Consider the following 57,177-nt stretch of genomic DNA (forward strand, 5'->3'; position numbering starts at 1 on the left):
AAAGGGCCAGATTTATGTCCCGAACATCAACTGGCTGCTCTTGCTGGCGGTGATCATCGTCGTGCTGGGTTTCCGTTCATCGTCGAACCTGGCTTCGGCCTACGGCATCGCGGTCACGCTGACGATGATGATCGACACGATCCTCGCTTTTGTCGTCGTCCGTGCGCTATGGAAGTGGAGTTGGCCGCGCGCAGCGCTGTTCCTGGTCTTCTTCGTCGTCGTCGACTTTGCCTTCTTCGCGGGCAATGTCACCAAGATTTTCGACGGTGGCTGGTTCCCGCTGGCGCTCGGTCTGTCGGTGTTTGTGCTGCTGTCCACCTGGAAGCGCGGTCGCCGGCTGCTCCATGAACGACTGCAGCAGGATTCGCTACCGCTCGAAGCCTTCATTGCCGGTCTCGCGACGGGCGGACCGCAGCGCGTTGCCGGCACCGGCGTTTTCCTGACTGCGCATCCGCAAGGCGTGCCGCGGGCCATGCTCCACAACCTGAACCACAACAAGGTATTGCACGAGAGAGTGGTGCTGCTGCAGGTGGTCACCGAAGACGTGCCGCATGTCCCCGAAGACGAGTGCGTGCGGGTCGAAGTTCTCCCGGCCGGCTTCTACCGGGTGTTCGTCCGCTACGGTTTCAAGGACGACCCGGATGTGCCGCGGGCCATGGAACTGTGCGCCGAGCAGGGAATGCGCTTCGAAATGATGGCCACCTCGTTCTTCCTCGGTCGCGAGACGGTCGTCCGCTTGCCGCTTGCCGCGCGTCCGCACATGGCGCGCTGGCGGCAGGTATTGTTCAACTGGATGTTCCGCAACTCCGATACGGCCACCGCTTTCTTCAAGATACCTCCCAACCGTGTCGTCGAACTGGGGTCGCAGGTCGAGTTGTAGCCAATCCCCGTCTGCTCGCCTCGCGAGCGCCGATCTGTGAGAAAATGGCGGATTACGCGGCCTGCTGTCCAGCCGGGACATAAAGACAAGCAATACGCGGTCTTCATCGCGTGCCATTCCGGGAGGGAAAATGACAGCAGAGCACACGCCGCACGGCGAAAAGTCGGGACTGGCGGCGACCGCACTGGCGGCGATGGGCGTCGTTTTTGGCGACATCGGCACCAGTCCCCTGTACACCGTCAAGGAAGTCTTCGCTGGCCACCATCCGCTGCCGGTCACCGCGGACAACGTGCTGGGCATCCTGTCACTGGTATTCTGGGCACTGACGATCACGGTTTCACTGAAATACGTGATTTTCATCATGCGCGCCGACAACAAGGGTGAGGGTGGCATCATGGCCCTGACGGCGCTGGCGCTACGCACTGCGAACGCCTCGCCGCGCATCCTGTGGATGATGTCGGCATTGGGAATTTTCGGTGCCGCGCTCTTCTACGGTGACGCCGTGATCACGCCGGCGATGTCGGTCCTCTCGGCAATCGAAGGGCTCGAAGTCGTGACGCCGCTGCTCACACCTTACGTTCTGCCGATCACCGTATCCATCCTGATCCTGCTATTCCTTTTTCAGCGGCACGGCACTGCCGCCGTGGGGGCGCTGTTCGGTCCGCTGATGATGTTCTGGTTCGCCACCCTCGGCGCTCTCGGCCTGTGGAACGTGATCCAGTATCCATCGGTGCTGGCGGCCATCAACCCCTGGTACGCGATTGCTTTTGTCATCAAGCATCAGGGCGTGGCTTTTCTGGCGCTTGGTTCGGTCGTGCTGGCGATCACCGGCGGCGAAGCGCTCTACGCCGACATGGGGCATTTCGGCCGTCGCGCGATCAAGTGGGCGTGGTTTGCCTTTGTCTTTCCGCTGCTCTACCTCAACTACCTCGGTCAGGGAGCGCTGATCCTCAACGACCCGAAAGCGATCGAGAATCCCTTCTTTCTGATGGCGCCGAGTGAGCTGCTGCTGATCCCGCTGGTCATCATGGCCACCATTGCCACGGTGATCGCTTCGCAGGCCGTGATCTCCGGTGCCTTTTCGCTGACTAGCCAGGCCATGCAACTGGGCTATTGTCCGCGCATCCGGATCAAGTTTACCTCCGAGCGTGAAAAGGGCCAGATCTACGTCCCGAACATCAACTGGTTGCTGTTACTGGCGGTGATCATCGTCGTCCTGGGCTTCAAGTCGTCAACCAACCTGGCTTCGGCCTACGGTATCGCCGTCACACTGACGATGATGATTGATACGATCCTGGCTTTCGTCGTCGTCCGCGCGCTGTGGAAGTGGAGCTGGCCACGCGCGGCGCTGTTTCTGGTCTTCTTTGTGGTCGTCGATTTTGCCTTCTTTTCGGCCAACGTCATCAAGATCTTCGATGGTGGCTGGTTCCCGCTGGCGCTCGGTTTTTCGGTCTTTGCTCTGCTCTCGACCTGGCGGCTCGGTCGCCGCCTGCTCTATGAGAAACTGCAGCAGGATTCGATACCGCTCGACGCCTTCCTGGTCAGCCTCGCTGACGGAGGACCGCACCGTGTCGATGGCACCGGCATCTTCCTCACCGCCAGCCCGGAAGGCGTGCCGCGCGCCCTGCTCCATAACCTGTATCATAACAAGGTATTGCACGAGCGCGTTGTCCTGCTCAATGTGGTCACCGAAGACGTGCCCCATGTCCCAGAAGGCGACAGCGTGTGCATCGAAACGCTCGGCGAGGGATTTAGTCGGGTGTTCGTCCGCTATGGCTTCAAGGACGACCCCGATGTGCCGCGGATCATGGAACTGTGCGCTGAGCAGGGATTGCGTTTCGATATGATGGAGACCTCGTTTTTTCTTGGCCGCGAGACCGTTGTCACGATGCCGATTTCGCGACGTGTGCGTATGGCGTACTGGCGGCAGATCCTGTTTACCTGGATGTTCCGCAACGCTGACCCGGCGACCGCTTTCTTCAAAATCCCGCCCAACCGCGTCGTCGAGCTTGGCGCGCAGGTCGAGTTGGCGTAGTTTTTGGCTCCGAGCTTGGCTCCATTGCTGGCTCGATCATCGTTATTTCTCCACGTCAAGCCACTCGGGGAATGACTTGTGGGTATCGCCAGATTCCTCGCCGTGGCCCTTGCGTTGGGCCTCTTCGCCAGCGCAGCGCACTCTGACAATGTGCTGCCGCCGGCGCCCGAAGAGTTGGGCGTCATCCGGCGCAACGAAAACGGTCGGCTGGAGGCAGTCAGAACGTCTCCCAGCGCTCACTCACCGTCAGCACAGGAGGCTGACGGTCCGGCTGCCGCCAGGGATGAAAGCGCAGCGGGCAAGGCTCGCGAAAGGAAAGCCCCGAGCGCTGTGGCCAGCAGCAGGACCCTGGTCGTCGGTCCGCGGGAACAGATCCGAAGCATCCAGGAAGCGGCCCGCATCGCGCGCGACGGCGATACCATCGAGATCATGCCGGGGGAGTACCGGCAGCAGTCCATCGTCTGGACGCAAGGCAGGGTCACGATCAGGGGAGTGGGCAAGCGCCCGCTCCTGATCGCCGATGGTGACAGTGCGCAGGGCAAGGCACTGTGGGTAGTGCGCAACGCCGACATGCTGATCGAGAACATCGAATTTCGCGGCGTGCGTGTGCCGGATGGCAATGGCGCCGGAATTCGCTTCGAAAAAGGCCATCTGAGAGTCGTCGGCTGCGCGTTCTTTGACAACGAGATGGGCATCCTGACCGGCAATGATGTCGATGCGGTGCTCGAGGTCGAGGACAGCGAGTTTGGCGCTGCGCCGAAGCACGCCGGCAGCCTGCATCATCTGCTCTACGCTGGCACGATCGCTCGTCTGAGCGTCAGGGGCAGCCGCTTTCAGCAGGGTTTTCTGGGACACCTGATCAAGTCCCGCGCACGGGAGAGTTCGATCCTCTACAACCTGATCGTCGACGGTGCGGGCAGCCGGGCTTCATACGAACTGGAGTTTCCGAACGGCGGGCTGGCCTGGGTGATCGGCAACATCATCGGCCAGAGCGCCACGACGGACAATCGGGACCTGATTTCATATGGCGCCGAGGGTCCGCACTGGCCCGACAACGCGCTCTACCTGGCGCACAACACGCTGGTCGACGACCGGCTCGGCGGCCGCTTCCTGCACGTCTGGTCCGACCGGATGCCGTCCGGGACCGAGGTGTGGACGATCAACAACCTGCTCGTCGGCCATGGCGGCTTTTCGCCGCAAGCGCCTGGTCGTCATGACGGAAACGAGGAGGTCGACGGATCCATGTTGATCGGTCCTGAGGGCCTGCAGTTCAGACTGCCCAGTAACTCTCCTCTGAGGGGAAAGGCCAGGCCTGCCGGTTTTGTTCGCCAGCGCAGCCTGGTGCCGGTCGCCGAGTTCACGCTTCCAGCCGGAACACGGTCGCTCGTTGCCGGCAAGCCGCTGTCGGCGGGGGCGCTTCAGTAGGTAATTCCGGGATTCCGGGATTGCGGGTTTCTAGCCCAGGCGCGACAGCAAGCCGAGAAATTCGTCGGCGTCTTGGAAGCCAGTTACGCGCACACCGGCGATCTCCTTGCCGCTGCTGTCGAAAAAAACGATGCCCGGCGGACCGTAGAGTCTGAAATGCTGTAGCAGGGCCTTGTCGTCGTTCGAGTTGGCGGTCACGTCCACCTGCAGCAGCATCCACCCGGCCAGCTTGGCCTGTACGCGCGGATCGGCGAAGGTGAAGCGCTCCATTTCCTTGCATGACACACACCAGTCAGCATAGAAATCGAGCAGCACCGGTTGGCGTGCAGCCGCAATCGTGGCCTCCAGTTCGGCCAGCGAGCGGACGCGAGTAAACGGGAGTGGCCGGGCCTCGATGTTCGTTGCGCTACTGCTGCGCAGCACCGACAGCGGCTGCAGTGGGTCGCGCGACCCGGCCAGCGTTCCGAACAGCATCGCTGCGCCGAGCAGCAGCATGACGATGCCAATGCCCTTCCAGAAACGCTGCCAGCCTCTGGCGTGCGGCGGCAAGGGGTCGATCGCGTGCAGATAGATCGCCGAAACGATCAGCAGCAGCGCCCAGGCGAGCATCTGCGCGACCACTGGAATGACCGGTGAAACCAGCCACACAGCGGTGGCCAGCAGGACGACGCCAAAAGCCTTCTTGATCGCTTCCATCCACGGGCCGGATCTCGGCAGCAGCGTTCCGGCGGACAGCCCGACGGCGAGCAAGGGCGTACCCATGCCGAGAGCCATCGAGAATAGTGCGACGCCGCCGAGAACGGCATCGCCGGTCTGGCCGATGTAGAGCAGCGCGCCGGCCAGCGGTGCGGCGACACACGGGCCGATGATGATCGCCGACAGGGCTCCCATGGCGGCCACGCCAGGCAGAGATCCGCCCTTGAGGTGACTGGCTTCTTCCGACACCCGGCTTTGCAGAAAGATTGGCAGTTGCAGTTCGTAGAAACCAAACATCGACAGCGAGAGGGCGACGAAAACCGTCGCGAAGCCACCCAGGACCCAGGGATTCTGCAGCGCCGTGGCCAGCAGCGTGCCGGTCAGGCCAGCGGCGACGCCGGCCGCCGCATAGGTGATGGCCATGCCCAGGACGTAGGCCAGCGATAGGGAAAAGCCGCGCGCGTGCGAGACGCCGTGGCCGTCGCGCCCGGAGCCGACGATGATACTCGAGAGAATGGGGATCATCGGGAAGACGCAGGGAGTCAGCGACAGCAGCACCCCGAAGCCAAAGAAACTGCCGACCAGCAGCCAGAAGCCGCTGTTCCTGAACAACTGTGCGATGCGCCCGGATTCGTCAGCGGCCGCCTCCTGGCCCGCCGGCGCAGTGGCGATCGGCGCCGGCGCTGGGTCAGGTAGTTGCAGACTGAGCCTCTGCTGCTGCGGCGGATAGCAGATGCCGGCGTCGGCGCAACCCTGTGAAGTGATCTTCAGCGTCAGCGGCAGCGGTCCAGAGCTGTTGCGCTCGACTGGCAGGACGACGGTGACCGAGTGATAGTAAACCTCGACCTTGCCGAAAGTGTCGTCGCGTTTCTCCTTGCCCGGCGGCAGCGCCGGCGTGCCGAGGGCGATGGTCGCCGGCTCGGCGGCGAAACGGAATTTGTCACGGTAAAGGTAATAGCCCCTGGCGATCGCGAAGCGCACCTCGATGTGCTGCCCGTCGACTGCGCGGGCGGTCGGCTGGAAAGCAAGCGCCGGGTCGAGGAACTCCTCGGCGTGCGCCAGGGTAGCCAGCAGGAGAAGGAGGGCAAGCCGGAAGAAGAGCGGGAAGGGAAGCAGCCAGCGGGTCATGGTGAGGGTCTTGCAGAGATCAGTCGGGGAAACGTGTTTCGCTGGCCACCCAGGCGAGATAGTCAGGCAGCCCGTTTACGATCGGTAACGCGATCACTTCCGGCAACTCGTAAGGGTGGCGGCTGCGGATCGCCGCTGCGAGCGCGGCGTAGCGTTCGCTGGTCGTCTTGATCAACAAGGGTACCTCGTCGGCGGTTTCGAGCACGCCTTGCCAGCGGAAGACCGAGTGGCACGGCGCGAGAACGTTCACACAGGCCGCCAGACGTGCTTCGACGAGCTCGCGTGCCAGTGCTTCGGCGGAAGGTCGATCGGGGAGATTGGTCAACACGAGCAGGGTAGTCACGGGCGTGATTCTACGTCAATTGTAGGTCAGGATCGGGGCGCCGCCTGAGGCTGCCCGCTCGCGCCGCGCCCGCGCATGGCCAGCGCCTCGTTGGCGATCAGTGCCCCGAGGACCAGGGTGCCGCCGGTCAGCGTGCTCGCTGCCGGCTGCTCGCCGGCGCCGAGCCACGCCCAGGTGACTCCGAAAACCACTTCGAGCAGACCGAGGAGCGCAATCTCCGGCGCCGGCAGGACGCGCGACAGGCGCACCACCAGGAGGCAGGGAATCGCCAGTTGAACGGCGCCGAGCAGGGCGAGCAGGGCGAGGTCGTGCGCCGATGACTGGAACGGATAAGCCATCGGGAAGGTGAACACGGCCGACAGCGCGGCGCCGATCAGTACAGCCGGCAGCATGTCCTGGCCAACGCCGTGCTGCGCGTCAGTCCGGCGATGACTGACATATTGGAGGGTCGTGAAGTTGAGCGCGGCGGCCAGAGGTACGGCCAGAGCGACGATGGTTCCGGCCAGCGACAGTCCGCTGCGCGCCTCCTGGCCGAACATCCAGCCGATGCCCACGCCGGCCAGAGCGATGGCCAGCCACGTTCTGGCCGGCAGCCGGTGGTGCAGGAAAACCCGGGTGAACAAGGCGGTGATCAAGGGCCCGATGGCCATCGTCACCAGTACGTTGGCCACCGTGGTGAGCGTGATCGCCAGCATGAACGCCGTGAACATCACCGACCAGCAAACGGCCGAGAACCAGACCGGCCAGGGGGATCGCGCCAGACCGCGCCAGAGTCCTGGCCCGCGCATTGCGGTCAGCAACACACTCAGGGCGAGCGCGTTGAACAGGCTGCGCCAGAAGGTGACCTCAAAGCTGCCCGCGGTATCGAGATGGCGCGAGACCACCCCGGCGATGCTCCACAACAGAGTGACCAGGACCATCAGTGCGACGGCACGGCGATGCGACATTCCTGGATCTTCCTGCCGCGAAATGGCGGCGACGATTGAAAAGGGTGCCATTGTGCAGGATTTCGTTTCGGCTGCAGCCAATTCATGATGCGCCGTAGCCGGCATGAAATGGCTCCTGACTTGCGTCAGTCTAGCCGGTGGCGTGTCCGTGGCGCTAGGCGATCTCCCTGTTCCCCGGTTGTGCTGACCCGCGAGTGGCTTACTTTTTCCGGCAAACCAGCTCCGCCTTCGGTTGGAATGGCCAGGCAGCAAAGTAGACTTTTTCCAGCGTCAGGCCGGCGGCGTCCAACAATGGCCGCAGATGATCGCGCGCCAGCGTTTGTCGACGCGAGCTGCGGCGGCTGTTGAACGGGGTGTCCAGCCAGGCATACACGACAACCCCCGTTTTGGCGACTCGTGCCAGGCTCTTCAACAGTCGGACGCGATCGTCATCCTGGGAAAAATGGTGCAACAGCCGATGGCACACGACCCACTCAAACTCGCCGTCGGCAAACGGCAGCGCAAACGCATCTCCTTGTTGACCGATACGTTCGTGGTTTGCCTGACGATAGACAGCCAGCATCGCTTCTGAACTGTCGAGTCCTACTACCTTGCTGAATTTGCCGCGCAGCAGTCCGTCGATACGTCCCGTTCCACACGGACAGTCCAGCACACTTGCGCCACTGACATGGTTCAATGCACGCTCTACGGCGCGAGCTTCCAGCCAATGGGAAAAACGGCGTACGCCTTTGGGCTTCACGAACTTGCTGTTGTATTTCTCGGCACTTTCAAATTCCCGGTAACGTTCCGGCTGTTGATCTGGACTTCCTTGACTCATGGGTAAATTCCTTACGCCTAATCGTTTCTCGGCGCCCGACGCAGAGCCAGGCACCAAGGACTATGGTGTGCTGGAGGCATTAACCCAGGCTTAAGGTTCATGCCCATATTTTTTTCGATCTCCGGCGCCGGCAGGACACGCGACAGGCGGACCACCAGGACGCCGGGAATCGCCAGTCTTCGCTCCTTCCGTGCTTATCCGCCCAACAGTTTCACGTCAAACCAGTCGAGCACCGTGCTCAGGATCAGCGTCACCGAGAGCAGGCTGACGATCATGGCGATAGTGTAGGTCATCACGTTACCGAGCCGGCTATTCACGTAGTCGCCCATCAGCTCGCGATTGTTGATCAACTGCAGCACCGCGAACAGCTCGATCGGCAACAGCACTCCATTGAGCACCTGCACGCCGAGCAGTACGGGAATGACCGGCAGGGCGGGAATCAGCGCGACGGCCGCGCCGAGCACCAGCAGCGCGGTGAACATGCCGATGAAGACCGGTGCTTCGCTCCATGAGCGCGAGACGCCACGCTCGAAACCGGCGGCTTCGCTCATCACGTAGGTCGTCGACAGCGGCAACACCGCGCCGGCCAGCAGGCAGGCGCCGAGCAGACCGACGGCGAACAGATAGCTGGCGTATTGGCCGGCAATCGGGGCCAGCGCCAGCGCCGCATCGGCGGCGGTCTCGACTTCCTTGTGGATCGGAAAAAGCGTCGCGGCGGTGGCGATGATGATGAATCCCGAGATCGCCACGGCAAAGAAAGTGCCGCTCCATACATCGACCTGCGTCAAGCGATAGTCTTCCGGTCTGGCGCCCCTTTCGGCCGTCGAAGACTGGACGTAGAGCTGCATGTACGGCGTGATCGTCGTCCCGATCAAGGCGATCAGCAAATTGAGATACGCTGGATCTTCCTCGATGTGCGGCCGAAGGGTTTCGCTGAGCACCACGTGCCAATCGGGCTTGGCGAGGAAAGCAGCGCCGATGTAGGCCAGAAAGACCAGCGTCAGGACGAGGAAAACTTTTTCGACGCGGTTATATGAGCCGCGTGTGATGAGTAACCAGAGCAGCGCGGCGGAGACCGGCACGGCGATATAGCGGCTGACTCCGAACAGCTCTGCCGCAGCGCCGATACCGACGAACTCGGTGACGATGACGCCAAAGTTGGCGATGAGCAGTGAAAGCAGGATGAACGCCGTCATGCGCAGCGAGAAATTCTCGCGCACCAGGTCGGAGAAGCCTTTGCCGGTCACCGCGCCCAGGCGCGCGAACATTTCCTGCACCACCCCGAGAAAGAAGAAGATGACCACCATCACCCACAGGAAACCATAGCCATACGAGGCACCTGCGGACGCGTAAGTTGCGATGCCGCCGGCATCATTGCCGGCGTTCGCGGCGATCAGGCCGGGGCCCATCGCCGCCAGATAGACCCACAGGCTCCTGCGTCGCGGGCGGTCATGCCCGGGCGCCGCCGAGTAGTCAACCTTGCTGCTGGTCTGATTCAATGTGGTCATTATTTTTCTCGCTTTCCCAGCGCCGCAGCGCTGTCAGGATATATCAGAGGGGGCCCGGCTCGGTCCCGGGGGTTTGCTGACCTCGGGTGCTAGCCAAATACGCGCTCGCGCTGGCGGTGCTGCCAGATCTCGGGCAGCAGGACCGCCATGGCGTCGTCCACCGTCAGGATGCCGATCATGCGCTGGGCGTCGTCGAGCACAGGAATAGCGAGCAGGTTGTATTCCGCAAGTACGCGCGTCGCGTCTTCGGCGCGGTCGTCTGGGCTGACGGTCGGCAGATTGTCTTCCATGATCTCGGCCAGCGGTGTCTCCGGGTTGGCGATGATCAGGCTGCGCAGTCGGACGATGCCGCGCAGCGCCACCAGCCGATCTTCGTCGGGCAAGTCTGCGCTGTCTTCGGCGGGTGCGGGACGCTCGGCGACGACATAGATCGCCAGCAGCGGGTCGGGCACTTCTTCGAGCGAGCGCAACAGCGTCAGCGCATCGCGGACCGTCGCACCCTCGCGGATGCGCACGAAGTCAGGCTGCATGATCCGGCCGACGCTGTCTTCATCGTAGGCCAGCGACTCCTGGACCTCGGCCGCCTCCTCGGGCTCCATGCTGGCCAGGATTCGGTTGGCGACTTCCTTGTCGAGGTCCTCCAGCGCGTCGGCCGCGGCGCCGGGGGCCATTTCCTCGAGGATGTCGGCAGCGCGCTCTTCGTCCATCCCCTCCAGCAGGTCGGCGACCCGCTCGTCGCTCACTTCCTCGAGAATCTCGGCGGCGGTCTCGTCGTCCAGTGCAGCGACGATGTCGGCGCTCTCGCGGAAGGAGAGCGCGTCGACGATCCGTCCCAGATCGACCGGGTTCATCTCGGAGAGACGGTCGTAGGAGACCTTGAGTTGCACCGGCGCGTCACTGACCAGATACTGCGCTTCTTGCCAGTCGATCACCTGCCGTCCGACGACGCGATGCGCCAGCGAGCGCGGGCCCAGTCGGCGCAGCAGCGCCTTGGCGCTGATGTCGACGCCGACAAGCCGGTAGACACGTTCTATCTGGGCGAGCTGAACGTCGTTGACGCGCACGATTCGGCGGCCGCTGATGTCGATGATCTGGTGGTCGAGTACGTCCTTGCCGAGCAGGATCTCGCCGTCACGACGCCGGAAGCGCCGCAGGCTGACCGTCGACGAGCTGAGCTGGATGGCCCCGTTGAATGATTCCAGCCGGCTGGCGGGGACGAAGAACTGCTGTCGCCGGTCACGGACGACGAGTCCAGTGATCGGCGGGTAAAGCTCGTCGCCAACGCGGACGATCACGTCGTCGAGCCGGCCGATGATCTCGTCGGTCTTGCCACGGACCGCCTGGCCAAGAAATGATGCGAAGAAGAGCATGAGTTACCTCCTGTCGCCGCTGATACGGCGGAAAGCAAGCTGATGGAAGTACATGCCGTAAAACGACGCGGGCCAGCGACCGGCGTCGTGGACGCGGCCTGTTGCGCACGAAACGGTGCGCCGCCTGAACAGGCGCGCGCGAAAACGTGCGCAGCAGGCAAGCGCCCGCTACGGCGTTACGATTCTTGCAGTGTGTAAGTAAGCGACAGGTCCCAGGACGGGACCAGGCTGACGCCGCACTCCCTGGACGGGAAGCGGCAGGGGACTAACCTGCGTTAACTCGCCAAGGTGACGTCGACCACGTGTCGACAACTGCCAGACGAACAACTGCCCAAGTTAAGGCCTCCAGAAACGAAGAAGCGCGGAGACTATCAATTTGGACTGGCGCTTGTCAAGCCGAATTGGCAATCATTTTTGGCCATTGTCGCCTAATGGGCTCAACGGAGCAGGAAGACGGTTGCCAGGGCGAGGAAGATGAAAAAGCCGCCGCTGTCGGTCCAGGCGGTGATCGACATGCTCGAACCGAAAGCCGGGTCGCGGCCCAACTTGAGCAGCGTGATCGATTCGCGAAAGCCGTGGATCACCCGCGAAGCGATGAAGGCGGTGAACAGGTTGATCGCCAGCCACTTCCAGCGGTTCCTCAAGGCCGCGCTGACTGGCGCGAAGATATCCTCGTCCTGACTTAAGCCACCTTCGCGCCGCAAGTCTGCGTCAGCCTCGTCACGGACGAAGTCCGACTATATCAAAACGGCCGTGTCAGGGCCTTATCGCCTGGGGCTCACCCCGTTCGTTCACGGCTACTGTCGCTCCAGGGCGAGCGCTCATTTGAACGTGATGCTCCTGGCCTCGAAAATTATAGGTGACCTCCCAATAGGCGGGTGCGCCTGGGGAGGACACGCTTGCGCAACGTTCGACGTCCTGGGTATGCGCCTGCTGGGCACCACCGTCGCGACCGACGCTGGCGCCCAGCGCCGCGCCGGCGACGGCGCCACCGGCAGTGGCAATATCCTTACCGCGGCCGCCACCGACCTGATGCCCGAGAATGCCGCCAATCACTGCCCCAACGATTGCACCCGGAACATTGGCGCCGCTTCGATCCTCAACGACTTGTTCCTGCTCGACCCAGCAGCGGCGCTCAGCAGGGCCAAGCACGGCGCGGACCGAAGTGACCCTCGCCTCATACAGTCGCTCGCGGTCGCGCCGGTGGTCGTCGTAGGAGGCAACCGGAAGGGGCGCGTAACGGGGGTCATCTATGCCGGCGCCCCTGCTCACCACCCGCACCGACGAAACGCGGTCGTTCAAGCCCATGGCAGCCAGCGACGGATACTGGCCTGGACGCAAGATGGCGCAGCGACCGCTGAAGCGCGCGTCTTCGCAAATCTCCCACGAGTTGCGATAGACGACCACCGATGAGGCACGGTCATTGAAGCCATGGCGCTCGAGGTTGCCGATCTGTTCCTGCGTGCTGAAAGAACGGCCGGCAAAGCCTTCATATTCAAAAAACGTGACCTGTACCGCCGGGTCGTTGTCGTAGGCTGCTGGCGGAGCGGCTGCATAACGACTGGCATCAGTGCGCGAGTTTCTGCTGACGGTCCTCGCCGATGAGACACGGTCGTTCAAACTCATCGCAGCCAGCGATGGATACCGGCCCGGACGCAAAACGACACACCGACCGCTGAAGCGCGCATCCTCGCAGACTTCCCAAGCGTTGCGGAGCACCACCACCGACGAGGCACGGTCATTGAAGCCATAGCGCTCGAAGTTGCCGATCCCCTCCTCGGTGGTGAACGACCGGCCGGCAAAGCCTTCCCGCTCGTAAAAGGTGACCTGCGCGGCAACTGGGGTGGTGAGGATCGCACCGGCCAGCACCAGGGCGTTGCTCGAAATTGCATTCATGGGTGCCTCGTTGATTGAGTTGCGTGGACCGAAAGCGGCGTCCAGACCTGGCGGCTTCGGAGCTGCGCTGAAGCAGGCTGATGATGCGCGGCCGAAGCAGTCTGGCGGCATACCCAACGCTGACGGCGGTGGCCGTTAGCGTTGGGTATGCCGCTATTGTCGGCACTTCCGTGAACCAGGTATGTACGCGCGCGTACATACCGGGAAATACTTTTCGTATGGACGCATCTCATATTGATGACTTGAGGCAGGCAGCGGCGATGGCCGTCAAACACATTGCCGGGGAAGTGCTCGGCAAGCCGAGTATGGGCGTCCGGTGGACGTCAGTACCGCCAGGCGCGGGTGACGATCTCGCGGATGACATGGAGACGACGGTGAAAGAAGTGATCGGCGCCGGGGACGACGATCACCGGCAACTCCAGTGGTTTGGCCCACTCGATGACGTTGGCCAGCGGTACGGTGGTATCGTCCGAGCCATGGATGACGATGGTGTCGCGCGGCACGGCCTTGGTCCGATACAGGCGTGCTCCTTCGACGAATCCCGATGCCGTGCCGACGAGGACCAGTCGTTGCGCCGGATGGCCGGTTTCCTGGAGCGTCTCGGCGACCCGCGTCTGCACATAGGCGCCGAAGGAGAAGCCGGCCAGCGCGACCGGCAGATTCCCATAGCGGCACTTGGCTTCAGCCAGTACGGCGAGCAGATCTTCGGTCTCCCCGCGGCCGTCGTCGTGCACGCCTTCGGTCTGGCCAATGCCACGGAAATTCGGGCGTAGTGCGACGTAGTCGAGATGAGTGAAGGTGCGTGCCAGCGTCTGCACCACCTTGTTGGTATTGCCGCCGCCGAACAGCGGGTGCGGGTGGCTGATCAAGGCAATACCGCGCGGGGCGCCGGGATTGTCGACGATCATTTCGATCTTGCCGACCGGACCATCGATCAGGAGTTGTTCTGCCTGTAGTCTCATCAGATGCGCAGCCGTTCGACGATGCGACCGTGCACCAGGTGCTCCTGGATGATTTCCTCGATGTCTTCGTGGTCTACGTAGGTGTACCAGACCGCTTCCGGATAGACCACGAGCACCGGGCCCTCGTCGCAGCGGTCCATGCAGCCGGCCTTGTTGATGCGCACCTTGCCGGCCCCCTTGAGCCTCAGTGCGCCAATGCGATCCTTGGCGTAGGTCTGGGCTACCGTCGCGCCGGCGTTGTTGCAGCAGGTCTCGCCTTCGCCACGCTGGTTGCAGCAGAAAAAGACATGGTGTCTGAAGTGGCTCACGGGAACGGGTCCTCCTGGTGGGTGGCTTGCTGCGGCGCTCGATTTTACCCTGATTCGCCTGTCGGGCGAGCGTAGCCGGACGAAGCATGGCTGGGTTGGCGAATTGGCTCTTTTTTTGCGCTGCCACGTCGGGTTGATGGCGTAAAATTCGGGCTGCCTGTCGTCTATGCCGTCTTCTATCCTGTCCTGTTCCTTGACGCGTCGATCCCGCCCGACTCCCACAGTGCCAAGTCCATGATTCCATGACTCGATGACTATTTGCGACGACCCGTTCACGATCCTTGGCGTAGACCGCGAGGCATCGCTCGATGAAGTCAAGCAGGCGTACCGCCGCCTGGCCATGCACTGGCACCCCGACCGCAATCCGTCGGCGCTTGCCGAGGCCCAGTTCAGACGGGTCAACGAGGCCTACACGCTGTTTCTCGATCAGCAGCGTATGGCCGAATGGCAGCAGGCGCAGGCTGACACGGCGACGCAGGCGACCAACGCCGCCGCCGGCGCCGCTGATGACCGGCTGGAGGTGCTGCCGCTCACGCTTGAGGAGGCCGCGCAGGGTTGCCGGAAGGCGGTAGACCAGGTCCATAGCGTTCGCTGCTCCACCTGTCACGGAAATGGCAAGCTGCGGCATACTCACCTGGTGCCTTGCCCGCGCTGTAGCGGCTGCGGGCGCGTCGCTCGCGACGGCGGCGGAACGAACCGCTGTGAAGGCTGCGCCGGGCGCGGCTATCTGCGCGAAACCGATTGCCCGGATTGCATCGGCAGCGGTTGGCGCAGCGAAGCGCGCACGCTTGCGGTGACGGTGCCGGCGGGCCTGGTCGATGGCGAGCGTCTGCGCCTGGCGCGGCAGGCGCCTTTGCCTCCCGACCGCGCAACCGCCATGGCCGGTGACCTGTACCTCGAGATCAGGCTCACCGAGCACCCGCTGTTCCAACTGCGCGGGCGTGACCTGCATTGCCAGTTGCCGGTGAGTGTCTTCCGCCTGCTCTGTGGTGGCCGCATCGAGGTCCCGACCTTGACCGGAACGGCCACCCTCGAACTTCGCCCGCACCCCGAGCACTCGCTTGAATACCGCTTGCCGCGGCGGGGCTTTCCGGGCAAAAGGGGGGCTGGGACCGGTGATCTCGTTGTGCATCTGCAGTCGGTTTACCCCTTGACGGTCGGCGCCGAGGACATGGTGCTTCTCGAACGGCTGGAAGGACGGCTGGCGCGGGAACTGGAGCAACGCGCACCATCTTTGGCGGCCTGGGAGTTGCAGATGCGAGCGCGCCGGGACGCGGCCGGCGGCTGACACGGAGGCACGGAGGCACCGACTACAGGCGTCGTCCGAGAACGGTCAGGTAGGGCAGGGCGACGAACGGCCACAGGCTCGCCACCCAGCGCGTGAGTCCGTTGAAGTTCAGGAAGTGCCCCTGGCGCCACGTCGTCAGCGCCAATTCAGAGTATGGATTGGGTGGCGTCAGGTTGACCAGCGCCGTGCCGGCCATCAGCGCCACGCCCGCCAGAGCGATACGGATTGGCGCCGGTAACAGCAACATGAACGAGAGCATCGCGCCACCGATCAGCAGGCCGAGTTGAGCGCCGGGGGTCAGCCAGGCGAGCGCGTCCTGCGGGGCAAGCAGGACGGCGGCAGCCAGCGTCCTGACCGCCAGGGCAAGCACGAACAAGGCGAGCAGCACGAGATGCGGGGAGCTCCGGTCGGCCACCAGGGTGCGGGCAAAAAGGCCGATGACGAGCGTGTTGCAGGCAATGACGCCGGTTTCAAGGACGAAGAATGACGGCGCGGCATAGGGCACGGCCGGCGTCAGGCCGAGAACGCCGCGCAGGTCGCCGGTGCCGAAGAGCAGGGTTTCCGGCGACAATTGGGTCAGCAGCCAGAGGCCGACCAGGACCAGTCCCAGTTCGGCGTGCGGTATCGGCGCCAGCACTTCGTGCTGAACCTGGCCGATGCGCCGGAAGATGAGCTTGCCGTTCCAGATCGCGAGCACGGCGCCGATGGCGGTGCCCGCGGAATTGCATCCCAGATCGAGGTTCGATGGCACGCGCGACGGGAGATACGTCTGCAGCGCTTCCATGCACAGGCTGAGGAGGCTGCCCAGCAGCAGGGCGGCGAGTGCTGGCGTCCAGCGGCCGGGTAAGTGACGCAGCGTCAGCGCCCACAGAAAGCCGAGCGGCATGTACGCGGCGACGTTGACCGAGAGGTCGAAGCTCGTCCAGTAGCGAGGCCACGCGGCGTCGACAAACGCCAGCGGAGAAACACCCAGGTCGCGCCAGTTGGCGAAAGGGTCGAGGCTGGCGTAGACGATCAGAACGACGTAGGCAAGTGCCAGATACAGCGGCAGGCGCGTTGGCCGAGGGAGGGGGTGCCGTGCAGGGATCTCGTCCGTGGTCGGAGTCGGAGTCGAGATCGGCGTTGAACCAGGGTGCTCCATCAGGGAGATGCCAGGTGGTGCGAAACCGTCATTCTAGCCTTGAACGACAAGGAGTCAGGCACGCCGAGCCGGCGTCGTTCCTGTTCGGTCAAATCGCGCCCCACGCGAGCGGCCACTTCGGCGGCGATCTCATCGATCGGACGGCACTCGTCGCAGCGCCAGAAGCGAACGGTCCTGTCGTCGCTGGCGGTAACCAGCGTCTTGCCGTCGGCCGAAAACTGCGCGCTGCGCACCGGGCCCGTGTGCCCGCGCAGAACACGCAGCTCGTGGCCGGTGACCACATCCCACAGCCGTGCGGTCTGATCGTCGCCGGCAGTGAGCGCCGTTTTGCCATCAGGCGAGAAGTCCGCACTGCGCACCGCTCCCTCATGCCCGTGCAGAACAGGCAACTCGCGGCCGCTGGCCACATCCCACAGGCGCGCGGTATGGTCCTCGCTGGCGGTGAGCACCGTCGTGCCATCGGGGGAAAACTGCGCACTGACCACTGGCTCTTCGAACCCGTCGAGAACCAGCAACTGGCGGCCGCTGGCCACATTCCACAGCCGCACGGTCTTGTCCTGGCTGGCGGTGAGCACGGTCTTGCCATCGGCGGAAAAGCGCGCGCTCAAAACCGGACCCTGATGGCCACGGAAAGTGTGCAATTCGCCGCCGCTGGCCACGTCCCACAGCCGCGCGGTCTGGTCCGAGCCGGCGGTGAGCGCCGTCTTGCCGTCGGGTGAAAGCTGCGCGCCCAGGACCGGGCCCTGATGCCCGCTCAGAATACGCAGCTCGCGGCCGCTGGCCACGTCCCACAGGCGCGCGGTGTTGTCCTCGCTGGCGGTGATGATCGTCTTGCCATCGGCCGAAAACTGGGCCGTCCGGACCGGGCCCTGATGCCCACTCAGGACGCCTCGCTGGCGGCCGCTGGCCACGTCCCACAGCCGCGCGGTAAGGTCGCTGCTGGCGGTAAGCACAGTCTTGCCGTCGGCGGAAAACTGCGCGCTCCAGACTTCGCCCTGATGCCCGCGGAGGACGCGCAGCTCGTGGTCTCTCTGCACCTCCCACAGCCGCGCCGTCCGGTCGGAGCCAGCCGTGAGCACGTTCTTGCCATCGGCGGAAAACTGCGCGCGCCAGACCGCACCCTCATGTCCGCGCAGAACCCGTAGCTCGCGCCCACTGGCCACGTCCCATAGGCGCGCGGTCCGATCCCGACTGGCCGTGAGAACAGTCTTGCCATCGCCGGAAAAGCGGCCGCTCCAGACCGGGCCCTCGTGCCCGCGCAGGACGTGCAGCTCGCGGCCGCTGAGCGCGTCCCACAGACGCGCAGTCTTGTCCCGGCTGGCCGTGAGAACAGTCTTGCCATCGGCCGAGAACTCCGCGCTGCGGACCGAGTCCTCGTGGCCGCGCAGAACCTGTCGCGCGCGGCCGCTGACCACATCCCACAACCGCGCGGTCTGGTCGTAGCTGGCGGTGACAGCCATCTTGCCATCGGCGGACAAGGTGGCACTCCAGAGCGATCCCTGATGCCCGCGGAACACCCGCAGCTCACGTCCGCTGCTCACGTCCCACAAGCGCGCGGTCGTGTCGTCGCTGGCGGTCAGCATCGTCCTGCCGTCAGCGGAAAATTGCGCGTCCCGCACCGGGCCCCGATGGCCGCGCAGGACGCGCAGCTCGCGGCCGCTGGCCACCTCCCAAAGGCGCGCCGTGTGGTCGTCGCTGGCGGTCAGCACGGTCTGGCCATCAGGGGAAAACCGGGCACTCCAGAGCGGTCCCTCGTGCCCGCGCAGAACGTGCAGCTCGCGGCCGCTGCTCACGTCCCACAAGCGCGCGGTGCTGTCGTCGCCGGCGGTCAGAGCGGCCTTGCCATCGGCCGAGAAGTGCGCGCTGGAGACCTGGCCCTCATGCCCGCGGAGAATGTGCAGCTCGCGGCCACTGAGCAGATCCCACAAGCGCGCCGTGCTGTCGTCGCTGGCGGTGAGCGCCGTCCTGCCATCGGCGGAAAACTGCACCACCGATACAGCGTCCGCGTGGCCCCGCAGTATCCGGCTGTACGGATAGGTGTCACTAGCTGCGCGCACGATGGTGTCTGCCTTGGCGGCCGCAGCGATCGTGCGCGCCGCCAGGGCCAACAGCACGCTCTCGTCCGGATGTTCCCTGCCCAGGCCCTCGGCGATGGCCGACAGCTCGCTGGCCAGAGCCCTGCGCGCCAGCGCCTCGGCCTGCTTCTGGGCCTTGTTGGCCTGCACCCCGAGGACCACGGCGACAAGAGCCAAGGCTACCGCAATGCTCCCCACCACGATCGCAACACGGCTGCGGCGACGCAGCACCTTGTTGAAGGCGACCGCCTGCTGCTTCTCGGCTTCGGCGCGCTGCGTCGCCTCGCGTTGCAACAGGGCCTCGGCCTCGAGGCGCGCGGTGCGCTCTTGCCCGGCTTGCCGCTGCAGAGCCTCGTCGTGTGCCTTGTCCTCCCTCACCCGGTCGATGCTCGTCTGAACGTATTCGTCGATCAGCGCGTACGCCGCGGCCCCTTCGTAACGCTGGGCCCAGGCCGGCGGATGCGTCCGCTCGATGACCCGCAGGCGCCAGCGTTGCGCGCGCTGACAGTCATTCTCGTCGAGCCAGCCACCGCCTTCGCTTTGCCTGCGCGCCGCTCGCTGTCGCCACTCCCTGAGTTCGGCGACGTCGTGGCCCTCCTCGGTGAGCCACTGCCGGAAGAGTTGCCATTGGCGAAACAGGCTCTCGTGGCTGATGTCGATCAGATCGTCATCGTTGATCGGTCGCCCGGCGCGTGGTAGCACGAAGCCCGCGTCGTCGGCACGGAAAGCGTCGATCACCGTGCGCAGGGCGCTGTGCCCGTCTTCTGGTATCAGCGGCAGCAGCTCGCGCATCGTCTGCGGCCGACGCAATTCGCGGCCTTCACGCCGTTCCACCAGAGCGAGGAACAGTTGCCGCGCGATGCACTGCTGCTCGTTGGTCAGCGCGCCATAAATCTCCCCGGCATGGTTGTCGATCGCATATGACAACATCGGCGCGTGCTGCGTCGTGCCGGGACCCTGGTCGACGCGGCGCGGCGCGCAGATGGTCTCGAAGTCGTCTACGCCCACTTCGCTGCGCCCCATGGAGCGCGCACGCTGCCACATGCGCAGCAGCGCGTGTTCAAGAATGGGCAGTTCGTCATCGCCGCCCAGCGCGTTGATCATGCGGTTGGCCAGCACCGCGTTGATGCTGCCGCCGACCAGAGCCAGGGGTGAGACGATGACCGACCTGATCTGCTCCGGGCTGAGTCGGGGCGTCAGGTAGATGCCGCTGTTGATCGCCTCGGGCAGGCCGTGGAAGGCCACGCAGTGGCCGAGAAAGTCCGAGCGCATGGTCATCACGACGTAAATCGGCAGCGCTTCGCCGGCCGAACGGAGCAGCAGCGTGATGAAGCTGTCGGCTTCGTCAGGGTTCTTCTGCCGGTAGCGGAAAATCTCCTCGAACTGGTCGACCACCAGCAACAGCGATTCGCCTGCGAAGCGCCCGGCCTTTTGCCGGTACAAGTCGGCCAGCGCCAGCGAGCTGGCGCCGAGTGCAGCGGCCAGGGAAGAGACCGCGGTGGCACGATCGGCGCTGTCGGTCCAGCGGGCATCGTCGGTCAAGGCGTGCGACAGGTTGGCCAGCGGGGAATCGCCGGGCTGGAAGATACAGACGTTCCAGTGCTGCGGTGGCATTGCCTCGCTGCCGCCGGGCGGGTGCAGCGCACCCCGGTGCAGTGCCGGAATCAGACCGGCGCGCACCAGCGACGATTTGCCGGTGCCCGAGGCGCCGAGCACCGCGGTGAAGCGCTGCTGCCTGTCGAGACTGGCCAGCAGGTCGCGGACATGCCGCTCGCGGCCGAAGAAGAGCAGCGATTCGCTTTCGGCGAACGGCCGCAGGCCGACGTAGGGCGCGGGCAGCGTGAGGGTGATGCGCTTCATGGTCTACAGTTGGCCGAGGAAGTCGCCGAGGCCACGCTCGTCGACGGCCACCACGTCGTCTGACTCGATGCCGAACTCGCTGGCCACGGTGCCCTGTTCGAGGTACACGCCCCAGCGCTCGACTTCGAGGCTGTTTTCGGCGACCTGGTTCAGGAAGTAGACGAGTCGGTTGTAGGCGGTGGCGTACTTGCTGCGGTCGGCGTAGATGGTGAGGCCGGCACGGCACAGCCGCAGCACTTCCTTGACATCGACGCCGTTGTTGCCCAAGGGTGCGCTCGGCGGCAGGGCGCGCACTTCGAAGTGCTGCTCGCGAATGATGGCGCGCAGCCGGTTACTCAGATCCGGCACACTGGCCAGGTCGTCGACAAAGATCAGCTTGCGGTGCGCCCTGGCCACGGCGGGCCCCGCTTGCGCAGCGGCCGCGACGCGTTCGCGCCGTGCTCTTTCGGCGCGAACGCGGTCTACCACTTCGCTCTTGAAACCCGCCAGGTGGGTGACGCGCAGGAATTCGGTGTCGAACAACCTGGCGTGCTCCGGGTCATCGATCTGACCCTCGACGGGCAACTGCTCGCACCATTGCATGATCGGCAGCCGCGCCTGCTGGGCGCGCTGAAACTGAAGCTGCGGCAGCGGCGCCGCAAAGCCTCTGCCCTTGCGACCGACGGTGGGCGAGAGCAGTTGGACGAACAGGTCGCAGCGTTCGAGGTCGGCGCTGATTGCCGTCTCGAACTCCTGCGCGGTCAACCCGATGTAGTCGCCCTCAGGCAGAACGACGATGCCTTCCGGCTCCAGCGCCAGCTTGACGGTCATGCGTTGCCGTTCAAGATCCTCGGTGGTATCGGCCAGCAACACCGTACCCAGTCGCGCGACGGCGGCCCTCGCCTCCACCCCCGCCGCGCGCAAGGCGCGCAGCCGGCTGTCGATCGCCACCCGCAGTTCGTTGAGAACGCTCCAGTAGTAGGCCGCGCCCTCCGGGCCACTGTCCTTCGGACTCGGGTAACCGGATAGCACTGGTGACGCGGCATTGGCCGGCTGATACCAGAATTTTGCATGAATCAGCCGCTTGCGCAGCGCCTGGATGATCGGCGGAACGGAGGTGAGGCGTTCGAAGGGAAAAATCTCGACGACGTAGACGTCCGCGGGTTTCTCGGGGTCGTCGGCATGGGTGCGGACGAAGTGCTCGAGTTCCTTGCCGCACCATTGCGAATCGACATAGTTCTGCGACAGCAAGAGGACCAGCAACCGGCTTTGCCCTACCCTGACCAGCAAGTCGTCACTGAACTGGTCGCCCGGCTTGAGCTGATGGTCGATGAAGATACACTTCTTGAAGACGTTGGGTCCTTCATTGAGATTGGCCGCCAGCGCGGTCACCCAGCCCATCGGGCTCGACGTCCCGAGGGCGATGCCGTTGTCGGCATGGGCATAGCTGATGAAGACGTCATCCGGTTCAGCAGAGTCCATGGGTCCCTCGTGGGGGCTGAATGTCTTGGCCTATAGAGCAGCGCGCTGCCCGATCGGCCTCTCGGAATCCTGGGTGCGAATGATCCCGTCTTGCGGACCACGCGTTCTGTGGTGATCACTGGACCCCGATCGGGTGCCGGCGAGCGACCGGCATTCTTTCCGGACCGGTGCTGCGATCGGACGCCCCGGTCGTAACCCCCCGGCACGGGGGAGTCTCAATAATATCAGACAGACGCGGCTGCCGTACGACTTTGGGCAGTTCGTCAGGGCGCAGCGAGAAGGGGCAGAATCAACGACCAGGGGACCGCCCGAGGTTCGCTCGGCAACACCTTGAGCAGACCCCTCTGAACGCCCGCTAGCATGCCTGCGCGCCGGCGTGGTTGCCTGCCGCCGCTCTACACGGCCGGGCTGTAGCGATAGGTGGTCGGTGACATGCCGCTCCAGCGCCTGAAGGCCCGGGTAAAGGCGCTTTGCTCGGAAAAACCGAGCAAGAAGGTGACTTCGGTCACCGATTTGCCGGGATCGTCGAGATAGCGACGAGCGAGTTCGTGGCGCGTTTCGTCGCACAGGCTCTGGTAGGTCAGGCCCAGTTCGCCCAGTTTGCGCTGCAGGGTACGCTGGCTCATGCCAAGGGCGGTGCACGTCTCTTGCGCCGACGGCGGCCCCGACGTCAGTTGTCGCAACAGGTGCGTCTTGCAGCGACTGACGATGTCGTCGTCGAAAAGATGGGCCAGTTGCTCGGTAAGGATTTTGTCGAAGGTGTTGGCCAGTGGAATGTTGGCCGTCGGCAGCGGCGCATCGACGGTGTCGCGGTCGAGCAGGAAACTGTCCTCGACCGCGCCGAACTCCACAGCGCAGCCAAACAATCTCAGCCAGGGTTGCGGGTCGGCCGGTTCCGGCCGGCGCAGCCGAAGGGCAAGGAAATTCAGTTGGCTGCCAAAATTCGTTCGGCACATGTTGAGCAGCATGGACAGCGTGAAATCGGTGATCAAATGAGCAATCGGCCCATCGTCGCGCCCGTGGTCGAAGACGACGTGCAGACCGGCCGGCTTGTCGACACAGCAATAGCTGGCGCGGTTGCCGACGATGCGGGCGAAACGCTCCAGCCGCTTCAGCCCGGTATGCAGTGTTCGGCTGGACAGCCAGGCGTAACCCATTGTCCCGAGGTTGGAGGGGTGCCAGCATTCGCCGGCGCGCAAAGCGAATGCCGGATCGGGAATCTGCGCCGCGGCCTTGGAAAAGGCGATATCAGCCAATCGGCTGGGCAGGCGCGCCCGGATATCGCGCAGCGCTTCCGGCCGCACACCGACTTCCTGCAAGAAGCGCTGCGGGTCGATGCCGTGCAGTTCGACGAGACGTAACAGGATCAGCCAGACGCTGGCCAGCGTACTCTCCGTTTTCAGCATGGCATGAGGCTCCCCGAGGGCTTGTATTGCGTGCTGGCACGAATGGTCATGCGGAAGGCGCGTCGGGTCAAGTGTTTTTCGGCGCTGCTGCGTAAGCTGCCTTACTCAAGCCAGCCGATCAGGGCAACCGGAATTCGCCATCATCAGGAAGCTGCGCCATGAGCGACCAGCACGACCCTCGGTCAGAAGAACGCCCCGCCCGGTACTTCGAAACGATCTCTGCCGCGAATCATCTGCTCGATCCCATCACCGGCTTCCTCAACCGGACGGCTGGTCTGCAGGCGGCCGTCGTGCTGGTGGCCGGGGCCAGCGCCCGAGGGGCACCCGTGGGCGCCATCTGGCTGGATATTGACCGCTTTCGGCAGGTAAATGAATCATTCGGACATGCGGCTGGAGATGGTTTCATCGCCCGCATTGCCGAACGTATCCGTTCAGTCGTTCGCCTTCAGTGCGAGTTTTCGCGCATGGGCAGTGACGAATTCGTCTTGCTGCTTCCCGACCTTGACCGGGCCGCTGCCGCACAGCTTGCTCGCCAGTTACTGGTCGAGGTCCGGCAGCCCTTGCAGGTCGACCAACTCCTGATCTATCCGTCGGCGAGCATCGGCATGGCCATCAACCAGGTCGGCGAAGACGCGCTAGCTTGGCTCGAACGCGCCGATCGCGCGATGATCGGCGCCAAGCGTCAAGGCGGCAATCGTCTGGTGATTTCGGGCGACGAACTGCTGACCCGGCGCCTTGGCGTGCAACTGGCGCGCGAGGAGCTGTTGATCGAGAGCGCACTGCATGCTGCCCTGGAGTGCGGGTGCCTGGACCTCCACTTCCAGCCGATCATCGGACTGGATGGCCGGGTCGAGGCGGTCGAGGCGCTCATGCGCTGTAACTTCAAGGGGCAGCAGATCGCCCCGGACCGCTTTATTCCCGTCGCTGAAAAGACCGGACTCATCGTTCGTCTCGGTGAATGGAGCCTGCTCCAGGGCGCCCGCTGCGCGGCCCGTCTACGCCTGCAGGGGACGCCGACCAAAATGGCGATCAATGTTTCGCGTGCGCAACTGGTTTCGCCAAAGTTCATGCCGGCCCTGCACGGCGCTTTGGTTTGTGTCGATGTGCCAGCGGAGCTCATTGAACTTGAACTGACCGAGTCCCTGTTCATGGATCTTTCGCCAACCGTCCAGGCCAATCTGCGTCGTGCGCGCGAAGTCGGCGTCGGGCTGGCGATCGACGACTTTGGCACCGGCTACTCCTGCCTGGCCAATCTGAAAGACCTGTCGGCTACCAAACTGAAGCTGGACAGGTCCTTTGTCGGCGTTTTGCCGGAAGACCGGCGCTCCTTTGCCGTCGTCAAGGCGATGACGCGCCTGGGCCGGGAATTGGGCATGACGGTGGTCGCGGAGGGGGTGGAAACCCGCGAGCAATTGCTTGCACTGGCCGAAGCGGGCGTCGATGCGAGTCAGGGTTTCTATCACGCCCGACCGATGCCCGAACCGGCGTTGCTGGCATGGATGAAGCAGAGAGTAGAAAAATGACTGAAATGACCGACGAGACCCTGAACGAGCAGCCGGCCGTGGACCGGGTTCTGGAACAGGCGCTAAAGGATCTGGAGATCCCGCCGCGCCCGCTGATCATCGACCGCATCAAGGCCGAGATGAACAGCGACACGCCGAATCTCAAGCGCGTCGGCCAGTTGATCAGCGTCGATGTCAGCCTGGCGGCCGGCCTGATCAAGACCGTAAATTCTCCTTACTTCGGTCTTCGCAACCGGGCTCGTTCTGTGCACGATGCGCTGTTGCTGCTGGGTCTCGACGTCACCTGCCGGGCAGTCGCCGCCATCAGCCTGCGTCAGGCTTTCCCGAACAACGGCCAACTCGATCGTTTCTGGGGCGCTTCGGCGCAGATTGCTGCACTCTCCGGCTGGCTCGCGCAGCAGTCACAAACCCCTCGCCTGCGTGCCGACGACGCCTATACCTATGGCTTGTTTCGCGACTGCGGAATTGCCATGCTGCTGCTGCGCTTTCCGGTCTACCGACAAACGCTGGAGCGGGCCAATGCCGATAGCGAACTCGCGTTTACCACGGTCGAACAACAGGATTTCCCGACCGATCACGCCACGATCGGCTGCATGCTGGCGCAAAACCGGTGGTTGCCCGAAGAAATCTGCCTGGCGATCCGCCACCACCATGACCAGTCGGCAATCGACCTCTTCGACTCCGGGTTACCGGCGGCCAGCCGCCACCTGGTAGCCATCAGCCAAACGGCCGAGCACATCGTCCAGAAGCTTACCGGCGGCAGTCGCACGGAAGAATGGACAAAGCTCGGCAGTTCGTGCTTGCGCCTGCTCAAACTCGGCGAGGCAGACCTGCGCGAGCTCTACTGCGGGGCGAAGGAGGTGCTCAGAACGGTGGATTGAGGGGCACCAGCCTTGACATCACGCGTGCGCGCCTGCCAGGCCCCAGGCGTGGTTCGGGGGGGGCAGCCAACGGCCGGGGCGGTAGGGCACGATCCGATGCGCCTTGTTGACCACCTTTCCGGGTCCAAATCCGGGATTGACGGCGCTTGATGAGGCATGTACGGTGTCGTAAGTGGCGCTGGATTTCCTGTCCCTGGCTACCGCCGCGATGAGGCTGTCGCCAGTGGGCCCTTGGCCCTGAAATCAGGAATGTGATCGGGAGTGAACCACCATGCGCAGCAAGATCGTTACCGCCGACGAAGCGATCGCCCTGATCCGGGACGGCGATACGCTGGCCAGTACCGGCTTCGTCCAGACCGGCTTCGCCGAGGCCCTGCTGTCGGCGCTGGAGCGCCGCTTCCTGGCCACCGGCAGCCCAAAGAACCTGGCCTTGTTCGCCGCTGCCGGTCAGGGCGACGGCAAGACCCTGGGACTCAATCACCTGGGCCACGAAGGCTTGCTTCACCGGGTCGTGGCGGGCCACTGGGGACGCATGCCGAAGGTGGCGCAACTGGCCCTCGACAACCGCATCCAGGCGTATAACCTGCCCCAGGGAATCATCTGCCAGTTGTTCCGGGATCTGGCCGCCGGCAAGCCGGGTTCCTTCTCCAAGGTGGGGCTCCACACTTTCGTCGACCCGCGCTACGGCGGTGGCCGAATCAATGCCGACACCACCAAGGACATCGTCAATCTGGTCGAAGTCGATGGCGAGGAGTGGCTGTTCTACAAGGTCGGTACGGTCAACGTCGCCTTCGTGCGCGGCACCACCGCCGATACTTTTGGCAACATCACGATGGAGAGGGAAGCGCTGACCCTCAACAACCTCACCATGGCCATGGCCGCCAAGAACAGTAACGGGATTGTGATTGCCCAGGTCGAACGGATCGCCGAGCGCAGCGGGCTTCCTCCGCGGCAGGTCAAAATTCCCGGCATTCTCGTCGATTGCGTGGTGGTCGCCGAACCGCTCCAGCACATGCAGACGCTGGCGACCCCGTACAGCGCCGCCTATGCCGGCGAGTTCCGGGTTCCCCACCCCAGCCTGGTATCGACACCGCTGACCGAGCGCAAGATCATCGCTCGGCGCGCGGCTTTCGAATTGCCACCTAACGGGATCATCAATCTGGGGGTCGGGATGCCCGAAGGGGTGGCGGCGGTCGCTCAGGAGGAGCGGATCTCGCACTTGCTGACGCTGACCGTGGAATCCGGTCTGATCGGCGGGATTCCCTCGAGCGGGGGCAACTTCGGGACCGGCGTGAACATGGACGCGGTGATCGACGAGAATCAGCAGTTCGATTTCTACGACGGCGGCGGCCTCGACATGGCGTGTCTCGGCATGGCCGAGTGCGATGCCGCCGGCAACGTCAACGTCAGCCGCTTCGGCGGCCGGCTGACCGGCGCTGGCGGCTTCATCAACATCAGCCAGAACGCCCGTCTGGTGGTCTTCGTCGGCACCTTTACCGGCAGCGGTCTCAAGGTCGAGGTCAATGACGGCAAGCTGCGCATTGTCCAGGAGGGAAGCCAGCGGAAGTTCCTTAAGCAGGTCGAGCAAATCACCTTCAATGGCCAGTACGCCTACGATCGTGGCAAGCCGGTCTATTACGTTACCGAACGCTGCGTGTTTCGTCGGGTCCGGCGAGGTCTGGCGCTGATCGAGGTGGCGCCCGGCATCGACGTCAACCGGGATATTCTGCCGTACATGGACTTCGCGCCTATCATTGGTGAATATGGCGAGATGGATGCGCGCATCTTCAATGCCAACCCGATGGGACTGGAGTCTGAACTGCTCAACCTGTCCTTGCCGGAAAGGGTCATTTACGATCCGGAGCGCAACATCCTGTTCCTCAATTTCGAGGGCATGCATGTCCGGGTGGTCGAGGACGTGAAAGCGATCTGGGATATTTGCGAGTTGCGCTGCCGGGCGGCCGGCAAGCGGGTCGGTGTGATCATCAACTACGACCGCTTTCGCATCAACCAGGACATGTACGACGCCTATGCCGAAATGGACCGCTACTTCCTGGCTAATTATTTCAGTCAGATCACCCGCTACGCCACCAGTGCGTTCCTGCGTGCCAAGCTCGGTGAAGCCTTCTCCGCACGCAGCATCGCGCCGCACGTCTTCGAGCGCCGGGAGGAAGCGCAGGCGTTCCTGGCCGGGCGCACCAGCGACCGGACCTGACGCCGGCCGCTGCGCTGCGGACGCCGCCTCGAAGCAGCGGGCCAGCAGCGGCGATCACGTCGACCAGGCAAGCGGAAGCGAAGTGGCCCTGAAAATTCAAAGAGCGGGATGATAGAAGCTGGAAGCCGCAGGGGCCTCGCCACAACTTGCCGAAGCCTTGGCCGAGGCGCAGCCGGAAGTGTTTGCTGACGTGCTTGACACGTCTCTGGCGACCAAGTCGGACATCGTGCGACTGGAAAATCGAATCGAGCGCCTCGAGATGAAGGTCGAAAGCAAGTTTTCACTGTTACAGTGGATGATCGCCGTCCTGATCGCTCTGGCCGTTGCCAACTTCGCCAAGCAATTCTTCTGAGCCTTCAATGAGAGGAAAAAGTGTCTTTCCTTTTGCTTTGGCGTGCGCTTCGCCAGTGATTTGCACAGTTTTTTTGGGTTATGGGAAAAAGGAAAGACCTGCTCCCGCTCTTGCGCTCCCTTGACCCACGCCCCTCGCTTGACCCTCGCCGCTAGGCGTCCGGAAGCCAGCCGTCCTTGAGGACTTCACCTTCAATCGACCAGGGACAGGCATCTGGAAAGCAGTCCAGACCGGTTTCTGTAATGACCTGGGCTACCCCATTGGACCAGAAGCGATCAATCCACATCGGGTCGCGAAGTCTGCCGGCCAGACTTGGAGCATCTTTGAGAAACCAGAAGATTTCCTTCCGCTGGATGCGAATGGTGCTTTCCCAACTCGACCCCCTCCGACCGGGCTGACACTGCCACTTCAGCAGATGAGCCACAAGCACAGCCATCCGGCTCGCCAGTTCGCGCTGTTCGCTCTTGCCCACGTCCTCGATCTCCTCCGCAATGTGTTCTCGGTCGAGCAGATCGAAACGCCCGGCACGAATGAACTCGGCCTGCTCGTTGGCCCATGCGACTACGTCTGCTTCGTAACTGGTGCTCATGCCACTCACTCTCCATTTCTTTCTTGGTGTCTAATTTCCCATCTTGCCGAAAAAACGACTTGACCTCAAGCATGCGTTGTGCAGTGGTTTCTTGTCTGGCAGGATGCAGGGCATGAGTACCGTGACGTTCGACACCCCCAAGTTTTCCGACACGCTCAAAGCGGCCGGTGTTCCTGGCCCCGCTTGTCGACTTGCGCTGGGGTAAGCCGGTCCCAACGCGCGATCCGGGCCTTGATCGACTCCCGGAAACCAGCGCGTGCGCCTACTGAGCGTCAGACAGGTCGTCGAGATCCTCGGCATTGCTTCCTGACCGCTGAATGCTTGATTGCACGCCCTGAGCCCGCGGGTTTGAACTTTGTGCGGGAAAAAAATCGGACAGGCCACCAGAAACGTGGTCTGTCCCCGTTTACCCCTCTACTCGCTGAGTGCATTGCCGCAGCTTCGCTTGACGACTCTCAACTTCAGCATTATGGAGCAGCCACCCCAACCCCCTGGGGGCCATCCCGGCGCCGACGATTTTTTCCGGCAGGTGCATCCTGTGAGCCCGACCACGGATACACTGGTGCACACGACATACCCCCCGCGCCATGAGGGACAGACCCCGATTCCCGCCAAAAACGTGGTCCCTCCCCGTTTACCGCGCGCTATTCTTCAATGCACTGCAGCCCACAGTGCCAGCATTGCCGCAAGGCACGACGCCACCACATTCAAAGGGCCGATCCGTCGAGCATTACCCATCGCGCCAGCGACCGGTCCCAGAGCCGCGTCGATTTCGGCACGCGCGCGGGTCTGCGCCCAACCCACGCGGCAAGTCGTTGCGTAGGTCGTATTCTTGACCGACCGCCTGGGCGGAATCGCCGCCAGCCCTCCATCAGCGCCAAAGCATTCAGTAGGTCATGGGAGGGTCGCGCAGAGCGCGCGACCCTCCCATGACCTACTTGCTCAACAGCCTCATCCCCCTCTCCAACCCATCCAGAGTCAGCGGAAACATTCGCCCGCCCATCAGGTTGTAGACCAGCGAAGTCGACTGCCGGTATTGCCAGGCGTGTTCCGACTCGGGGTTGAGCCAGATGGCGTGCGGCCAGGTCTCGGTCAGCCGGCGCAGCCAGGTTGCGCCGGGTTCGGCGTTGTTGTATTCGATGCTGCCGTTGGGCTGCACGAGTTCGTAGGGACTCATCGCCGCGTCGCCGACGAAGATCAGCTTGTAGTCGTTGCCGTACTTGTGCATCACGTCGTGCGTCGGCACGCGCTCGCTGTGCCGGCGGCGGTTGTCCTGCCACAGGTAGTCATAGACGCAGTTGTGGAAGTAATAGTATTCGAGATGCTTGAACTCGGTGTGGCAGGCCGAGAAGAGTTCTTCACAGACGCGGATGTGATCGTCCATCGAACCGCCGATGTCCAGGAAGAGCAGCACCTTGACGGCGTTGTGGCGTTCGGGCCGCAGTTTGAGATCGAGCCAGCCGGCGTTGCGCGCCGTGCCGGCGATCGTGCCTTCGAGATCGAGTTCTTCCGGCGCGCCCTGACGGGCGAAGCGGCGCAGGCGGCGCAGTGCGAGCTTGATGTTGCGCGTGCCGAGTTCGACGTTGTCGTCGAGGTTCTTGTACTCGCGCTTTTCCCATACCTTGACTGCCGAGCGGTTTTCGCTCTTGCCGCCGACGCGGATTCCCTCGGGATGCGTGCCGCCGTGGCCGAAGGGCGAACTGCCGCCGGTACCGATCCACTTGCTGCCGCCCGAGTGACGCTCCTTCTGTTCGGCCAGGCGCTGTTTGAAGGTTTCCATCAGCTTGTCCCAACCCAGTTTTTCGAGCTTGGCGCGCTCGGCGTCGGTCAGGTGTTTCTTCACCGCCTGTTTCAGCCACTCCTCGGGGATCATCACGTCCATCCCCGGCAGCGCTTCGACGCCCTTGAAGTACTCGCCGAAGGCGCGGTCGAACTTGTCGAAGTTCGTCTCATCCTTGACCAGCATGGCGCGCGAGAGGACGTAGAAATCGTCGATGCTGTGTTCGATGACGTGCTGCTGCAGTGCTTCGAGCAGGTAAAGGAACTCCTTGATCGAAACCGGCAGGCGGTTCGCCTTGAGGTGCAGGAAGAAGTCGATCAGCATCGCCGGCTGCGTTCAGGCTCTCAGCGGTTGTGGCGCGCCATGAAGATCAGGCGTTCGAAGAGGTGTACGTCCTGCTCGTTCTTGAGCAGCGCTCCGTGCAGCGGCGGGATGGCCGTCTTCTGGTCCTTGCTGCGCAGCGCTTCGGGCGGGATGTCCTCGGCCAGCAGGAGCTTGAGCCAGTCGAGCAACTCCGAGGTCGAAGGCTTCTTCTTCAGGCCGGGGATTTCACGCAACTCGAAGAACACTTCCAGCGCCTCGCGCAACAGCGCCGGCTTCAGTCCGGGGAAATGGACGTCGACGATGCGCGTCATCGTCTCCTTGTCGGGGAACTTGATGTAGTGGAAAAAACAGCGTCGCAGGAAGGCGTCGGGAAGTTCCTTCTCGTTGTTCGAGGTGATGAAGACCGCCGGACGGTGGCGGGTGCGAACCTGCTGGCGGGTTTCGTAGACGAAGAACTCCATGCGATCGAGTTCGCGCAAGAGGTCGTTCGGGAATTCAATGTCGGCCTTGTCGATTTCGTCGATCAGGACGACCGACGGCGTCTCGCATTCAAAGGCCTGCCATAGTACGCCCTTGACGATGTAGCTGCCGATGTCGGCGACCTTGGCCTCGCCGAGCTGTGAGTCGCGCAGGCGAGAGACTGCGTCGTATTCGTAGAGCCCCTGCTGGGCCTTGGTCGTCGACTTGATGTGCCACTGGAAAAGCGGCAACCCAAGGGCTGCCGCCACTTCCTCGGCGAGCATCGTCTTGCCGGTACCCGGCTCGCCCTTGATCAGCAGCGGCCGCTGCAGGGTGATCGCGGCGTTGACCGCCAGCGTCAGGTCGCGGGTGGTGACGTAGGTCTCGGAACCGGCAAAGCGCATGATCGTGCTCCTCTCGAAAACGCTTCGATTCTACGCGCAAAGTTTGCGGCAAGGGTCAGCAGCGGCGTCAGACGCCCGCCGCCCGCCGAACGCAGTCGAGGTAAGCCGCGCCATCCATCTCCCCACCGTGACGCTGGGCACGCCAGATCGTTTCGCCGAGACACTCGAGGATCGCGTGCTCCGCCTCATGGACGTCGAGACGCGTGCGCAGCGCCTGGTAGGCGGCGCGGATTCCGGGCGGCTGGTCGATGCTGATCTGCTCGGCAACCGCCAGATGCAGCGACAGATGGAGAAAAGGGTTCATCTGGCCGGTCTCGGGAGTGAACTCCTGCTCCAGCGCGAGGGCGGGGTTCTCGAGCAGAGCGTGGTACTCGGGATGATGCGCGATCAGGTCGGCTGCGGTGACTTCGGCGCCTTCGAGGATCGAACGCTGGCGATGCTTGCGCCAGGCCTCGCAGAAGAACTGTCGGACCTGTTCACGGCTTGGATTGAACATCGAATCTCCGTGCGACGTGGCTGATCAAGGCAGTGACGACGGCATTCTGCAGCATGCCGCGCGCCGGGCTGGGTGCGATCTGCCCGGTGCCATAGGTGCCGATCAGCGGCAGCCCCGGAAAGCGCTCGCGCAGGCAGTCGATGTCGCGGTCTTCGCCGTCATGGAAATAGGGGCCGCGACCGATGCACGAAAAGGCCACTGCGCCGACCGGGTGGCGAGCGACGACCGCCAGGCGGGCGACGCTTCGGCGCATGTCTTCCGCGGCCGCTTCCGGCAGACGTATTGCCCACGCCAGGCGCTGCCCGGGAAGCATGCGCTCGGCCAGGGTCAGCGAACCCTGCTGGCTGCTGGCAATGATCGCGATCAGGTGATGAGCGCCGTCCGCACAGGAGAACTGCCCCTGCGTCTCGCTGCTCGCACCGTCGTCGATCAGGACTGCGCACAGCGAGGTCATCGGCGGTGACCCATCGTGGCCGTCTTCGCGCACGGCGGCCAGCAGGCTGTCGAGGGCTGTATGCCCGCCCAGCCGGAGCAGTTCGTAAGCTCGGCTGCTGTCAACCGGCTGCGCATCGCCCAGCAATCGCCAGCCTGTCGAGACACCGACCTCGACGTGCGCACCGAGCAGTTGCACGCTGCACTGGTCAGTCAGTCGACTCTGCTGCCAGGCGACTGGATCAACGCGCCCGGCGTGGCCTGCGAAACTGCCTCCGAAGCGCTTCTGGCCGACGTCGCTCCAGCCCTGCGGCAGGGTGCTGCCGGCATAGCTCAGGAGAGGCTCACCGCTCAGGGCAAGGGTCTCCGGGTGGCCCAGCGAGATACCGCCGGTAAAGACCATGACCGCGGCTGCCGGCCGGTCGAGCACCCAGCCGCTGTCGGTAAAAACGCCGGCGGCGATGCCGCCGGCGACCTGAGTGCAGCGGGCCGCACGCGCCACGGCGGTGACGGCCTGCTGCGCGTGGCGTGAGAACTCGGCCGTGAGGAAGAGCAGGACGCCATTGGCCTGCTGCTCGCCGGCCTTTTCGAGCGCCAGCCTGAGCGCTTGCTCGGCCAGTTGGGGCAGGGGGTCGTTACCGGCGACCAGCGCACTGGCGACGCTCATCGCTCAGGCACCGCGTACGGATCGACAGTCTTCTCCGGCCAGGCACAGAGGTCGGCAATCGCGCAGCGCCAGCAGTCAGGCCGCCGCGCCTTGCAGACGTAGCGCCCGTGCAGGATCAGCCAGTGGTGTGCCGATAACTTGAACTCCTCCGGAACGACCTTCAGCAGCTCGCGTTCGACGGCCAGCGGCGTCTTGCCGGCGGCCAGCCCGGTGCGGTTGGCGACGCGAAAAATGTGCGTGTCGACGGCGATCGTCGCTTCGCCAAAAGCGGTGTTGAGGACCACGTTGGCGGTCTTGCGGCCGACCCCTGGCAGCGCTTCGAGCGCCGCTCGCGACGGCGGAACCTCGCCGCCATGGAGATCGAGCAATTGCCGACAGGTGGCGATGATGTTCCTGGCCTTGGTCTGGTGCAGACCGATGCGGTTGATGTAGCCGGCCAGGCCATCCTCACCGAGCGCCAGGATCGCCTGTGCTGTGGGCGCGTCGGCAAAGAGCTTGCCAGTCGCCAGGTTGACGCTCTTGTCAGTCGCCTGCGCCGACAGGATGACGGCGATCAGCAACTGAAAGTTCGTCGCGTAGGCGAGCTCGGTGGCCGGTTCCGGGTTGGCAGAGCGCAGGCGGACAAAGACTTCATGACGCTGGGCGCTGTTCATGCCGGCAGTAGCCGTGATGCTCTCAGGCGCCATCGGTGACCGCCGCCGACGGCATCGGAGGCCGCCCCGGACTGCGCGCCGCGGCGCGCGCTTCGACCCAGTTCTTCCAGGCGATCAGACAGCCGAGGAGAATGAATGCACCGGGCGGCAGGATGGCGAGCAGGAAACCGGGATAGTCGGCCGGCAGCAACTGCAGCTGCTGCAGCGCCGGAAAGACCATGTCGATGCCGGAGAACAGCGTGCCGCCGCCGATCAGTTCGCGCAGCCCGCCGAGCAAGGCGAGCGTCCACAGCATGCCGACGCCCATGAAGACGCCATCGAGCGTCGATTGCAGCAGCGGATTCTTGTTGGCGAAGGCCTCGACGCGCGCCAGCACGATGCAGTTGGTGACGATCAGCGGGATGAAGATACCGAGCACCAGGTAGAGGTCGTGAAACTGCGCGTTGAAGATCAGATCGACGACGGTGACCAGCGCGGCGACGATCAGAATGAACACCGGGATGCGGATCTCGTGCGGGATCAGGTTGCGCAGCGACGAGACGGCGGCATTCGAGATGGCCATGACGATGATCGTCGCCAGCGAGAGCATGACCCCATTGACCAGATTGGTGGTCACGGCCAGGAGCGGGCACAGTCCGAGGATCTGCACCAGGCTGGTGTTCTGGTGCCAGACACCGTTGTCCCTGATCTGGCGGAATTCGTCACGGATCATCATCAGCGTTCTCCCTGGCTGGTTGCGAACAGTTGCTGGCGATTCTCTGCGACGTAGCGCAGCGCCTTATGCACCGCCTTGATCACGGCTCGCGGCGTCACCGTTGCGCCGGCAACGGAGTCGAAGCGGCCGCCGTCTTTCCTGACCCGCCAGTCGCGAACGGCGACCGTCGCCAGCGACAGACCGTCGAATTGCCTGATCCACGGGTGCTCCTTGTTCTTGTCCTTGCGCGGCTCGACGTAGTCGCCAAGACCGGGCGTCTCCTTGTGCTGCGCAACCCGGACGCCGAGCACGCTGCCATCGGCAGCAACGGCAATCAGCAGGCGAATCTTGCCGGAATAACCATCCGGGGCCACCGCTTCGAAGACCAGCGCGCTTGTCTTGCCGCCCGTACGTGCCCGATAGGCCGTCGACGCCTCGTCGACTCCGAGCAGGGGGCTGGGGGCAAGCTGCAGGCTGTCTTGGAGAAGATCATTGTCGTACACCTCGCGCGGCAGCACTTCGCTGATCAGCTTCATTTTCTCGCTGGCCGCCGCCGCTTCGATCGCCGGCTGGGTCCACAGGAAAGCTGCAGCCAGCAGGCCGGTGAACACGACCACGAAGATCAGCAGGATGACCGCCGTGCGCAGCGCCATCCTGGCCGCAGTCGGCGTCTTGACCGTTGGCGTCATTTCTCGTTCTTCAGCCCGAAGATCGGCGGCTGCGAGTACATGTCGATCAGCGGCACACAGAGATTCAGCAACAGCACGGCGAAAGCGACACCATCGGGATAGCCGCCGAAGACGCGTATCGTGTACGCCAGCAATCCGGCCGAAAAGCCGAAGATCAGTTTGCCCTTCGGCGTCGTGCAACCGGACACCGGATCGGTGACGATGAAGAAGGCGCCGAGCAGGGTGCCTCCGGAGAAGAGATGGAATAGCGGACTGGCGAACTGCTGCGGCTGCCACAGCCAGAGCACTCCGGCCAGCAACGACAGGCCGGCGATGAAACCGAGCGGCGCGTGCCAGGCGATGATCCTGCGCTGCCACAGCCAGAGTCCGCCGAGCAGATAGCCGCTGGTGACCCACTCCCAGCCACGGCCGGCGAAGTGGCCGAACACCTCCTGCGTCGCCAGCAGCGTCGGTACGTCGAGCTCGCCGTCGCCAAGTTTCAGCGCCGTCTTGAGGGCGTCCAGCGGCGTCGCGCCGCTCATCACGTCGACTCGCGAGGCAAGTCCGGCAATGATCTGCAACTGCTCGCTCAGGGTCAGCGTCAGCGTGAGGCCTAGTGCCGGCCACTGCGACATCAAGGCGGGGAAGGAAACGATGCACGCGGCGAAAGCGACCATCGCCGGATTGAAAGGGTTCTGACCGAGTCCGCCGTACAAGTGTTTGGCCACCACGATGGCGAACAGCGTACCAACGACGATCAACCACCACGGCGCCATCGGTGGAAAGGCCAGCGCAATCAGCCAGGCGGTGACAATGGCGCTGCCATCGGTCAGGAAAAGCCCCCGCGGCTGACGGCGAACGCCGAGCATCAGCGCCTCGCCGGCGAGTGCGGCGAGCGTGGCGATGGCTAACTGCACCAGGATGATCGGACCGATCAGCCAGACATAGGCGGCGATGCCGGGCAAAAGGGCGGCCAGCACCTGGAGCATTACGCGGCGAACGCTGCTACGTTCGAGGAGCAGATAAGGCGGCGTCGTGAAGTCCGTCACGGCTGGTCTGGCTCCCCTTCGCGCACGACCACCGGCTGGGCCGGCGGCGCCGTTTCGGCGGGCGAGGCAGCCCTTCTCGCCTCAACGGCGGCGACCTCCTTCTGCTGCTCTGCGGTCAGTTGATCGGTATTCCTGGGTTGTACGGCCGCGCGTTGGGCACGCGCACGTTCCATCGCCGCGACGATGGTGGCCTTCTTGATCGCCTCAGCATCGAGCGCTGGCGCGGCAGCGACGGGATCCGCAGGCGACGCAGGCCGGCTCGGCGGAGCGTCGGCTCCGGCGGCGCCGGCTTCGGCCGCTGCCGCTTTCTTTTCCGCCGTCCGGGCGGCGGCGGCCTTGGCCAGGCGCTCGGCCTTCTCGGCCTTCTCGCGCTCGTCGCGCGCGTTACGCAGCTCGAAGCGAGCCTTGGCAGCGTCGGCTGCGTTCTTCTCGCGCTCGCGGGCCCAGATTTCGCTCTTGGCGAAGCGGAAGTATTGCACCAGAGGGATGTGCGAAGGACAGACGTAGCTGCAGCAGCCACATTCGATGCAGTCGAAAATGTGGTACTCCTGCGTCTTGCCGAAGTTCCTGGCGCGCGAGAACCAGTACAGCTCAAACGGTTGCAACTCGTGCGGACACGCGTCGGCGCAGGCGCCGCAACGGATGCACGGCATCTCGGGCGGGCTGGGCGGGAACAAGGCCGGCGAACCGGCGATCAGGCAGTTGGTCGCCTTGACCACCGGCGCGTCCAGGCTGGGCACCTCGAAGCCCATCATCGGCCCGCCCATCAGGTAATTGCTGGTATCGGCCTTCGGCTGCCCGAGCGCGGCGAAATCGCGCAGCGGGGTGCCAAGACGCACCTCCCAGTTGCGCGGCTGCAGGACATTGCCGGTCAGCGTGACGATGCGCGAGATCACCGGCTCGCCATGCGCCAGGGCTCGATAGGCCGTGTACACGGTGGCGACATTGAAGCACTGCACGCCGAGTTCGGTCGACCGTTTGCTCGCCGGGACTTCCTTGCCGGTCAGCACGCGGATCAACTGCTTGGCGCCGCCGGCCGGATAGCGCGTGGGAACGGCGACGACCTCGTAGTCCACGGCCAGTCGACGCACCGCCTCCTGCATCGCCGCGACGGCCTCGGGCTTGTTGTCCTCGATGCCGATCAGCACCCGCCGGGCACCAAGCAGGTCACGGAAAATGGTGCTGCCGCGGACGATCTCTTCGGCGCGCTCGCGCATCAAGAGGTCGTCGCAGGTCATGAACGGCTCGCACTCGGCACCGTTGATGACCAGTTCGTCCATGGCCACCGCCTTGGCAGCGGTGAGCTTGGCGTGACTCGGAAAAACGGCGCCGCCAAGGCCGACGACGCCGGCATCGCGCAGGATTTCACGCACGCGCTCGGGCGCCAGACTCCGGTGATCGACCGGCGTACGGGTCATCCACTGGTCACGGCCGTCGGCTTCGATGACCACCGTGAGCGTCGGCAGGCCGGAAGGATGGGCGGCGACGTGCTTCTCGATGGCCAGGACCACGCCCGAAGTCGGCGCGTGCACGGCCGCCGACACCCAGCCGTCGGCGCCACCGATCAACTGTCCCTTGAGCACCTGCTCGCCGACCTCGACGAGCGGGTTGGGAACGCCTCCGATATTCTGATGCAGGGGAACGAACAGCCGCGACGGCACCGGCGCCAGGCCGATCGGCGCCTGCACCGAAGGCGCCTTGTACGTCTGCGGCTTGACGCCACCCTTGAAGTTGAACAGTCGCCGCAGCATGGCTGTCGTTACGTTGAAAGTCGCGTCAGCGACTCACGAATCTCCCCTCTCCCGCAGGCGGGAGAGGGGTCGGGGGGCGAGATGGGGAATTCGCGGAGCATGCTCCGTGCCCATCGAGCGATTCCGGCGTGCAAGCCGGAATGCGCCCTGCAAGGGAGGGAAACGGTCATGACCGTTACGCCGCACGCTTGATTTCGATCACCGGGTATTTCCACTTCCAGTTGTCGAGGTTCTCGGTGATCGGCTGCATGGTAATGCACTCGACGGGACAGGGTTTGACGCACAGCTCGCAACCCGTACACAGCGGCTCGATGATCGTGTGCATCTGTTTGGCGGCGCCGACGATGGCGTCGACCGGGCAGGCCTGGATGCACAGCGTACAACCGATACAGGTCCGTTCGTCGATGATCGCCACCTGCTTCGGCTTCTCCTCGGCCTCCAGCGGCTTGACCTCGCGACCGAGCAGGTCGGCGAGCTTGCGCACACCGTCGAGGCCGCCCGGCGGGCACAGGTTGATGTCCGCCTCGCCGCTCGAAATGGCCGCCGCATAGGGCTTGCAACCGGGGTAGCCGCACTGACCACACTGGGTCTGCGGCAGGATCGCCTCGATCTTTTCGACCAGCGGGTCGCCCTCGACCCTGAACCTGATCGACGCATAGCCGAGCGCTGCGCCAAGAACGATGGCCCCGAGGGCCATGATCGCCAGGGTGGTGATCATTGGTACTTGTCGAGGCCGGCAAAGCCCATGAAAGCCAGGCTCATCAATCCGGCGGTGACCATCGCAATCGCCGTGCCACGGAAGTACGTGGGGACATCGGCGCCCTCGATGCGTTCGCGGATTCCTGCGAAGAGGACGAGGACCAGCGAAAAGCCGACCGCGCTGCCAGCCCCGAAGAGCAGCGACTCGACGAAATCGTTCCTGTTGGCGACGTTCAGCAGCGGCACGCCAAGGACGGCGCAATTGGTCGTGATCAGCGGCAGATAAATGCCGAGCACCTGATGCAGCAGCGGGCTGGTCTTCTGGATCACCATCTCGGTGAGCTGGACGATGGCCGCGATGGTGACGATGAACGACAGCGTGCGCAGGTATTCCAGCCCGAAGGGCATCAACAGGTAGTGGTCGATGATGTAGCTGGCACCCGTCGCGACGGTGAGCACGAAGGTCGTCGCCGCACCCATGCCGAAGGCCGTCTCCAGTTTCTTGGAAACACCGGTGAACGGGCACAGGCCGAGGATCTTCACCAGGACGACGTTATTGACGAGGACCGCGCCGACGATGATGAACAGGTAGTGGGTCATGATTTGCGTGGGCAGTAGGCAGCGCAGTACGGGGCGCCGCGATTATCCCGCGGCCAGTGCGCGCATGCAACCCTGTGCGGCATACGGCAAAAGCCGCCTCAGGCGGCGTGCCCTGCGGCAATCGCCGCCGCCGCCTCGGCGACCAGCTCCGGGCCGCGGTAGATGAAGCCGGTGTAGAACTGCACCAGGCTGGCACCAGCGGCGATCTTGGCGGCGGCGTCGGCGCCGCGCATGATGCCGCCGACGCCGATGATCGGCAGTTCGCCGGCCAGCCCAATCGAGAGTTTCTGCAGCACGGCGGTGGCCAGCGCAGCCAGCGGTGCGCCGGAAAGCCCACCTGTCTGTTCAGCGTTCGGCAGGCCCTCGACGCCGCTGCGCGAGACGGTAGTGTTGGTCGCGATGACGCCGTCCATACGGTGCCGGCGCAGCAGGTCGGCAATCGCCTGGATCTGCGCGTCTTCAAGGTCCGGGGCGATCTTCAGCGCCAGCGGCACATACTTGCCGTGGCGATCGGCGAGCCTGGCCTGCGCGCTCTTCAGGCTGCCGAGCAGGGCGTCGAGCGCGAGGTCGTTCTGCAATTCGCGCAGGTTCCTGGTGTTCGGACTAGAGATGTTCACCGTGACGTAACTCGCTGCGTCATAGACCCGATCGAGGCAGAGCAGATAGTCGCCGGCCGCTTTCTCGATCGGCGTATCGAAGTTCTTGCCGATATTGATTCCCAGCACGCCGCCGCGGCGCGTGAACGTCGCACCCGCGATGTTGGCCAGCAACTTCTCGACACCATCGTTGTTGAACCCCAGGCGATTGATGATCGCCTGCCTTTCCGGGATACGAAACATGCGCGGCCGCGGGTTGCCGGGTTGCGCGCGCGGCGTCACCGTGCCGATCTCGATGAAACCGAAACCCAGGGCCGCCAGGGCATCGACGTGATCGCCGTTCTTGTCCAGACCGGCGGCCAGACCGACCGGGTTGGGAAAGTCGATTCCCATGACGCGCACCGGGTCTGGTGGCACCGGATTGGCGAGCAAGCACGAGGTGCCGGTCGCGTTGAGGAAATCGACACCGTTCATCCCGATGCCGTGGGCGGTTTCGGCGTCGAGCGCGAAGAAGAAATGGCGCAGCAGCGGATAGATCATCGGCGCATTTTACCGCATCGCAGCATGCGGCGCTTGCTGGCGGGAAACGTCCCGCGCGTCGGGTAGCGAGCCTTGGAGCTTGGTTTTATACTCGCAAGGGTGCCGTCTGATTCCCCCTTCTTTTCCTCAGGACAAAAAAATGCCAGAGAATGATATTCCCCTCAGCGCGACGCGGACGATCCGGCAGTTTCTTGCCGAGCATCCTGATGCGTCGCCGATGGCTATCGCCGAAGCACTGGTCGCCCAGGGCTTTCAGGTTTCACCAGCCGAAGTGTCTGCCGTGCAGAGCAAGCTGGCATCGCCGAGGCCGCCCATGGCGGAGCCGCAGATGCCTCGCGGGCACATTTCCTTTGCGCAAGGCATGCTGTTCTACAAGCTCTATGCCGCCTTGTGCTCGTATGCCAACAGCAAGCTTGAACTTGTGCCCGGGGATTTCTCCGACCCGGACCAGTTCACGTCCTTGCCGCTTGAAACCCGCGTGAAGATCCGCGATGCCGTTTACGCTCAGCCGCAACTGATCGACCAGTTCGTGCAAGAGAATCCCTCGCAATTGACCGCCGAAGAGTTGGCCATCGTTGCCGGTTGGCAACATGCCGTGATCGGCAAATTTTACGTCTTTCGCTACCTCCAGCAGTACGCCGTTTTCCTCAGCACCGGCGACCCAGTGAAGGCCTATGGTGTGCTGGCCCTCGCCACCTCGTTCGAAGAACTGGTCGGCCCCTACCTGCCTGTCATCGTCAAGGGCGTCCTGCTGCCGATCAACGGGCGGATCATCTACGACGGACTGCTGACGGGCTACAATATTTTTTTTGGCCCAGGCATTCGCCGATCGCTGAACGAGGACTACAAGCGGGCCAAGGAAAACTACGGAATCATCACTTCGCTCCCTGCAGCTTCGACGCCACCCGCGGTCAGGAAAGCTGCGACGAAAAAGCCAGCCGCCAGCGGTGGTACGGCGGACGTCAAAGCGGTGCTCGAAGCGATTGGCGGTATGACCGACGCTTTCTGCCGGAACCATCTGAACGACGAGTACGCGATGCTGTGCCGCAACCTGGCGGCGGCTCTGGCACGCAAACGACCGTCGCCGCTGCTACGAGGAGGTCTCGCGACCTGGGCTACTGGCGTCGTGCGAACCATCGGTTGGGTCAACTTTCTCCACGATCCAGGCCAGACCCCGCACCTGAAGCTCCTGTCCATCGACCAAGCGTTCGGCATCGCGGAAAGCACCGGGGCAGCCAAGTTGAAAGCGATTCGGACGATGTTCAGGATTCATCAGTTCGACCCGAAGTGGACCCTGCCGAGCAGGCTGGAGGCCAATCCGATGGTCTGGATGGTGTCGATCAACGGCTTGATCATTGACATCCGACACGCTTCACGGGAACAGCAGGTGGAGGCGTTCGAGAAGGGGCTGATCCCGTACATTCCCGCCGACCGAAGCAACGAGTCCGACAAGTAAGCGCATGGGCCACCCATTCTCGACCGCCTACCGTCTGGCGGTGTGGATCGTTCTGTTCCTGCTCTGTCTTTCGTCAGCCGTCGAGGCGCGCGACCTGCGCTTGGCAACGACCACCAGCACCGACAACTCGGGCCTGCTGCGCGCCATCCTGCCAGCCTTCGAGCGGCAACATAAGGTCCACGTGCAGGTCGTCTCGGTCGGTACCGGCAAGGCGCTCAAGCTGGCCGAGAACGGCGATGTCGATGTGCTGCTGGTTCATGACCGCCCGGCCGAGCAGGCTTTCGTCGCCGCCGGGTACGGGGTCAACCGGCGCGACGTGATGTACAACGACTTCGTTCTCGTCGGCCCGAAAAGCGACCCGGCGGCGGTTCGCGGCGGCGGCGATGTGCTGCACGCCTTGCGGCGAATCGCCGCCAGCCAGGCGCGCTTCGTTTCGCGCGGTGACGATTCGGGAACCGAGCGGATGGAAAGAATCTACTGGCAGCAACTCGGCATCAGCGCCAGGGGAGCGCCGTGGCATGTCTCGGCCGGCCTCGGCATGGGCGAGGTCCTGACGATGGCGGGCGAGATGCGGGCCTATACCTTGGCGGATCGCGCCACCTATGCGGCCACCCAGGCGAGAACGGGTCTCGACATCCTGGTCCAGGGTGACCGACGCCTGTTCAATCCCTATGGCGTCATGGCGGTCAACCCGGCCAGGTACCCGGACATCAACTTCGCCGATGCCATGGCGCTGATCGACTGGCTGACCAGCGCCGCCGGGCGGTCGGCGATCAGCGCTTTCCGGCCCAAGGGCGAGCAGTTGTTCTTCGTTGCGCCGGATCAGTAAGCGGCCTTTGGAACTTCTCGATGCGACGCAGGCTGCCCTGCACCTGCTCCTGTCCGGCGATGCCGACCTGTGGCGCATCGTCGGCGTTTCTCTCTCGGTGACGCTGCGCGCCATGTTGATCGCCATGCCGCTCGGAATCAGCGTCGGCTATCTTCTCGCCAGCGCGCGATTCCCCGGCCGGCGGCCGCTGATCGTCGTCACGCAGGGGCTGTTGGCATCGCCGACGGTCGTCGTCGGGCTGATTCTGTATCTGCTGCTCTCGCGCCAGGGTGTCTTTGGCCAACTGCATCTGCTGTTCACCCAGACGGCAATGGTCATCGGCCAGGTCCTGATCGCGCTGCCGGCGCTGATCGCCTTCTCGCTGTCGGCGATTCAGGGTGCCGATCCGCGGGCGCGCGAGACCGCCGTCGCTCTCGGCGCGTCGGTCCCGCGCATCGCGTGGACGATGCTCGTCGAGGTGCGCTTCGCCCTGATGGTGGCGGTCTGCAACGCTTTCGGCCGGGTCATCTCGGAGATCGGTTGTTCGCTGATGGTCGGCGGCAACATCGCCGGCGTGACGCGCAACATGCCGACCGCCATCGCGCTCGAGACCAGCAAGGGTGATTTCGCGCAGGGAATTGCGCTCGGCATTGTCCTGCTGGTCGTTGCGCTGAGCATCAATTCGGCCTTCGCCTTCTTTCAGGGAGAGTCGCGGCGATGAGCCTGCTGACCGTGACCGCGCTGAGCAAGTCGTTCGGCGAACGACGCCTCTTGTCGATTGACACGCTGGCGCTCGACAGCGGCCAGAGTTACGTGCTGACCGGCGAGAACGGCAGTGGCAAGTCGACCTTGCTGCGCATCCTGGCCGGCCTCGAAGCACCCGACCGGGGTTGCGGACGGTATGGTGAGCGGCCTTTTGACTGGCACCCGTATCCGGGCTGGCTGCGACGACAGATCATCTACGTCCACCAGCATCCCTATCTTTTTCATACCAGCGTGGCGGAGAACATCGCTTATGGGCTGCGCGCCCGCGGCGTCGACCGCGGCGAGCGCGAGCGACTGGTCGCCGCGGCGATCGCCTGGGCACGCCTGGCACACCTGCTCGGCACGCCGCCGCAGAAGCTCTCCGGGGGAGAAAGGCAGCGCGTCGCGCTGGCGCGCGCCTGGGTGCTGGCGCCACAGGTGCTGTTGCTCGACGAACCGACGGCCAACCTCGACGCCGAATCTCGCCTGCAGACCATCGACCTGTTGCGCGGTTTCGTCGCCGCGCAAACGACGGCGGTCATCGCCTGTCACGATCGCGACGTGATCGAACTGCCCGACATGCAGCGCCTGCAGGTCGTCGATCGACAGATCCGGCTAGCGCCCGAGCCCCGCTGCGGGTGAGAGACGCCGATCAGCCGGCATGCTTCCTGACCCAGGCGACGTAGCGGTCCATCCAGCTCTGCAGGAACTTCCGGCTGCCTTCACCCACGTCGCCGGCCTCGTCGAACAAGCCGTCCTTGGCATGGATGAAGGCTTCGGGCTGGCCAAGGGTGGGGACATCCAGGTAGGCGAGAACGTTGCGCAGATGCTGTTGCGCCATCGCCGTGCCGATGGCGCCGACCGAAGCGCCGATGACGCCGGCGGGCTTGCCCGCCCAGGCGCTCTGGCCATACGGACGCGACGCGTGGTCGATGGCGTTCTTCAACACGCCGGGAATCGAGCGGTTGTATTCAGCGGTGACGAACAGCAGCCCTTGCGCTGCCGCGAGTTCGGCTTTCAGGCGCTGAACCGAATCTGCCTGCCTGGCGTCGTCGTCCTGGTTGTAGAGCGGCAGGTCGCCGATCTCGACCTGACTGAACGAGAAATCCGCCGGCGCCAGTCTGGCCAAAGCGTTGGCCAGCTTGCGGTTGAACGAATCGCGGCGAAGGCTGCCGACGACTACGGCGATCTGGTATTGGCTCATGACGAACTCCTGTGAAGGGTAAAGGCAAAAAACGTGCGTCGTTTCGTAGGTTGGGGTGACGCAGGAACCCCAACGTAATCTCCCCCCCGAAATGTTGGGGTTCGTACCTCACCCCAACCGACGGCTGGTGCCGCGCCCGATCGGCGGTAACGGTTCGGCATCGCGTCACACCTGCGACGGCAGCGAGAGATCGCGCCGGAACGGCAGATGCTCGGCCGCCTGGTCACGGTACTCGGCAAGCGCTTCGCGCTGAAGCGTCAGATGGCGGCCCAGAGCTTCGCGCATGCCGGGGTCGGCGATCCAGTGCGCCGAATGGACGACGGTCGGCGTAAAGCCGCGCGCGAGCTTGTGTTCTCCGCCGGCGCCCGGTTCGAAGCGGCGCAGGCCCTCGCGCAGGCAATAGGCGATCCCCTGGTAGAAGCAGAGTTCGAAATGCAGGCTGTGGTAGTTGCCGAGGCAACCCCAGTAGCGGCCGTAGAGTGCTTCATCGCTGCGAAAGCAGAGCGCGACGGCCACCGGCAGCCCGCCATCGCGGGCAATGAAGGCGACCATGCGGTCGCCGAGCGCGGTCGCCAGATCGGCGAAGCAGGCGGCCGAGAAAGCGGCGTGATTGTTGAACTTCTCGAAGGTGCCGGCGTAAAGCGCGTGCAGCAGCGGCCATTCGGCAACGTCGATCTGATCGCCGTGGCGCGTTTCGAGGCGCAACCCGCTGTCCTGCACGCGCCGCCTTTCGGCTCTGACCTTGCGCCGCTTGGCAGCACTGAAGGTCGCCAGGTAGCCGTCGAAGTCGCCACAGCCGGGATCGACCCAGTGAAACTGGACGTCGTGGCTGATCAACAGGCCCTCGCTGCGCAGCAGTTTGGTTTCGTCTTCGCCGGGCAGCGCCACGTGCCACGACGAAGCACCCACACGGCCGGCCAGCGTCCGGGCGCCTTCGACCAGTGCCTGCCGGACGCTGGCCGCCTGCGGCCCGTCGGCGACCAGGAAGCGCGGTCCGGCCACGGGTGTGTGCGGCAGGCAAGTCATCAGCTTTGGATAGTACGCGCGGCCGAGCTGCCGATAAGCGGCCGCCCACGACCAGTCGTAGATGAAGTCGCCATGTGAATGGGTCTTGAGGTACAAGGGCAGCAGACCGACGACGTGCTTGCCCTCGTCCCCCTCGTCGCTGACTACCAGATGGCAGGGCGTCCAGCCCCACTCGCTTGCCGCCGCTCCGTGGCGTTCGCTGATCGCCAGAAAATCGGCGTTCAGAAAAGGATGGCCGGGCGGGCAGAGGCGAGCCCAAGCCGCCCGCGGAATCGCTTCCGCGGCGGACGTGGTGCGCATCGACAGACGTGACGGCAGGGCGCTCAGGGATTTCCCTTGCCGTTACCGAGCAATTCGTCGAGGACAAAGGGCAGGATGCCGCCGGATCGGTAGTACCTGACCTCGATCGGCGTGTCGATGCGGCACAACACCGGGCGCTCGACGCGTGCTCCGCCTGCCCGTTCGATGACCAGGGTGAGCTGCTGCATGGGAATCATTCCCAGCCCGAGTCCGAGGATGGCAAAGGCCTCGTCACCGCACAGGGCGAGCGAAGTCGCCGAGTCGTCGCCGATGAACTGCAGCGGCAGCACTCCCATGCCGACCAGGTTGGCGCGGTGGATCCGTTCAAAGCTGCGCGCGATCACCGCCCGCACGCCGAGCAGCCGCGTTCCCTTGGCTGCCCAGTCGCGCGACGAGCCGGTGCCATACTCTTCACCGGCGACGACGATGGTCGGCGTTCCGCGCTCGACGTAGCTCATCGCCGCAGCGAAGACCGTCGTCTGCTGGCCGTCGAGCAGGGTGTAACCGCCTTCCTTGCGGCGCCCTTCGGCGTCGACCGGCAGCATCAGGTTACGGATGCGCACGTTGGCGAAGGTGCCGCGCATCATCACCTCGTGATGCCCGCGGCGCGCGCCGTAGGAGTTGAAGTCGGCGCGACTGACGCCCTGCGCCCTGAGCCAGGTGCCGGCCGGCGTCGCCTCGCCGAACGAACCCGCCGGCGAGATGTGGTCGGTGGTGACCGAGTCGCCAAGGATCAGCAGGGCGCGCGCACCGCGAATGTCGCCGGCGGCCTGCTCGGCCAGTTCGAAGAACGGAGGCCGAGCGATGTAGGTCGATGGCGGCCAGTCGTAGACCTCACCAGCCGGCGCGGGAATGGCTTTCCAGAGATCCTGATCGGCGGTCACGTCGGCGTAACGCCGACGGAAAGTTTCCGGGTCGAGCGCAAACGGCAGGGCGGCGTTGATTTCGTCCGACGTCGGCCAGATGTCGCGCAGATAGACCGGCTGACCGTCGTTGCCGATGCCCAGCGCGTCGCTGTCCAGGTCGATGTTCACCCGGCCGGCAATGGCAAAAGCAACCACCAGAGGCGGCGAAGCCAGGTAGTTGGCGCGCAGGTTGGGATGGATGCGCGCCTCGAAGTTGCGGTTGCCGGAGAGCACCGCGGCGGCAACCAGTTGGTGCTCGGCGATCGCCTTGTTGAACGCCGGCTGAAGGTCGCCGGCGTTGCCGATGCACGTCGTGCAGCCGTAGCCGGCGAGCGCGAAGCCGAGTTCGGCCAGCGGCGCGAGCAGACCGGCGCTGGTCAGGTAATCGGTCACCACGCGCGAACCCGGTGCCAGCGAGGTCTTGATGTGCGGCGCCACGCGCAAGCCCTTGCCGACGGCTTTCCTGGCCAGCAGGCCGGCGGCGATCATCACCACCGGGTTGCTGGTGTTGGTGCACGAAGTGATCGCCGCGATCAGCACGTCGCCGTGGCCGAGAGCGATTCCTGGAAGGTCGGTCGGGTAGCGCTCGTGCAGGCTCTGGGCCGGTCGCGCGAAGCCGTCGGCAGACTCGGGGGCGCTGAGCAGGTGATTGAAACGGCTCGCCATTTCGGGCAGCGCGATGCGGTCCTGCGGCCGCTTCGGGCCGGCCAGCGAGGGAACGATGGTCGCCAGATCGAGGTGGACGGTACGCGAGTAGTCGATCTCGCCGGCGCGTGGAATGCCGAACAGTCCCTGCGCCCGAAAATAGGCCTCGAAGAGAACGCAGTCGTCTTCGCTGCGTCCGGTCGAGCGCATGTAGCTGACGGTCTTCTCGTCGACCGGGAAGAAGCCCATCGTCGCGCCGTACTCGGGCGCCATGTTGGCCAGTGTCGCGCGGTCGGTTACCGACAGCGTGCTGGCGCCGGCACCGAAATACTCGACAAAGGTGCCGACGACTTTTTCCCGGCGCAGCAGCTCGGTCACCGTGAGCACCAGGTCAGTCGCGGTGACGCCTTCGCGCAGGCAGCCGGTCAGTTCGACGCCGACCACGTCCGGGGTCAGGAAATATACCGGCTGACCGAGCATCGCCGCCTCGGCCTCGATGCCGCCGACTCCCCAGCCGACGACGCCGACGGCGTTGATCATCGTTGTATGCGAGTCGGTGCCGACCAGAGTATCGGGAAAACACAGCCGTCCTTGGGGCGTGACCTGCTGGCGTACGCCGTGGAAAAGATGTTCGAGATTGACCTGATGGACGATGCCGACGCCGGGCGGTACCACACGGAAGGTCTCGAAAGCCTGCATGCCCCACTTCATGAACTGATAGCGCTCGGCATTGCGCGTGAACTCCAGCGTCATGTTCTGCTGCAGCGCCTGAGGTGTGCCGTAATGATCGACCTGCACCGAATGGTCGACGACCAGGTCGACCGGCACCAGCGGTTCGATGCGCCGCGGATCGAGCCCGCGCGTTTGTGCCACGTGGCGCATGGCCGCCAGATCGCAGAGTAGTGGCACGCCGGTGAAATCCTGCAGCACGACGCGCGCGACGACGAAGGGGATCTCGTCGCTGCGCGGGGAATGCGGCCGCCACTCGGCCAGTTCGAGAATATGCCGCTCGCTGACGCGCTGGCCGTCGCAGTGACGCAGCAGGGCTTCGAGAACGATGCGCAGCGACACCGGCAGGCGATCGACACGGCCGACGTCGGCAGCAACCAGCGCCGGCAGTGAATAAAACAGGGCCTCGGGCTGACCCGGAGGGATGAATCGGGAAAGCGTGTTGAACGGCGAATGCAGCATCGAAGACCTCCACACAGAGAGCAGAACGGATTCCAGACAGGTGCTGCGCGCACAGCTAAGCAGCTCTCCCACTGACAGCGGGGAGCAGCGCTCGTTCCCCTGAGTACCGCGGCCCAGGTTCAGCCGGCGCAATCGAGCACTTCTACGCACCGCCGGGCTGACCTTGGCAAGGTTCAGGCTGCGTCATTCTCGACCTCCCCGCTGCGATGCATTATCCTTGACCGATCGGGAGTCGCTCGCGCGACTTTCAGGGTAAGGCGCCAGGCGGTCATGGCGAGAGAGAGATGCACGCAACCAGGCGGAGTAACACGGTGGCCATGGCGCGGAAGCCGTGTGCTTGTGCTGAAGACGCTGGTGGATTGACTTTGCATTCAGGAGCAGGCCCATGAAGATCCTCGTCACCGGTGCCGCCGGATTCATCGGCATGGCGACGGCGCTGCGCCTGTTGGCGCGTGGCGATGAAGTGGTCGGCATCGACAATCTGAACGACTACTACGCGGTTTCCCTCAAGGAAGACCGCCTGCGCCGACTTGACTGTCAATCGGGTTTTCGCTTCGTCAGGATCGATATCGCGGACCGCGTGGCGATCGGCAGTCTGTTCGCCGACGAAAACTTCGACCGCGTCATCCACCTGGCCGCGCAGGCCGGCGTGCGCTATTCGCTGCACAACGCGTCGGCCTACGCAGACAGCAATCTGCTGGGTTTCGTGAACATTCTCGAAGGCTGTCGCCATAATCAGGTGCAACACCTGGTCTATGCTTCGAGTTCCAGCGTCTATGGCGGCAACACCAGAATGCCGTTTTCCGAGCACGATAGCGTCGACCACCCGGTCAGTCTCTACGCGGCGACCAAGAAGGCCAACGAACTGATGGCGCACAGCTATAGCCACCTTTACGGACTGCCGACCACCGGTCTGCGTTTCTTCACCGTTTATGGCCCATGGGGCAGGCCGGACATGGCACTGTTCCTGTTCACCCAGGCCATCCTCGAAGGGCGGCCGATCGAGGTCTTCAACCGCGGCCAGATGCAGCGCGATTTCACTTACGTGGACGACATCGTCGAAGCTCTCATCCGGGTGCTGGATCGCATCGCCACCGCCGATCGCGCTTACCTGTCGGACGCGGCCGATCCGGCGACCAGCAGCGCTCCTTACCGGGTGTTCAATATCGGTAACCAAGATCCGGTGCCGCTGCTCGATTTCATCGGCGCCATCGAAGACGCTCTCGGCAAGGTGGCCGAGAAGCGCCTGTTGCCGATGCAGAATGGCGACGTGGCGGCGACCTACGCCGACACGTCTTTGCTCAGCGACTGGATTGGCTTCGCGCCGGCCACTTCGGTCCGGGAAGGTGTGGCTCGCTTCGTCGCCTGGTATCGGGATTACTACCGGGTGTGAGCGCGATGGCCTGTCGGCCGCGCACTCTCCGGCGGTATCTCTTTCGTGTCAGGGCGTTCCGAGGAACAGGTATACGTTCGAATAGCCGCCAACCGACCCGGCATTCGAGTAGCCGTAACCCAGATAGACCGGCCCCAATGGCGTTTCGCCACCGAGATAGAGGGAAGCCGAGTTGATCCAGCCCTTGAGCTCGGTTTCGGTGAACGGCTTGCCGATCTTGGCGGTTTCGAACGCTGCACCGACACGCATATCTCCTCGCAGGCCAAGCGGCAGGCGGCCGATGATCTTCTCGGCACGGATGCTGCCATAACGCATGTCGTCGCCCTTCAACTGTCCGACCGCAAAGGCGGTCATGTTCAGCATGCCGCCAAGACTACCGAGATCATAGATCGGCAATTGTCCGACGATCGAACCCTGGTACGACAAGCGGCTGGCCAGTACCCAGTCGCCAATGCTCAAGTAGCCGCTCGCACCGGCGTCGAGTTTGCTGTAGCCCTCGGCCTGTGAGTCGAAATAACGGGCCGTTGCAGCCCAGCCACTGGTCGGGAAGTAGAGGCGATCGGTTTGATCCAGGTCGATCGCACCAAACCAGCCGTCATAGCGTTTCGAGCCGTTCGGGAAGAAGGGACTCCCCGTCGTGGTTTCGGCCTTCCACCAGGTTTCCTGCCAACCCGCACGGATCTGGCCCAGCAGGCCAATGTTGAGCCCGGTGTTCAAAATGACGTCTGTTTGGGCGACGCGGTAGTTGGCGATCCGCTGATCGTTCTCGTAGAGGCCAGAGGATTTGTTGATGAACTTGGCCTTGGTCTCGACGAAGTAGCGCTGTTGCGCGTCGATCGGTTGGTAGAGTTCTGCCGCCACGCCTGATCGGGAACCGATTTCGCCAGACAGGAGAAGCTCGCCGCCGAGTGTGTTGAGCCAGGTTTTCTGATAGGCGGCGCGCAGGTTATACGTCGAGTCGACCTGGAAATTGGTGTCGAGGTTGACGCCGTAGCGGATGTAATCGGGCCCCCAGTTCTTTTCGATCGGTGTCACGCGCAGGATGTTGCGGCCGCGCACCGTGCTGAGCAGCGAGTAGTCGACGCCCTGGTAGTAACCGTCGCCGTAAAGTCGCAGCAGATCGGCGTTGACTTCAGCGGCGTCTACCGTGTCACCCGGCTTGATGCGCAGATGTCGTTCGACCATGGCCGGATTGACCATCTTCAATCCCGCGATCTCGACTTCATCGACGCGCAGTGCCTCGCGTTTGGCGAGCTGGATTTTTCCTGCCCAGGCGGCGTAAGCGGCCTCGCTGACGGCCAGCGTTCGTAGTCGCTCGGCGAGTGCTGCCGCTGCTTTGACGCCGCGATCGGCGGTTTCCGAGCTGCGCTTGAAGTCGCCCGCCGAAATCCCCTCCAGATCGGGCTTGATGTAGATGTCGGTCGGCTTCAGCGTGTCCAGCGAACGGACGACGTTCTGCTCGGTCAGGATATTCACCATCTGGACAGAGACGCTCAGCAGGCCGCCGATTTCGTCGGCTTTGAGCAGCGGCGAGCCGACGTTGACGGCGATGACGATGTCGGCCTGGCAACGCGAGCGCGCTTCGTCGATTGGCACGTTGTCCACCAGGCCGCCGTCGACGAGTTTTTCGCCGTTGACCTCGACCGGAGACATCAGGCCGGGAACCGACATGCTCGAGCGCATGGCCGTTGACAGGCTCCCCTCACGGATAACGACCTTCTGACCAAGAACGATGTCGGTGGCGATGATCGAAACGGGCAGGGGGAGCGACTGAATCTGGCGCTGGCCGAGATTGTCCTCGATCAGTTCGTTGAAAAACAGCTTGATCTTCTGGCCGGTCACGATTCCGGACTGATAGCGCACGCCCTCCGGGCCGACCCCGGTTTCCGAAGCCGGCAGGAAGCGCTTGTCGAGTGTCTTCTTGCGAAAATTCTGCTGCGCGAAAGGCGGGTCATCCTGGAAGAGGTCGTCCCAGTCGGCTTTGGCCAACTTCTCACGCATCAGCGCTGGCGTCAGTCCGGCGGAGTAAGCACCGGCAACCAGCGCTCCCATGCTGGTGCCGGCAACGCAGTCGATCGGCACGCGCAGTTTCTCGAGCACTTCGAGAACGCCGATGTGCGCAGCTCCGCGCGCACCGCCGCCGCCGAGGACCAGTCCGACGCGTGGCCGGGCCGGGCCGTCGGCGGCGTTGGCCAGGGCGGTACACACGAGCAGGGTGGCCACCAGTAGCATGCGGCCAACGAGGCTGCTCATGATTAGTGATCTGGTGAAGCGATCGGGCTGAGAATGGTCAGGGCGGCCTGGGCGTGTTCGGCGCCATCACGGCCGAGGCTGGTGAGATAGCCACCATCGACCTGCGTCAGCAAGCCTTTGGTATGCAGGCGTCGGGTCGCCGCAATCACCGCGGGATTGGCCGTCTTGTGGATTTTTATCCCCTGCTGGGGGCTCGCCAGGTCGAAGTGGAGCAGGGTATTGAGTTCATCGACCAGATCGGGCGTGAAGGGCATGGCAATTCCTCGTTCGGCAAAAGCGGGGTTTGAGTTGGGGGCCCCATTCTAGCGCTACCAGGGGTTGATGCCCTCAGGAACTGCACGAGAGCATAGAACAGCCCGCCTTGTGGCGTGCCCAATCGGGTCGCTTGGCGCTGAAAGGCTCGCGGCCTGTTTGCTCATCGTAAGGAGTGCGCAAGACTCCCAGGAGCTCGTGGATCATCTCGGTGTCGCCCTGTTCGGCGCGGTCGATCGCCTGTTGGGCCAGGTAGTTGCGCAGCGCATAGCGGGGATTGACGGCGTTCATGCGCGCTACGCGCAGCGTCGCGGGTTGCCCGTCCTGGTGCAGGCGGGCGGCGTAGCGCGTCAGCCAGAGCGAGAGAGGCGCGGAAAACCGCTGGCGGAGGTCGTCACGGTAGAACGATTGGCCTACGACGTCCAGCGTCGGACGGTCGATGTCCAGTCGTGCCAGGCTGCGAAAAAACTCGGTCATGTCGATTTCCGCTTGCCGCATCAGTTCAAACAGGTCTTCGAGCAGTTCGCTATCGTCGTGACTCCAGGCGAGAAAGCCGAGCTTGGCGGCAAAGGCCGCGCAGAACTCGGTAGCATACACCTCGTCGTAACGTTCGATACCGGCTGCCAATTCGTCTGGTCCCAGCGTCAGCACGGTCAGCGCGTCGGCCAGTCGTTCGAGATTCCAGCGAGCAATCGCTGGCTGACGGGCGAAGCAGTAGCGTCGGCTCGATGCGTCGGTCGTATTGGGTGTCCAGCCCGGGTCGAAATTGTCTACCCAGCCGTAAGGGCCGTAGTCGATCGTCAAACCGAGAACCGACATGTTGTCGGTATTCATCACGCCATGCACGAAGCCGACGCGCATCCAGTGCACCATCAGGCGAGCCGTGCGCTCGCAGATTTCGGTGAACCATGCACCCAGCCGTTGCTCAGAGCTGGAGACCAGTTCGGGAAAGTCCCGCGCGATGGTGAAGTCGACCAGGCGCTGCAGCAAGGCGTACTCGCCGCGCGCGGCCAGCAACTCGAAATGCCCGAAGCGGGTGAACGAGGGCGCCACCCGGCAGACCACTGCGCCAGGCTCGGCGACCGGATGGCCATCGTAGAACATGTCGCGGACGACTGTTTCGCCGGTGCCGACGAGACTCAGGGCGCGGGTGGTCGGTATGCCCAGGTGGTGCATCGCTTCGCTGCACAGGAACTCGCGAATCGACGAGCGCAACACGGCGCGCCCGTCGGCTCGACGCGAGTAGGGCGTTGGCCCGGCGCCCTTGAGTTGCAGTTCAAAACGCTGCCTGCGGCGGTTGATGGCTTCGCCGAGCAGAATCGCCCGACCGTCGCCGAGTTGTCCGGCCCACTGTCCGAACTGGTGCCCACCGTAGCAACTGGCGTAGGCGACCATGCCGGGCAGGAGCGCGTTGCCGGCCAGTGCGGCGAGCATTTCCGGGCTCGCCATGGCCTGCTCGTCGAGATCCAGGCTGGCAGCGACCTCGCGCGAATGGGCGAGAAGGCGGGGTGCAGCGACCGCTGTCGCTTGCACCGCTGACCAGCAGGCGCCGAAGACCTGGCGCGGCCGGTTGCCGCGCTCACTGTCTCCCGGCAACTCGCGGACGAAGCGATTATCGAAATTCAGCATGGGCATTGATCACAAGTTCCTCGCGAAGCTCACTTTGGCGATCCTCTCAAGGTGTCGCGGCTTGGCCGTTTCTCGGCGGGAACCGCCCGTGTGCGGTGGGTAGCCTGGCGCCGGATTCCTCGTCGGGCCATGACGCGGTGACCCTCTGGGCATCAATGATCGTCGCTTTCATGCGGTCTATCTCTCGCTCATTCGCTCGCCGGCAGTCGCGAGAGGCTACCCGAAAACGAGCAATTCAGTATACTATCGCGTCACTTTACACAGACGGAGGAAGAGATGGCAACACTGGTGGTTATTGGTTACGACACGGAAACGCAGGCCGAGGAAACCAAGCTCAAGCTGGCCCAGTTGCAGAAGGAGTACCTGATCGAGCTGGAAGATGCGGTCATCGCGATCAAGAAGCCGAACGGCAAGGTCAAGCTGATTCAGCCGGTGAACCTGACTGCCACCGGGGCGGCAAGCGGGAGCTTCTGGGGTCTGCTGATCGGCATGATCTTCATGATGCCCATCGTCGGCGTGGCCATCGGTGCGGCCACCGGCGCCATCGGCGGGGCGCTCACCGATCTTGGCATCAACGACAACTTCATGAAGAACATCGCCGAGAACCTCAAGCCCGGCGGTTCGCAGTTGTTCATCCTGTTCAAGAGCTGGACCGAAGACAAGGCTTTGATCGAACTGCAGGGAATGGGCGGCACGATCATCCAGACCTCGCTGTCGCACGAGGATACCGAGAAGCTGCAGGCCGCTCTGGACGCTGCCAAGGCCGATGAGCCAGTGCAGACAGCGCAGACTGCGGATGCGGCAAGCTGAGAGCAAGCCGCACAGCAGCACGCACGACGGCAGTGAGTTCGGGAATTCCGCCAGTGCCGGCCGCGCATCGACCACGCGGCAGTCGTCGTGAGAGAATTTCATGGGCGTAGTTTCTGCCGCCCAGCCGTCAAGCGGCGCCGCTACGACCACCGTGGACGACAGCGCGCGGACGCTTCCGCAGGCGATCGAGAGTGTACCCGCGGAACTGGCCAGGTTTCCCCAAGCGGTGGTCAAAACAGTGCCGCAGGAAATTGGCCCCGTGGAAACCTATCTCGAGGCGAAGCTCCCGCTGATGGAGGCGCTGCCGCTGCCCGACCTGATTTATGGCGGTGGCGTGCTGGTCGTCGTCGTCGTTGTGCAGGCCATCGGCGTGCGGCTCCTGACCGGCCACTTCGACAAGCGCTCGGAAGGCATCAAGCAGCGTCCGACCTTGTGGCGCGTCGACCTGCTCTTTGGCGGCGCCGTCTTCATGATGCTCGCGCTGCACCTGGGTTCGATCGTTCTCTGGTCCGCGGCCCTGGTATATGGGCAGATCATCCCGGATTGGGAGCGCGCCGCACGTTTCGCCGCGCTGTCCTACACGACGATCGGCAGCGACTTGACCCTGCCGAAGGAATGGCACATGCTTGGCCCGATCATCGCCATTTCGGGGATGTTCACCTTCGCCTGGACGGCCAGCGTCCTGGTCAGCATCGTCGATCAGTGCAACCACCTGCGCCGGTCGGCGTGGGACGCGTTGCGCGCACGGCGCGCGGGGGTGAAGCACGCCAGGCCGCCCACGCTCCCCACCGCACCCACTCCGCCCACTCCACTCACTCCACCTCCGGTGAAATGAGAGCCGCGGTCGCCCTCGTCGCGTCTCGTCGCCAACCCGGAGCGGATGCTCTGCCGCAGACCGGCGTTGACCCATGAAGCTCCGTCAATTTCTCTTTTGGAATCGATCATGAAAACACCACGAATTGCTGACCGAGCGGGCGCTGCGCGCGCGATCGGGACTGTCGCCCTGGCCGGCCTGACGCTTCTCACCGGCTGCGCAACCGACAGCACCCTGTTGGGCAGCGGTACGACTACCCTCGCCTCGGACAAGGCACGCCTGACCCACAGCGGCTTCCTGTCCGACTACGCGCGCTTGCAGCCGACGCCGTGGGGACACGGGATCGAGTGCTGGCGCGACCCCAGCCTGGATGCCCGGAACTATGACAAAATCCTCGTCGCGCGTATTCTGGTGTCGCTCAAGGTCAAGAACGCCGAACAGACATTCGACCCCAAGGACATCAAGACGCTCACCGACTACTTCCACCAGGACCTGGTCAAGGCGCTGAAACCGCAGATGCCGGTCGTCGAGCAGGCAGGGCCTGGAGTGGTGGTCCTGCGGGTAGCGCTTACCGACCTCGTGCCGACGACGGTGACCGACAGCCTGGCCGGTACGCTGATCCCCTACGCGTTCATCGCCGAAGCTGGCTCGGGTGCGGCCACCGGCAGGCCGGCGGGTTCGACGCCGTACATGGGCGAAACTGGAATGGAGATGCAGTTTCGCGATGGCGCATCAGGCAAGGTGATCGCCGAGTGCAGGGATACCGAGATTGGGCGCAAGTACGCGGTGGACGTCAATGAGAGTGCCGCCGGAGCGGCGCAGACCTGGG

At 64.1% G+C, this 57,177-nt stretch carries 48 protein-coding genes and 1 pseudogene (2 of these 49 cut by a window edge); 16 read left to right on the forward strand and 33 right to left on the reverse strand.

Annotation, left to right across the window (positions count from 1 at the left end):
* The 3 genes from ACCAA_RS08345 to ACCAA_RS08355 all read left to right on the forward strand — a co-directional run.
* Positions 1-880: the end of a potassium transporter Kup gene (locus ACCAA_RS08345; RefSeq protein WP_186406839.1), read on the forward strand. It extends 959 nt beyond the left edge of the window; the window shows 880 of its 1,839 coding nt (coding positions 960-1,839); its start codon lies beyond the left edge, outside the window; it ends in the stop codon at positions 878-880.
* A gap of 61 nt (positions 881-941) precedes the next feature.
* Positions 942-2,915, forward strand: a complete 1,974-nt coding sequence (locus tag ACCAA_RS08350) for a potassium transporter Kup (protein WP_425394471.1) — start codon at positions 942-944, stop codon at positions 2,913-2,915.
* A 78-nt stretch (positions 2,916-2,993) separates the two neighbouring features.
* Positions 2,994-4,340, forward strand: coding sequence for a right-handed parallel beta-helix repeat-containing protein (locus tag ACCAA_RS08355; RefSeq protein WP_186406783.1), 1,347 nt, complete (start codon positions 2,994-2,996; stop codon positions 4,338-4,340).
* Positions 4,341-4,370: 30 nt separating this feature from the next.
* Here the strand turns inward: ACCAA_RS08355 and dsbD are convergent, their stop codons facing one another.
* The 10 genes and pseudogenes from dsbD to ACCAA_RS08405 all read right to left on the reverse strand — a co-directional run bounded on the left by dsbD (position 4,371) and on the right by ACCAA_RS08405 (position 14,315).
* Positions 4,371-6,164 (reverse strand): protein-disulfide reductase DsbD, encoded by a 1,794-nt coding sequence (gene dsbD / locus ACCAA_RS08360; RefSeq protein WP_186406784.1) that lies wholly within the window; start codon positions 6,162-6,164, stop codon positions 4,371-4,373.
* Positions 6,165-6,183: 19 nt separating this feature from the next.
* Entirely contained in the window at positions 6,184-6,507 is a 324-nt protein-coding gene (gene cutA / locus ACCAA_RS08365) for a divalent-cation tolerance protein CutA (protein WP_425394469.1), read from the reverse strand.
* A gap of 26 nt (positions 6,508-6,533) precedes the next feature.
* Positions 6,534-7,454, reverse strand: coding sequence for a DMT family transporter (locus ACCAA_RS08370; protein ID WP_186406841.1), 921 nt, complete (start codon positions 7,452-7,454; stop codon positions 6,534-6,536).
* 199 nt (positions 7,455-7,653) lie between these two features.
* The gene (locus ACCAA_RS08375; RefSeq protein ID WP_186406785.1) at positions 7,654-8,271 is read right to left on the reverse strand and encodes a class I SAM-dependent methyltransferase; all 618 of its coding nucleotides are present in this window, start codon (positions 8,269-8,271) and stop codon (positions 7,654-7,656) included.
* 194 nt (positions 8,272-8,465) lie between these two features.
* Positions 8,466-9,779 carry an Nramp family divalent metal transporter gene (locus ACCAA_RS08380; RefSeq protein WP_186406786.1) on the reverse strand — a complete coding sequence of 438 codons (1,314 nt, stop codon included), beginning with the start codon at positions 9,777-9,779 and terminating at the stop codon, positions 8,466-8,468.
* Between the two features lie 89 nt (positions 9,780-9,868).
* The gene (locus ACCAA_RS08385) at positions 9,869-11,149 is read right to left on the reverse strand and encodes a magnesium transporter MgtE N-terminal domain-containing protein (RefSeq protein WP_186406787.1); all 1,281 of its coding nucleotides are present in this window, start codon (positions 11,147-11,149) and stop codon (positions 9,869-9,871) included.
* Between the two features lie 437 nt (positions 11,150-11,586).
* Positions 11,587-11,883, reverse strand: a pseudogene (locus ACCAA_RS08390) (hypothetical protein); the annotation flags it as partial.
* Between the two features lie 22 nt (positions 11,884-11,905).
* Positions 11,906-13,045: a beta/gamma crystallin-related protein gene (locus ACCAA_RS22445; protein ID WP_186406789.1), complete on the reverse strand. Its 1,140-nt coding sequence runs from the start codon at positions 13,043-13,045 to the stop codon at positions 11,906-11,908.
* A gap of 323 nt (positions 13,046-13,368) precedes the next feature.
* Entirely contained in the window at positions 13,369-14,007 is a 639-nt protein-coding gene (locus tag ACCAA_RS08400; RefSeq protein WP_186406790.1) for an alpha/beta hydrolase, read from the reverse strand.
* Complete coding sequence (locus ACCAA_RS08405; RefSeq protein WP_186406791.1) at positions 14,007-14,315, reverse strand: (2Fe-2S) ferredoxin domain-containing protein; 309 nt, start codon at positions 14,313-14,315, stop codon at positions 14,007-14,009. Before ACCAA_RS08405 ends, ACCAA_RS08400 begins: the two co-directional genes overlap by 1 nt.
* Positions 14,316-14,565: 250 nt before the next feature.
* Between ACCAA_RS08405 and ACCAA_RS08410 the strand changes: the two genes are divergently transcribed.
* Entirely contained in the window at positions 14,566-15,603 is a 1,038-nt protein-coding gene (locus tag ACCAA_RS08410; protein ID WP_186406792.1) for a DnaJ C-terminal domain-containing protein, read from the forward strand.
* Positions 15,604-15,625: 22 nt separating this feature from the next.
* Here ACCAA_RS08410 and ACCAA_RS08415 read toward each other — a convergent pair whose 3' ends face one another.
* The 4 genes from ACCAA_RS08415 to ACCAA_RS08430 all read right to left on the reverse strand — a co-directional run bounded on the left by ACCAA_RS08415 (position 15,626) and on the right by ACCAA_RS08430 (position 23,546).
* On the reverse strand, positions 15,626-16,744 hold the full coding sequence (locus tag ACCAA_RS08415; RefSeq protein ID WP_186406793.1) for a VanZ family protein: 1,119 nt from the start codon (positions 16,742-16,744) through the stop codon (positions 15,626-15,628).
* A complete protein-coding gene (locus tag ACCAA_RS08420; protein WP_186406794.1) occupies positions 16,744-20,679 on the reverse strand; it encodes an NACHT and WD repeat domain-containing protein in 3,936 nt (1,311 codons plus the stop codon). Before ACCAA_RS08420 ends, ACCAA_RS08415 begins: the two co-directional genes overlap by 1 nt.
* A gap of 3 nt (positions 20,680-20,682) precedes the next feature.
* Positions 20,683-22,140 carry a toll/interleukin-1 receptor domain-containing protein gene (locus ACCAA_RS08425; RefSeq protein ID WP_186406795.1) on the reverse strand — a complete coding sequence of 486 codons (1,458 nt, stop codon included), beginning with the start codon at positions 22,138-22,140 and terminating at the stop codon, positions 20,683-20,685.
* A gap of 395 nt (positions 22,141-22,535) precedes the next feature.
* The gene (locus ACCAA_RS08430; protein WP_186406796.1) at positions 22,536-23,546 is read right to left on the reverse strand and encodes an AraC family transcriptional regulator; all 1,011 of its coding nucleotides are present in this window, start codon (positions 23,544-23,546) and stop codon (positions 22,536-22,538) included.
* 158 nt (positions 23,547-23,704) lie between these two features.
* Between ACCAA_RS08430 and ACCAA_RS08435 the strand changes: the two genes are divergently transcribed.
* The 4 genes from ACCAA_RS08435 to ACCAA_RS08450 all read left to right on the forward strand — a co-directional run bounded on the left by ACCAA_RS08435 (position 23,705) and on the right by ACCAA_RS08450 (position 28,517).
* On the forward strand, positions 23,705-25,069 hold the full coding sequence (locus ACCAA_RS08435; protein ID WP_186406797.1) for a putative bifunctional diguanylate cyclase/phosphodiesterase: 1,365 nt from the start codon (positions 23,705-23,707) through the stop codon (positions 25,067-25,069).
* Positions 25,066-25,950 (forward strand): HDOD domain-containing protein, encoded by an 885-nt coding sequence (locus ACCAA_RS08440; protein WP_186406798.1) that lies wholly within the window; start codon positions 25,066-25,068, stop codon positions 25,948-25,950. The genes ACCAA_RS08435 and ACCAA_RS08440 overlap by 4 nt, the downstream gene beginning before the upstream one ends.
* Positions 25,951-26,221: 271 nt before the next feature.
* Positions 26,222-28,165: an acyl CoA:acetate/3-ketoacid CoA transferase gene (locus tag ACCAA_RS08445; RefSeq protein ID WP_186406799.1), complete on the forward strand. Its 1,944-nt coding sequence runs from the start codon at positions 26,222-26,224 to the stop codon at positions 28,163-28,165.
* A gap of 190 nt (positions 28,166-28,355) precedes the next feature.
* Positions 28,356-28,517 (forward strand): hypothetical protein, encoded by a 162-nt coding sequence (locus ACCAA_RS08450; RefSeq protein ID WP_245754496.1) that lies wholly within the window; start codon positions 28,356-28,358, stop codon positions 28,515-28,517.
* 151 nt (positions 28,518-28,668) lie between these two features.
* On the opposite strand, the gene ACCAA_RS08455 is transcribed toward ACCAA_RS08450, so the two are convergent.
* The 13 genes from ACCAA_RS08455 to ACCAA_RS08520 all read right to left on the reverse strand — a co-directional run bounded on the left by ACCAA_RS08455 (position 28,669) and on the right by ACCAA_RS08520 (position 40,918).
* A complete protein-coding gene (locus tag ACCAA_RS08455; protein ID WP_186406800.1) occupies positions 28,669-29,106 on the reverse strand; it encodes a DUF29 domain-containing protein in 438 nt (145 codons plus the stop codon).
* 934 nt (positions 29,107-30,040) lie between these two features.
* Positions 30,041-31,210 carry a vWA domain-containing protein gene (locus ACCAA_RS08465; protein WP_186406801.1) on the reverse strand — a complete coding sequence of 390 codons (1,170 nt, stop codon included), beginning with the start codon at positions 31,208-31,210 and terminating at the stop codon, positions 30,041-30,043.
* A 20-nt stretch (positions 31,211-31,230) separates the two neighbouring features.
* Positions 31,231-32,073: an AAA family ATPase gene (locus ACCAA_RS08470; RefSeq protein WP_186406802.1), complete on the reverse strand. Its 843-nt coding sequence runs from the start codon at positions 32,071-32,073 to the stop codon at positions 31,231-31,233.
* Between the two features lie 67 nt (positions 32,074-32,140).
* Entirely contained in the window at positions 32,141-32,569 is a 429-nt protein-coding gene (locus ACCAA_RS08475) for a DUF1841 family protein (RefSeq protein ID WP_186406803.1), read from the reverse strand.
* Positions 32,550-33,668 carry an FIST C-terminal domain-containing protein gene (locus ACCAA_RS08480; RefSeq protein WP_186406804.1) on the reverse strand — a complete coding sequence of 373 codons (1,119 nt, stop codon included), beginning with the start codon at positions 33,666-33,668 and terminating at the stop codon, positions 32,550-32,552. Before ACCAA_RS08480 ends, ACCAA_RS08475 begins: the two co-directional genes overlap by 20 nt.
* Positions 33,665-34,321 carry an endonuclease III gene (gene nth / locus ACCAA_RS08485; RefSeq protein WP_186406844.1) on the reverse strand — a complete coding sequence of 219 codons (657 nt, stop codon included), beginning with the start codon at positions 34,319-34,321 and terminating at the stop codon, positions 33,665-33,667. Before nth ends, ACCAA_RS08480 begins: the two co-directional genes overlap by 4 nt.
* 22 nt (positions 34,322-34,343) lie before the next feature.
* Positions 34,344-35,033 carry an electron transport complex subunit E gene (locus tag ACCAA_RS08490; RefSeq protein ID WP_186406845.1) on the reverse strand — a complete coding sequence of 230 codons (690 nt, stop codon included), beginning with the start codon at positions 35,031-35,033 and terminating at the stop codon, positions 34,344-34,346.
* Between the two features lie 2 nt (positions 35,034-35,035).
* Positions 35,036-35,704, reverse strand: a complete 669-nt coding sequence (gene rsxG / locus ACCAA_RS08495) for an electron transport complex subunit RsxG (protein WP_186406805.1) — start codon at positions 35,702-35,704, stop codon at positions 35,036-35,038.
* Positions 35,701-36,732, reverse strand: a complete 1,032-nt coding sequence (locus ACCAA_RS08500; RefSeq protein WP_186406806.1) for an RnfABCDGE type electron transport complex subunit D — start codon at positions 36,730-36,732, stop codon at positions 35,701-35,703. The genes rsxG and ACCAA_RS08500 overlap by 4 nt, the downstream gene beginning before the upstream one ends.
* Entirely contained in the window at positions 36,729-38,483 is a 1,755-nt protein-coding gene (rsxC, locus tag ACCAA_RS08505) for an electron transport complex subunit RsxC (RefSeq protein WP_186406807.1), read from the reverse strand. The genes ACCAA_RS08500 and rsxC overlap by 4 nt, the downstream gene beginning before the upstream one ends.
* A 175-nt stretch (positions 38,484-38,658) precedes the next feature.
* Entirely contained in the window at positions 38,659-39,201 is a 543-nt protein-coding gene (gene rsxB, locus ACCAA_RS08510; RefSeq protein ID WP_186406808.1) for an electron transport complex subunit RsxB, read from the reverse strand.
* Positions 39,198-39,782 (reverse strand): electron transport complex subunit RsxA, encoded by a 585-nt coding sequence (gene rsxA, locus ACCAA_RS08515; protein ID WP_186406809.1) that lies wholly within the window; start codon positions 39,780-39,782, stop codon positions 39,198-39,200. The genes rsxB and rsxA overlap by 4 nt, the downstream gene beginning before the upstream one ends.
* A gap of 98 nt (positions 39,783-39,880) precedes the next feature.
* A complete protein-coding gene (locus tag ACCAA_RS08520) occupies positions 39,881-40,918 on the reverse strand; it encodes a quinone-dependent dihydroorotate dehydrogenase (protein ID WP_186406810.1) in 1,038 nt (345 codons plus the stop codon).
* Between the two features lie 139 nt (positions 40,919-41,057).
* On the opposite strand from ACCAA_RS08520, the gene ACCAA_RS22010 reads away from it, so the two are divergent.
* The 4 genes from ACCAA_RS22010 to ACCAA_RS08540 are packed head-to-tail and all read left to right on the forward strand — an operon-like array spanning position 41,058 to position 44,568.
* On the forward strand, positions 41,058-42,374 hold the full coding sequence (locus ACCAA_RS22010) for a DUF6398 domain-containing protein (protein ID WP_245754497.1): 1,317 nt from the start codon (positions 41,058-41,060) through the stop codon (positions 42,372-42,374).
* Between the two features lie 4 nt (positions 42,375-42,378).
* The gene (locus tag ACCAA_RS08530; protein WP_186406811.1) at positions 42,379-43,203 is read left to right on the forward strand and encodes an ABC transporter substrate-binding protein; all 825 of its coding nucleotides are present in this window, start codon (positions 42,379-42,381) and stop codon (positions 43,201-43,203) included.
* A 7-nt stretch (positions 43,204-43,210) separates the two neighbouring features.
* On the forward strand, positions 43,211-43,903 hold the full coding sequence (locus ACCAA_RS08535) for an ABC transporter permease (RefSeq protein ID WP_186406812.1): 693 nt from the start codon (positions 43,211-43,213) through the stop codon (positions 43,901-43,903).
* Entirely contained in the window at positions 43,900-44,568 is a 669-nt protein-coding gene (locus tag ACCAA_RS08540; RefSeq protein WP_186406813.1) for an ABC transporter ATP-binding protein, read from the forward strand. Before ACCAA_RS08535 ends, ACCAA_RS08540 begins: the two co-directional genes overlap by 4 nt.
* 10 nt (positions 44,569-44,578) lie before the next feature.
* Here the strand turns inward: ACCAA_RS08540 and ACCAA_RS08545 are convergent, their stop codons facing one another.
* From ACCAA_RS08545 to acnA, 3 genes are all read right to left on the reverse strand, one after another.
* Positions 44,579-45,130 carry an NADPH-dependent FMN reductase gene (locus tag ACCAA_RS08545; RefSeq protein ID WP_186406814.1) on the reverse strand — a complete coding sequence of 184 codons (552 nt, stop codon included), beginning with the start codon at positions 45,128-45,130 and terminating at the stop codon, positions 44,579-44,581.
* Positions 45,131-45,295: 165 nt separating this feature from the next.
* A complete protein-coding gene (locus ACCAA_RS08550) occupies positions 45,296-46,456 on the reverse strand; it encodes a GNAT family N-acetyltransferase (RefSeq protein WP_245754498.1) in 1,161 nt (386 codons plus the stop codon).
* 23 nt (positions 46,457-46,479) lie between these two features.
* Positions 46,480-49,197, reverse strand: a complete 2,718-nt coding sequence (gene acnA, locus ACCAA_RS08555; protein ID WP_186406815.1) for an aconitate hydratase AcnA — start codon at positions 49,195-49,197, stop codon at positions 46,480-46,482.
* A gap of 385 nt (positions 49,198-49,582) precedes the next feature.
* Here acnA and ACCAA_RS08560 point away from each other — a divergent pair, with 385 nt between their 5' ends.
* Complete coding sequence (locus tag ACCAA_RS08560) at positions 49,583-50,590, forward strand: NAD-dependent epimerase (protein ID WP_186406816.1); 1,008 nt, start codon at positions 49,583-49,585, stop codon at positions 50,588-50,590.
* Between the two features lie 48 nt (positions 50,591-50,638).
* Here ACCAA_RS08560 and ACCAA_RS08565 read toward each other — a convergent pair whose 3' ends face one another.
* The 3 genes from ACCAA_RS08565 to ACCAA_RS08575 form a co-directional block, all read right to left on the reverse strand.
* Complete coding sequence (locus ACCAA_RS08565; RefSeq protein ID WP_186406817.1) at positions 50,639-52,843, reverse strand: patatin-like phospholipase family protein; 2,205 nt, start codon at positions 52,841-52,843, stop codon at positions 50,639-50,641.
* Between the two features lie 2 nt (positions 52,844-52,845).
* A complete protein-coding gene (locus tag ACCAA_RS08570) occupies positions 52,846-53,097 on the reverse strand; it encodes a TIGR02647 family protein (RefSeq protein WP_186406818.1) in 252 nt (83 codons plus the stop codon).
* 73 nt (positions 53,098-53,170) lie between these two features.
* Entirely contained in the window at positions 53,171-54,730 is a 1,560-nt protein-coding gene (locus ACCAA_RS08575) for a protein adenylyltransferase SelO (RefSeq protein ID WP_186406819.1), read from the reverse strand.
* 270 nt (positions 54,731-55,000) lie between these two features.
* On the opposite strand from ACCAA_RS08575, the gene ACCAA_RS08580 reads away from it, so the two are divergent.
* From ACCAA_RS08580 to ACCAA_RS08590, 3 genes are all read left to right on the forward strand, one after another.
* Complete coding sequence (locus tag ACCAA_RS08580; protein WP_186406820.1) at positions 55,001-55,534, forward strand: DUF1269 domain-containing protein; 534 nt, start codon at positions 55,001-55,003, stop codon at positions 55,532-55,534.
* Between the two features lie 100 nt (positions 55,535-55,634).
* Positions 55,635-56,369 carry a hypothetical protein gene (locus ACCAA_RS08585; RefSeq protein ID WP_186406821.1) on the forward strand — a complete coding sequence of 245 codons (735 nt, stop codon included), beginning with the start codon at positions 55,635-55,637 and terminating at the stop codon, positions 56,367-56,369.
* Between the two features lie 108 nt (positions 56,370-56,477).
* Positions 56,478-57,177: the 5' portion of a DUF3313 domain-containing protein gene (locus ACCAA_RS08590; protein WP_186406822.1), read on the forward strand. It continues 113 nt past the right edge of the window; the window shows 700 of its 813 coding nt (coding positions 1-700); its start codon is at positions 56,478-56,480; its stop codon lies beyond the right edge, outside the window.

It is taken from the genome of Candidatus Accumulibacter aalborgensis (assembly GCF_900089955.1).
In the GTDB taxonomy this organism is placed as follows: domain Bacteria; phylum Pseudomonadota; class Gammaproteobacteria; order Burkholderiales; family Rhodocyclaceae; genus Accumulibacter; species Accumulibacter aalborgensis.

Excerpts from the sequence above, each read along its gene's own strand:
- ACCAA_RS08385 (WP_186406787.1), bottom strand. The coding sequence starts at position 11,149 with ATGCTCTTCTTCGCATCATTTCTTGGCCAGGCGGTCCGTGGCAAGACC.
- ACCAA_RS08550 (WP_245754498.1), bottom strand. The coding sequence starts at position 46,456 with ATGCGCACCACGTCCGCCGCGGAAGCGATTCCGCGGGCGGCTTGGGCT.
- ACCAA_RS08375 (WP_186406785.1), bottom strand. The coding sequence starts at position 8,271 with ATGAGTCAAGGAAGTCCAGATCAACAGCCGGAACGTTACCGGGAATTT.
- ACCAA_RS08530 (WP_186406811.1), top strand. The coding sequence starts at position 42,379 with ATGGGCCACCCATTCTCGACCGCCTACCGTCTGGCGGTGTGGATCGTT.
- ACCAA_RS08560 (WP_186406816.1), top strand. The coding sequence starts at position 49,583 with ATGAAGATCCTCGTCACCGGTGCCGCCGGATTCATCGGCATGGCGACG.
- ACCAA_RS08370 (WP_186406841.1), bottom strand. The coding sequence starts at position 7,454 with ATGTCGCATCGCCGTGCCGTCGCACTGATGGTCCTGGTCACTCTGTTG.
- ACCAA_RS08575 (WP_186406819.1), bottom strand. The coding sequence starts at position 54,730 with ATGCCCATGCTGAATTTCGATAATCGCTTCGTCCGCGAGTTGCCGGGA.
- nth (WP_186406844.1), bottom strand. The coding sequence starts at position 34,321 with ATGAACAGCGCCCAGCGTCATGAAGTCTTTGTCCGCCTGCGCTCTGCC.
- ACCAA_RS08475 (WP_186406803.1), bottom strand. The coding sequence starts at position 32,569 with ATGTTCAATCCAAGCCGTGAACAGGTCCGACAGTTCTTCTGCGAGGCC.
- rsxG (WP_186406805.1), bottom strand. The coding sequence starts at position 35,704 with ATGACGCCAACGGTCAAGACGCCGACTGCGGCCAGGATGGCGCTGCGC.
- ACCAA_RS08465 (WP_186406801.1), bottom strand. The coding sequence starts at position 31,210 with ATGCTGATCGACTTCTTCCTGCACCTCAAGGCGAACCGCCTGCCGGTT.
- rsxB (WP_186406808.1), bottom strand. The coding sequence starts at position 39,201 with ATGATCACCACCCTGGCGATCATGGCCCTCGGGGCCATCGTTCTTGGC.
- ACCAA_RS22445 (WP_186406789.1), bottom strand. The coding sequence starts at position 13,045 with ATGAATGCAATTTCGAGCAACGCCCTGGTGCTGGCCGGTGCGATCCTC.
- ACCAA_RS08490 (WP_186406845.1), bottom strand. The coding sequence starts at position 35,033 with ATGATCCGTGACGAATTCCGCCAGATCAGGGACAACGGTGTCTGGCAC.
- ACCAA_RS08415 (WP_186406793.1), bottom strand. The coding sequence starts at position 16,744 with ATGGAGCACCCTGGTTCAACGCCGATCTCGACTCCGACTCCGACCACG.
- ACCAA_RS22010 (WP_245754497.1), top strand. The coding sequence starts at position 41,058 with ATGCCAGAGAATGATATTCCCCTCAGCGCGACGCGGACGATCCGGCAG.
- ACCAA_RS08420 (WP_186406794.1), bottom strand. The coding sequence starts at position 20,679 with ATGAAGCGCATCACCCTCACGCTGCCCGCGCCCTACGTCGGCCTGCGG.
- ACCAA_RS08425 (WP_186406795.1), bottom strand. The coding sequence starts at position 22,140 with ATGGACTCTGCTGAACCGGATGACGTCTTCATCAGCTATGCCCATGCC.
- ACCAA_RS08400 (WP_186406790.1), bottom strand. The coding sequence starts at position 14,007 with ATGAGACTACAGGCAGAACAACTCCTGATCGATGGTCCGGTCGGCAAG.
- ACCAA_RS08430 (WP_186406796.1), bottom strand. The coding sequence starts at position 23,546 with ATGCTGAAAACGGAGAGTACGCTGGCCAGCGTCTGGCTGATCCTGTTA.
- ACCAA_RS08435 (WP_186406797.1), top strand. The coding sequence starts at position 23,705 with ATGAGCGACCAGCACGACCCTCGGTCAGAAGAACGCCCCGCCCGGTAC.
- ACCAA_RS08455 (WP_186406800.1), bottom strand. The coding sequence starts at position 29,106 with ATGAGCACCAGTTACGAAGCAGACGTAGTCGCATGGGCCAACGAGCAG.
- ACCAA_RS08565 (WP_186406817.1), bottom strand. The coding sequence starts at position 52,843 with ATGAGCAGCCTCGTTGGCCGCATGCTACTGGTGGCCACCCTGCTCGTG.
- rsxA (WP_186406809.1), bottom strand. The coding sequence starts at position 39,782 with ATGACCCACTACCTGTTCATCATCGTCGGCGCGGTCCTCGTCAATAAC.
- rsxC (WP_186406807.1), bottom strand. The coding sequence starts at position 38,483 with ATGCTGCGGCGACTGTTCAACTTCAAGGGTGGCGTCAAGCCGCAGACG.
- ACCAA_RS08480 (WP_186406804.1), bottom strand. The coding sequence starts at position 33,668 with ATGAGCGTCGCCAGTGCGCTGGTCGCCGGTAACGACCCCCTGCCCCAA.
- dsbD (WP_186406784.1), bottom strand. The coding sequence starts at position 6,164 with ATGACCCGCTGGCTGCTTCCCTTCCCGCTCTTCTTCCGGCTTGCCCTC.
- ACCAA_RS08440 (WP_186406798.1), top strand. The coding sequence starts at position 25,066 with ATGACTGAAATGACCGACGAGACCCTGAACGAGCAGCCGGCCGTGGAC.
- acnA (WP_186406815.1), bottom strand. The coding sequence starts at position 49,197 with ATGCTGCATTCGCCGTTCAACACGCTTTCCCGATTCATCCCTCCGGGT.
- ACCAA_RS08380 (WP_186406786.1), bottom strand. The coding sequence starts at position 9,779 with ATGACCACATTGAATCAGACCAGCAGCAAGGTTGACTACTCGGCGGCG.
- ACCAA_RS08445 (WP_186406799.1), top strand. The coding sequence starts at position 26,222 with ATGCGCAGCAAGATCGTTACCGCCGACGAAGCGATCGCCCTGATCCGG.
- ACCAA_RS08545 (WP_186406814.1), bottom strand. The coding sequence starts at position 45,130 with ATGAGCCAATACCAGATCGCCGTAGTCGTCGGCAGCCTTCGCCGCGAT.
- ACCAA_RS08470 (WP_186406802.1), bottom strand. The coding sequence starts at position 32,073 with ATGCGCTTTGCCGGTTCCGAGACCTACGTCACCACCCGCGACCTGACG.
- ACCAA_RS08540 (WP_186406813.1), top strand. The coding sequence starts at position 43,900 with ATGAGCCTGCTGACCGTGACCGCGCTGAGCAAGTCGTTCGGCGAACGA.
- ACCAA_RS08520 (WP_186406810.1), bottom strand. The coding sequence starts at position 40,918 with ATGATCTATCCGCTGCTGCGCCATTTCTTCTTCGCGCTCGACGCCGAA.
- ACCAA_RS08410 (WP_186406792.1), top strand. The coding sequence starts at position 14,566 with ATGACTATTTGCGACGACCCGTTCACGATCCTTGGCGTAGACCGCGAG.
- ACCAA_RS08585 (WP_186406821.1), top strand. The coding sequence starts at position 55,635 with ATGGGCGTAGTTTCTGCCGCCCAGCCGTCAAGCGGCGCCGCTACGACC.
- ACCAA_RS08580 (WP_186406820.1), top strand. The coding sequence starts at position 55,001 with ATGGCAACACTGGTGGTTATTGGTTACGACACGGAAACGCAGGCCGAG.
- ACCAA_RS08570 (WP_186406818.1), bottom strand. The coding sequence starts at position 53,097 with ATGCCCTTCACGCCCGATCTGGTCGATGAACTCAATACCCTGCTCCAC.